The following is a 57671-nucleotide window of genomic DNA, read 5'->3' as shown; positions in this document are numbered from 1 at the left end:
TAATTCGCTCTATTTACACCTGCAAACATCCAGCTCCAAATATCTCTTAATTGAGCATTCAGTGGAGTGTGAATCATATCATCAACTTCTTGAATACCAATAACATCAGTGGCACTTTCACCACCAGCTAATGTATTGTCTGATGCAATTTCACCCAACATTACATTTAAGTAGGTAGATTGCAATAAGTCGTAAGCACCAATAAGTGCATTTTCATAATCTTGCTCTGAATTGAAAAAATCTTCAGAGTTGTCTGATGTAGGTTTAACATCGACAAAATCATCACTACAAGATTGATTTAATCCAGCTATTAGGACTAAAATCATGAATATTTTTATGTTTATTTTTTTCATATTGTTTGTATTAAAAAGTAACATTCATACCGAATAAAAATGTTTTAGGACTTGGATAAAAACCTTGATCAATTCCGCCTCCTATTGGAGCTCCGTTTGAAGTTGTTGGGTCATATCCTCTATATTTAGTTAATGTAAATAAGTTACTTCCAGTTACATAAAATCTTAATTTACTAAATTTTAATTTATCTAAAGTTTCTTGACTTACACTGTAGCCTAATTGTACACTTTGTAAACGTAAGAAAGATCCATCTTCAACATAAAAATCTGAAAATAAAATATTTCCTGTTGCTCCTGTGGTAACTCTTGGTGAAGTATTACTTGTACCTGGTCCCGTCCATCTGTCTAAGAAATACGTTGGTCTGTTGGTTAATGGTAAATTTCTTTCGTAATTTCTTACGATTTCATTTCCAATTGATGCAAATGCATACGCATTGAAATCAAATCTTTTATAATTGAAAGATAAGTTTAAACCCATTGTAATATCAGCAATTGGATCTCCAATATTGGTTCTATCATCTGCATTAATTACACCATCACCATTTGTATCTACAAAACGTAAATCTCCAGGTGCTGCGTTTAATTGTGTTGCATGCGCATTAACATCTGCTTGAGTTTGGAAAATTCCATCAGTTTTATATCCGTAGAAATATCCAATTGGGAAACCTGCTTGCATTCTTGATGGTGGCTCTTGACCTACTCCAAAACTTCCACCTTCAATAATTCCAGTTGAATTTCCAACAAACGTTACATTGTTTCTTAAAGTAGTAAAGTTATAATTTACATTAAAATTAAAATCTTCTGAAACTGTTTCTTTATAACCAATTGAAAACTCTAAACCTTCGTTTTCAACTGTACCTGCATTGATTACTGGAACTGAAGATCCAGGAGCAGCAACACCAATAATTCCAGATGTTTGAGCAGAAACTAATAAATCTTCTGTTCTTTTTTTGAAATAATCTGCAGTGATATTCACTTTATTAAACAACTCAACATCTAAACCAATGTCTAAAGGAATTTGTTTTTCCCATCTGATTTCTGGGTTTGCAACTGGACCAACAGCAATTCCTTGAACCAATTGATTGTTGAAAACATATTCTGCTTCACCATTTAAAATTGATAAGAATCTAAAATCAGGAATTCTGTCATTCCCAATGATACCATAACTCGCTCTTACTTTTAAGAAACTAATTGTTTTTGAGTCTTTTAAGAAATCTTCTTCAGAAGCTACCCAACCTAAAGATGCAGTTGGAAAATATCCAAATCTGTTTTTTGGACCGAATTTAGTTGACCCATCTCGTCTAACAACTGCTGAAAATAAATATTTCCCCTCATAAGCATATTGAAATCTACCAAAATAAGATAATAATCTACTATCAAAAGCTAAATTAGAACCATTGTTATTGTTTTTGAAAATTTGTAAACCATCTCCATTTAAAACTGGAGTTCCTAATACAAAATCATTCAATGTTGTTCCTGTTGCTGTGCTTGTTAAAATATTTTCGAATCGGCCAATTGTTTGGAATACAGATGTTCCAACCATTACTTTTACATCATGTTTTTCATTAAATACTTTTTCATACTTTAAAAAAGCATCAAAAGTATAATCGAAAAAGTTTTGTTTGAAATTTGTAAAAGTAGATTGATCAACGTTGAAAACATTATTGTTTCCATAAGTATACAATGGATTGAATGTATTTGTGTTTGCTACTGAATAATTTGCTTGATATCTTGTTTCAGCAGAAAAATCATCATTGATTTTATAATTCAAACCATAACTTCCTGAAATTTTATTAACACCTGTTCTGTTTTGAGCATTGTCAACTTGAGCTAATGGATTTGCAACTTCAATACCTGTTCCTGTTGCAGGAGGTCTTGAAAACTCACCATTTGGTTGAAATACAGGAATTGTTGGAGGCATGTTCAATGCATTAAACAATACAGATCCTAAAACATTCTCACTCAAATTTCTTTTGTTTGTGTTTGTAAAAATAGTAGATGATGTGAATTTTAATTTACTAGTAATTTCAGTATCAAAATTAAAACGGATGTTTCTTCTGTTGAAATTTGATTTATCTAAACCAACAATACCATCTTGATCAATTACTGATAAACCTAAAGAATACGTCGATTTTTCTGTTCCTTTGTTTAAGGTATAATCAATGCTATAAATTGGAGCAGTTTCAAAAGCTTGTCTTTGCCAATTAGTACCTTGACCTAATCCTGCTACAGATGTAAAAGGTAATGGTTCTCCATTTGCAGCAAATGCTTCATTAGCTAATAATGCATATTCTGTAGCATTTAATAATGGAATTTCTCTTGTAGTTTGTTGAAAACCAACGTACATATTTAAAGTTGAAACAAATGCAGTATTTTTTCTACCTGATTTTGTTGTTACTAAAATTACACCATTTGCAGCACGAACACCATAAATACCTGCTGCTGCATCTTTTAAAATGTTAATAGATTCGATATCTGATGGATTTACAACACTTAAATCCTCAATAACCCTTCCATCTAACAAAATTAAAGGTCTGCTATCTCCATTCGTAGAAACCCCACGAATTCTAATATTTGCAGCAGCACCAGGTGAACCAGAAGAAGTTGTAATGTTAACACCCGCAACTTGTCCTTGTAATGCTTGCTCGATTCTTGTTGGTTGTAAATCATCAATAGTAGCACTCGAAATAACTGTTACTGCACCAGTAACTTCCTTTTTTCTTTGGGTACCATATCCAATTACAACAATTTCTTCAAGAGCCTCAGCTGCATCTTCTAAAGAAACTGAAATTGAAGCACTTGTCACTACTACTTCTTTTGGCTTTTTACCCAAATAATTGAAGACTAAAGTAGCTCCCTGTTTTACATTTGCGAGATTAAAAACCCCGTCAAAATCTGTTTCTGTACCAATTGTGGTACCTTTAATTACAACACTTACCCCAGGCAATGTTTCCCCTGAGACAGCGTCTTTAACAACTCCTTTGACATTGAGTGTTTGCGAAAAAGCAAACATCGTAGACAATGCAAAGAGTAAAAAAGTGATTTTTTTTCTCATAAAAAAAAGTTTAATGTGTAGTTTTCTCAAATTTATAGCATATTTTTTATAAATACACCAAAAAACACACAACAAAATAACAACATTCAAAATATTTTTTATGAATGCCTGTTATTGTTGAATTTGAGACGTTAACAAATCTTTAACAGAAAGTTAATTAAGGGCGTGTGTTGTGGAAATGTATAGGTAAATTTTGTTCGTGTATACATTTTATAATTCTAAGATATAACTTGTTAAGTTAGCATCGTGCTCAAGATTCATTTTTTTACGCAAACGATAACGTTTGACTTCTACACTCCTTGGAGAAATATTTAAAAGTGGGGCAATCTCTTTAGAGGACAAATTCAAACGAAGATATGCACACAATCTTAAATCATTTGGAGTCAATTCGGGATGATTGTTTTTAATCTTTTTTAGAAACTTTTTATCAGCATTATTAAATGCCTCTTGAAACAATTTCCAATCATCAGTATTGTTTAAATTTTTATCAATAATTTTTACAACTTTATCTAGATTATTTTTTCCTCCTGAAACTAACTCTGCTTTTATGGCATTTAAAAATTCATTTTTCTTAATTATACTCATTGTAGAAGTTGCCAATTCTCTGTTTTTATTTTCAATGTCTAATCGCAATTTATCATTATTGAGTTTGATGATTTTTTGAGAATTTTCAAGCTCTTTCAATTCAAGCTCTTTTTGAGCATCAATTAATAATTTTTCACGTTGTTTTCTGTAATATCTTTTTGTTACAACATGGATACTGTAAAAAATAAAAACAAATAAAATAATGTAAATTACTATAAAAGGAGTTAGTAAATACCAAGGTCTTTCAATTGTAAATCTATAAGTGGCTATATTTAAACTGGGTTTATTATCTATAAATGCTTTTACTTTAAACAAATAATCGCCTGCTGGTAAATTTTCTAATAAAACAGTATTTGTTTTTGTAAGAAGTGTCCAATTTTCTTTCAATCCCTCCAATTGATATTGATATTCAACAGTAGATGTTTTACTAAAATTTGGTACACTAAAGGTAAATTCTAAATTATTTTCTTTGTTAGAAAAATCGATATTTCCTACCAAACTAACTCTCTTTTTTTCAGTATCAATTGAGTTTTTAAAAACAGCATCAATAGTTACAGAAAAATCTTTTGGCTCTTTTATTTTATTTAAATCAATGATTAAAAACCCATCAGTTGTACCAATTAAATATTTTTTCTCTGTTATATTTATAATATTTTCATACCCTGTAGCACTCTTATGCAATGATCCTTTTAAGGGTATTATGTTTAATTCGGGTTCATTGCTTAATTTACCAGGAGATAAAAATCTGATTTCATTGGTTGAAAAAGACCATAATTTGTTTGATTTAACATCAGGAATTATTTTACCTGTTAAAAACTTATCTTTTGAAATTAATGTACTGTAAGAATTATCTAATTGAAATGATTTTTTTTCACTTAAATACCTATAGATTCCATTTCTAGAGGCATAAAAAAGTGAATTATTAAAAGTAAAAATACTTGAATGTATTCCTTTTTCTACGGATGTTTCTTTGGATGATTCAATAATTTTGGTAAAATCTTTATTCACTTTTAGTTTAAAAACACCTTTGTATTCATGGTTTACGAATATTTTATTTCCCTCTATAATTTCAAAATACCTACTTGAATTAGAAAATCCCTCTAATTTATTTCTCAATTTCCATTGATTATTTTCTTTTACTAGCACATATAATCCATCGTAACTTCCTTGTAAAATGGTATTTTTATCAATCTTTTTAACTCCCCAAGTGCCTTCAACATTGGTCACTAACTTCCCAAAGTTTTCTTGAATGATAAATGTTCCTGAATCGTGGCTACAAAAAAGAGTGTTGTCTATTTCATGTAAATCCCAAACTTGTCCTTGAGTGTTTTTAACAAACTCAAAATCTGAATTAGCAGAAACTTTTCGAACAAATAAACCTTGATTTGTTCCTATATATAAATTATTATTAAAAATAATGGAAGTGTAAATTGTACCCCAAAAATCCTGCTTTTTCACAAAAAAACGGAAAGGAGAACTCATATTTACAGTATTAATTCCATTATCTAAACCCAACCAAATATTTTGATCCACATCTTCAAAAACTGCTAAAACCGTATTATTACTTAATCCTAAAGATTTGGTAATCTGATACTTAAAATCACCCTCTTTTGTTAAGTAAATCATTCCGTTTGAAATACTCCCCAATACAAAACTTTCGTCTTGCAATTGAATTGAACTATAAATCGTTTTATTTTCGAGAAATGAGTTTGAAGAAATTTCCCATTTTTGTAATTCATTGTTTTCTAAGAAATAGAACCCTTCTTTTTGAGTTAAAAAATATAATTTATTGTTTTTTAAAAAAATATCTACCAACTTATTTTCTTTGACAATTGAATTATCTGAGATTAATTTTGGATTTCCATTTTCTATGACGAAAACTCCCTTATACAATTCTTGAAAATAAATAGCATTCTCAACTTTAGCTATTTTAATGATATTTTTTGATGACTTGATAATTTTTACAGATTCTGATTTTAAATCATATAGATAAATTCTTTGTAATGATTTAAATATCATAAAGTTATCTAATTCAAGAATTTCCCAAATTTGCTCATCCTCAAGCATTTCTATTTTTTTCTTTTCTACAATAGAAGTGTATTCTAATACACCTAAATTGTTTTTTTTCCAAAATCCAAAATCTCTGTAAAATCCACAATAAATTTTATCTTGAAAACTTTTAACTGACCTTAAAATGGTTTCATTTGGAGTAGGATACAATCGCCAACTAGTACCATTGTATTCTAAAAGACCTTTATTATTGGCTACATATACATATTTATTTGGTGCTTGAGTAATCGCCCAATTTTGATTCTCAGCTCCATAATCTTCTGGTGAAAAAATATTTATTGGTGGAACTTCTTGCGAAAAGATTGAAAAAACTAAAAAATTAAGAAAAATTATCAGTGATTTTTTAAAGCAATTCATAGTAATTTGTATGTTGTTTGGGTACTAATATAAAGCAAAAACCTTAAAACTAACAAATTAAGAAAAAACTGTAATTCAATTTTGATAAAACGTAATGTTTAAAACTATACATAAATATTTAAAATTGAAATATTTACAATAATTATTTACACAATTAAATAATTTATTTATTTTTATAACTGACTTATAGAACATATGAAATTGATAAAAAACTTACAAACAGCTGACATTTTAATGTTAGCATTATGCCTTATAATCATTCTTGTTGCAGAATATCTTTTTTTAACAGGAGATAAACTTCACGGAATTTTTATTGGACTTTGGGCTCCAACGCTTTTAGGAGTAATGATTTATCTTAAAATAATAAAAAATGAACGCAGATAATATCGTTTTTTATTTCTCTATTTTTGTAGGAATTTGCGTAATTATTTGGGCTTATTTTATGATTAGAGAATATGATAGAGTTGGTAAAGATTAATTTTTTCGAATCAAACTGATTGCCAATCCTCCACCTGCAGCTAATTGAATTGTTTTTTTAGAATTACTTGTAATTTCTATAGTTTCAAATTCAATATCCAAAGGATTTTTATTCCAATGCGCATTTTTTCCGTCTTTATAGATTTTTGCTAAATAAGTAGTTTTATCCTCCAAAAAGCTAAAATCAATTGTAATTTTTCTTGAATTTTCATCAGTTATACTGCCTAAAAACCAATTGCCGGTTTTTCGTTCTTTCCTTGCAATCGTTACAAAATCACCAACTTCGCCATTTAAAACAACTGTTTTTTCCCAATCAACCCCAACCTCTTTTATAAATTCTAACGGTTTTGGATTTGCTTCATAATGCTCTACTAAATCTGCAACCATTTGAATTGGACTATAAATTACAACGTACAATGCTAATTGATGTGCAATAGTGGTATTTACTTGTTTTCCTTTTTTATAATCATCCAATTTGATGTTGAAAATTCCTGGAGTATAATCAATAGGACCTGCCAACATTCTTGTAAATGCAATTATTGATAAATGTTCAGGTGGATTTCCTCCTTTTGGATCCCAAACATTGAATTCTTGACCTCTTAAACCTTCTCTTGAAATTGTATTTGGATACGTTCTTCTCAATCCTGTTGGTTTTATAGGTTCATGTGCGTTAATGGCAATGTTATATTTTGCTGCTTTTTTGACAGTTTCATTGTAATGATTTACCATAAATTGTCCATGATGATATTTGCCCTCAGGAATTAATTTACCAACATAGCCTGTTTTTACAACATGAATTCCCAAACTTTTCATTAAAGAAAATGCAGTGTCTTGTTGCTTTGTATAGGTTTCAACATTTCCATAGGTTTCATGGTGCATGATAATTTCCACCCCTTTTTGTTTTCCATACGCAACAATTTCATTTAAATTGTAATCTGGATAAGGAGTTACAAAATCAAAACCACCTTCATTTTGTCCCCAACCTTTATTCCAACCTTCAACCAAAACACCACCAATATTATTTTTAGCAGAAAAATCAATGAATTTTTTAGCATTTTCAGTGGTTGCTCCATGAGTTCCTGATGTCATATCCCAAGAAGATTTTCCCAAATGCATTTCCCACCAAATTCCTGTGTATTTCATAGGTTTAAACCACGAAACATCATCCATTTTACTTGGCTCATTTAAATTGACAATCAAGTTTGATGCTATTAATTCTGTTGCTTTATTGGTAATTTGAACTGTTCTCCAAGGTGTGTGAAAAGGAAGTGTTCTTTTTACTTTGTAAGGAGTATTTTTTGATCCTACTAAATTACTTTTAAAAGAAAGATTTACAGTATCAACTTGCAAAGTCATGTCTGCATAATCAACCAAAGCAGCTTCATGGAAACTTACATGAAGTCCGCTTTTTCCTACCAAAGTTACAGGAGTATTTACGGCATTTTCAGGAATATAGGTTTGCGCAACAGGCTGATTTACATACTTTAAAGCATTTATTTTCGATAATTTTGTAGTGTTGTATAAATGCTCATAAATATCCCAATCTCCAGGAGCCCAAAAAGTTGTATAATCTACTGTTAAATTAAATTCCGTATTTTCATTTGTGATTAAGGCTTCTTTGAAATTTACTTGCTTTGGAAATTCATATCGAAAACCAATTCCATCATTATAAACTCTGAAAGTAATATTCAATTTTCTCTTTAATTGATTGATTTCTTGCAATTCAATTTTCAGTTCATTATAATGATTTACAACATCCAATTGCTCTCCCCAAGGCATTTGCCAAGTTTCATTAAACTCACTTTTTGATGTTTTTAAAATCTGAAAATTATCAATGAACGGAATTGAATTATCAAAATCAAAACCCAAATAAGAAGTATCAATAACTTTTTGAGAAGCTTTTAAAATCAGATAAAAGGGCTTTCCGTCTTTGGTTATATTAAAATCAACTCTAAGATTTTTATTTGGTGAAAACACATTGATTTCATCAGAATTATTGCATCCAAAAAAAATAAATAGGCATACAACTAAAGTGATTTTAAACAAAATTTTCATAAGCTACATTTTTTCCAATAAAACAATAGGAAATTCAGAGACAAATGAAAGTTTTCCATTTTTTACAGTAATTTCTTGGTTTGAATAAAATTCTTTGAGTTTATCTCCTTCTTTAAAAACAGAAGATACATCAATTTTGATGTCATTTTCAAGCAAATCTATTCCAATAATGACCATATCATTTTTGTAAATTCTTGAAAAAATCAAACCATTTTCTTCGGAAATAATTTGGTGTTTTCCAGCACCAACAGCAGGATGTTTTGCTCTAAATTGACCTAATTTTTGCCAATGTTTTAGAATTTTTTTAGTGTCAGGATTTTTGTTGATATCATCCCAATTCATAAAAGAGCGTAAATTTGCATCACCATTTGCACCTTCTACGACTAAGTTTCTCGCAGATTCATCTCCATAATAAACTTGTGAAGTTCCTGGAGTTAACAATAACATTGTAGCTGTTTTGTAGGGAGCTTCTCGATCTTTATCAAAAGGTTGCCCATCATCATGAGATGTCATATAATTTAAAATTCCGTAATTTTTCAATTCCGAATTTAGTAATGAATCATACTTCTGAAATACTTGTTTGGCTGACAATTGTTTTACATTCCATTTGATTTCAAAATTGATCAAACTATTGAAAGATTCATCAAAATAATTGACTTTTCTATCGCCAAAATCAAAAGATTTTCCATGAGAAATAGCATAATTATACACTTCACCAACCAAGTAAAATCCGTTAGAATCTAATACTTTTTCAGGGTTATTTTTTTTATATTCTACAAAAGCAGCATCACACACTTGTCTAAATTCTTGCCACACATGTTCTTCTGTATGTTTCACTGTATCAACTCTATAACCATCAATTCCGAATTCTGTAATGTAATCAGCTAGCCATTTCATGATGTAAAAACGAGGTGCTCTTGGATAGGCTGTTTTTTTGAAAAAAGCATCTAATTCAGCCATTTCTTGGTCTAACCTGCCTTCTTTTTTCCATTTTTCAATCAATTGAGGTGGTAAATCAACAGATGCATTACTATCAGTTTTGATATCTGGTAAATTTTCAACTAGCGTACATGAAACCGTATTTTGATAAGAATCAAAAGAACATTTTGGAGAGGTTCTTACCCAATCTGATGGCCAAACTGGATCTTTTTCAGTAATAGGTCCTGTATGATTGATTACAGCATCTAGTAAAATTCGGATGCCATTTTGGTGAGCAACCTCAACCAATTCTTTCAAATCGTTTTTAGTACCAAAATTGGGATCAATAGCTGTCCAATCTTTTGTCCAATAACCGTGAAATCCATAAGAAACTCCTGAACCTTCGTCTGTTGCATCATGAATTTGCTCAACAATTGGAGTCATCCAAATGGCATTGATTCCTAATTTCGTAAAATACCCTTCTTTAATTTTTTGGGTAATTCCTTTCAAGTCTCCTCCTTCAAAACCACGCAATTTGCCTGGTGTTTTGGTTCTGTTAAAATTGAGGTCATTAGTTTTATCTCCGTTATTAAAACGATCTGTCAATAAAAAATATACGTTTGCTCCTTCCCATACAAACTCATTTTCTGAGGGTAACATGGACTTTTTATCTTGGACTTTACATCCAAAAAAGATTGAAAAAGCAAGTAAAAAAAGTATTTTCTTCATGAATTATTGTAGTTTTAAGATGAATGATTCTAATGGATTTATCAAAATTTTGACAGTTGCTTCAGCATTTTTCACTTTCAAATCGAATGATTTTTTTCCATATAATTGATCTCTTACCAAAAAGGTTCCGTCGTTTAAATGCCACTTTTTAATAATTTCTGAAGGGATTTTTAATTCAAATTGATGTGTTTTATCTGCATCAAAGTTTGAAATAATGATCAATTTTTCACTTTCTGAAAATCGTGAAAAAGACAAAATTTTTGATGAATAATTTTCAGTATTTTTTCTGTTGTAAAGATGTAAATCTTGATATTCACCCATCAAAGCATTGCTCGAAATTGTAAAATTTAACAATCGTTTGTAAAAATCACGCAATGCCAATTCTTCTTTTGTTGATTTTCCTCCATCGAAATTTTTATCATTTACCCAACGTTGCAAAGCTGGAACGCCAATATAATCAAAAATAGAAGTTCTTGAAGGAGCTCCAAAACCAGCATTTTCTGAACCATCTTCACCTAATTCTTGCGCAAAATAAATCATAGTTGGTGATGTTGAAATAGTTGCTGAAACTACCATTGCTGGTTTTCCTTTTTCGTAATTTCCAGCAAATTCTGGGCTTGCAATACGCTGTTCATCATGATTTTCAAGGAAATGCAACATGTGATGTTCAATATCTTTCAAATCATCTTGAATTGGTGGAATATGATCTGTTAAACCACGACCTTGCATGACATTTTTTAAGGTATCATACAACTGCACTTTGTCGTATAAATAATCCATTTTTCCTTTTTTGATATAATCTCTATACAAACTTGGGTTGTACACTTCTGCCAATAAAAAGGCGTCTGAATTTTTCATTTTAATGTGCGAATTTAAATAACTCCAAAATTCAACAGGCACCATTTCAGCCATATCAAAACGAAATCCATTAACACCTTTTGCAATCCAATACAAAGCAATATCTTTAAATTTTACCCATGAATTTGGTACTTTTTTGTCTTTCCAAAATTCAAAATGTGATTTGTAATCTTTGTTTTCAAATCCAACAGGCAATTCATCAAAATCTTTTTTTCCTTCAAGAGAAACTCCATAATTGATTTTTACAGTTTCATACCAATCATAAAAACTAGGTTTTGAAATTCTTGATCCGTTTCCTGTCCATTTTGCTGGATTTTCATCAAATTTTTTATCAGATAAAGGATGATTTTCACCTCCTAAAGGTTCGTAATTATTTAAAAACTCAGGAACTTCAAAAGCTTCATTCGGATTGTAGTAAAAATTATTATTTACATCATAAACAACATTTGTATTGTCATCAGCTCCAAAATCTTTAACACCTACAGGATTTGTCAAACTTTGGTAATTACGAGCCACGTGATTTGGAACAATATCAATAATAACTTTCAAACCATTGTTGTGTGAACGTTCAATCAAAGCTTCAAATTCTTGCAAACGATTGGCTACATTTACTGCCAAATCAGGATTTACATTGTAATAATCTTTTACTGCGTAAGGTGAACCTGCACGTCCTTTAACCACATCTGGATCGTCATTTGAGATTCCGAATTCAGTATAATCCGTAATTACATCATGATGAGGAACGCCTGTGTACCAAATATGAGTAACTCCAAGATTTTTGATTTCAGAGAGCGCTTTGTCAGTAAAATCATTGAATTTTCCTACGCCATTTTCGGCTAAAGTTCCCCAAGGTTTATTAGTTGTGTTTGTATTGCCAAATAATCGTGTAAACACTTGATATACAACTATTTTTTTATTATTTTGATTCACTTCCATCTTCTTTTCTGCATCATTTTTTGATGAACAACTCCATAAAATCAATACTATACTAATGCTTAAAATTTTTGTTAGTTTGCTCATTTTTAAAGTTATTTTAATGATATTTTAATTTTTAATTCTTTTTGAAAATTCCATTTTATTGGAATTGATAGTTGATTATTTTTAGGAGAAATTTTTATATTTTTTCCATTAATTTTTATCTTTTTAGGGCTCCAATTGATATTATGAACAATCAATGTAATTTCTTTTTCTGAAGAAATCCATTGACTTCCAATTTCGGATTCTATATCAATCTCTAACCATTTTTTTTCCATTTCAGCTTCAAATTCTAAAATTTCATAGCTGCCATTTTCAAAAGCATTGGCTGTAATTCCATCATCATTATATAATTTTCGCTCACTTTCAACAACTGTTGCATCGTGATAATAATGTACAATCAATTGATTTCCAGTATAATTATCCGTAGTTTGTATAATACTAGTCATGGGAATAAATGAACCAGCTTTTACAAAAGTTGGGATATTTTCTTCAGATACAGTTACTGTTTTTGATTGTCCTCCTGCTATTTTTTCATCAGTATAAAAATCAAACCAATTGCTATTTTTTGGAAAATAAATCTCTTTGGATGTAATGCTATCTTTTAAAATTGGAGTAATTAAAAAATCATTTCCCCACAAATAAGAAGTCGAATTTGTCAGTAATTTTTCAGAATCTTCTTCAAAAAAAAGTGGACGCATCAAAGGCAATCCTTTTTGATGATTTTCAAAAGCTAAATGATAATTATAAGGTAGTAATTGATAGCGTAATTCAATCGCTTTTTTTGCCAATTTTTTAGCTCTTTCGCTTCTAAAAACAGGTTCACTTGGCACATCATCTTGTGCATGAGGTCTGTAAATTGGCTGAAAAACACCATATTGCAACCATCTCGTGTATAAATTATCATCTAAATTTGCACCAGCAAATCCACCCAAATCAGAATGCATATATCCTAAACCTTGCATACCCATTTGCAACGCAATTTCTGGTTGTGATTGAAAACCTCCCCAAGTTCTATTGACATCTCCAGACCAAGGAATCATGCCAAAACGTTGAGAACCAGAATACCCAGCTCGCATTAAAATAAAAGGTCTTTCTGTTGGAAAATCATTTTTGTAACCATCAAAAATCAATTTTGCCCAATCATGACCATAAATATTATGAACTTCATCTGCTTTGGCTTGATGGAATTTTACCCAAGAAGGCAAAACTTCAGGCTCACCTAAATCGCCCCAAAGTCCTTTTACTCCTAGATTTAAAATATCTTGATAGATATTCCAAAACCAAAATTTTCCTTCATTTTTATAAATATCTACAATACCTGTGTTGCCAAAATAGAAATCGTATTTTGCAGGATTTCCAACAGAATCTTTTGCCAAAACATCTTTTTCAACGGCTTCATTCCATTTTTTTGAGTTGCTTAAAATAAAAGGTTCTGTAATTAAAACTGTTTTTACTCCTTTGCTTTTAAACTTAGAAATCATCCCTTTCATATCTGGAAAAGAATCTTTGTCCACTTCCAAATTTCCCATAGTTCCTTGAATGGTTTTTCCAAACCAATACAAATCTAAAATTACAGCATCAACAGGAATTTTTTCTTCTTGAAACTTTTGAATGGTTTGTTCAGTTTCTTTTTGAGAATGATATCCAAATCTGCTTGAAAAATTCCCTAAAACCCATCTTGGTGGCAAAGGTTGTTTTCCTGTTAAATCCGTATAATTTTCTACTAAATTTTTCCAAGAATCACCTACAATAATTTGATATGTTTTTCTTCCTGAAATTGTTTCGTAAGTTAATGAATTGTCTTTTTTACTGTCTAAATCTAAAAATCCGATAGCTGGATTATCAAAATGAATCAAATATTTTTTAGATGAAATAACAATTGGCATTGTAAAATTCATCAATTCTGAGCGTGTTTCATACCCATAATGTGCTTTGTTGTACAATTGCAAACGATTGCCACGTCTGTTCATCCCTAAAGCCCTTGCTCCTGCTCCATATAACACTTCATTTTGATCTAAATTCAACTGAATTTTCTCATGAATGGAATCTTTTTGATACCCTAGTTTTTCAGAAATAAGTGTTTTATTTTGATAGAAATAGGAAATTTGAAAAGGATTTTTTTGAATTTTTATTTGAATTCCATCAGAAATAATTTCAATAAAATCGGTTGTTTCTTGGGTTTTAAAAATGGTCTTTTCAGGTTGTAAAACTACTGCATGAGATTTCTTTGAAAAGGTTTCCTCTGTTGGAATAAAACTTGTTTCAACAATGTATTTATTGTAAAATTGAATTTTGTAACTTCCATCAGAAACTTTGATATTGATAATTTGATTTTTAAAATCAGCACTTAAAAATTTTCTTTCTGCGTTTTGAGAAAATACTATTGATGAAATACAAATAAATAAATAGAAAATATTTTTTTTCATGTAATGCTATTATAATTTGTTGAAAAATTGGCAATTAGCTTAAAAACTTACTTTTTCAATAAAAAAGTCAACGGAATATGAATTCTGTTTTGCCATGACTTTTCTGAATGATCCGTATTTGGAAAATGAATATTTCTAAAATTTTCAATAGTGTATCCTTTACTCATGTAAATTGAATCGACAGTTGGTGCATATTGTGGATAATGTCGATCTAAGGTTTGATCACCATAATCAAAATACAGTTTGTGTGTTTTTGAATCTGGAACATTTGCAGCTACATAAGTAAAAATTGCATTCGGAAAAGGATTGTTTTCTTGAGCCATAGCTCCAACCCAATGTGTTGAAATACAAGCTGCTCCTTGAAATATGTTTGGATATTCTGAAATTGCATACATAGACATTAATCCACCCATTGAAGAGCCTGCAACAAAGGTGTTTTCTTTATCTGAAAACACAGAAAATGTAGCATCAATGTATGGTTTTAACTCATTTACGATGAATTTTACATATTCATCACCTTTAAAATCTATAGAAATATTGTTTTCTTGGGCTTTTTTAAATACTTCGTTTTTTGAATTTACATCCATAAAATCCATTGCTTTTTCAGGAAACAAATCATTCCAACGAATAGCAGCAATATTATGAACACCTACAACTATAAAATCTTTGGTGATTTTTTGCTCCATTAAATCGGTTGCTGCTTCATCAATTCGCCATTCTTGTTTGTTCCAAGTTGTGGTAGAATCAAACAACATTTGCCCATCATGCATGTATAAAACTGCATATTTTTTTTCATCAGAATAATTTTTTGGTAGCCAAATATCAACCGTTCTTGGGGTAATATTTTTTGATGGAAACGTATCAATTCTGAGCAGTTTTCCTGATGATAAAACAGCACTTTCTAAATGATACGATTTAATTTTAGAAAAGGTCGTTTTAGAATTTTGACTGCAAGAAATTATCAATAAAAAAAGTCCGCTAAAAAAAAGAATTTTCCTCATGATTACAATTTTGTGGTTAAAATAAGACTTCCTTTTTCAGTGAGTTGAATGGTTTGATTCCAAGTAAAATTTTCTCCAGTCAATATATTTTTAAGCGTTTTTCCTTTCAATTTTACCTCTTTAAAACGATTCAAATCAATAGAAATTGGTTTGTCGTTTTTATTAATGATATGAACAATTGTCTCATCATCTTTGATTCTAAAAAGAAAATACGTTCCGTTTTCAGGAGCAAAATGCAACGTTTTTCCTTCGTGAATTGCTTTGCTATTTTTTCTAAAATTCAATACTTTTTTTAAGAACAATTGCATTTCTTTTTGATCATCAGTCAAACCTTCACCAGTAAATGCGTTTACAACATCACCTTTCCAACCTCCAGGAAAATCAGTTCTAATCAAACCATGATCCCCAGGTTTTGCAAAATCATTCATCAAAATTTCTGTTCCGTAATAAATTTGTGGAATTCTTGGCAACATCAACAAATAACTTAGTGCCATTTTGGTATTGACTACATCTCCTTTTAATTGTGTGAAAATTCGACTCATATCATGATTATCAGGAAAAATTAGAATGTCTTTTGGAGAAGCATAATGAAAATCATTTGCCAAACCTTCATAAATTTTTGTCAAACCAGAATTGTAACTTTCATGTTGTGAAAAAGCTTCAACAATATTATTTTGCATAGCAAAATCCATGGTTGATGTTAAATTCGATTCATATCCATCTTTGTTTTTTGCACCTTTTTGCCAATAGCCAATTAACAACGGATTGTAACTCCACTCTTCTCCAACAATCGAAAAATTGGGGTATTCGTTCATAATTGCTCCGGCCCAATTACTCATGAATTGCTTGTCAGGATAAGGATAAGTATCTTGTCTGATACCACCTAAACCCAACGTTTCAATCCACCAAATACTATTTTGAATGATGTATTTTGCCATGAACGGATTACGTTGATTTAAATCGGGCATTGTATCTACAAACCAACCTTCGTTATTGCCGCTTTTATCAGCTTCAGCAGCATACAAATCTTGATTTGTAGTACGCCTGTGATTAGAAACTTTTACAGTTTGGTTGTTCCAATTTTCCTTATTTTTTTCATAATAATCTTGGTTATTTACCCAATCATTAAAAGGCAAATCTTTCATCCACCAATGTTCTAAACCACAGTGATTTGCTACTTGATCCATGATGAGTTTCATGTCTTTTTTGCGCAATTCATTTGCCAATTCTTGATACTCAGCAAGTGTTCCAAAACGAGGATCTACTTGATAAAAATCGGTCATTGCATACCCATGATAAGAACCTCTGAACATATCATTCGTTAAAACTGGAGTTGGCCAAACTGCAGTAAAACCTAAATCAGCAATGTAATCGATGTGATTGGTAATTCCTTTGATATCTCCTCCATGACGTGCATAATCATCTTTTCTATTGATGATTTTTTCATTTAAATTTTCGTTGATATCATTGGTTTCATCTGCATTTGCAAAACGATCAGGAGTTATCAAATAAATAGCATCTGTACTGTTAAAACCAACATATTTTTCAGAAGATTTTTGTCTTTCTTTTAATTCATAAGTATGAGTTTTGGTTGTTCCGTCATTAAAAGTAAAAACGATATCAAATTTGCCTGCTTTTGTATTTTTATCAATTTGTAAATCAATAAATAAATAATTTTTACTTTTTGCTTGATGTACTTTTTGAATGCTTACACCTTCATAAGAAATCGTTGGTTTTGCGCTTCCAATATTTGTTTCTTTGACTAATAATTGCAATGATGAATCTTTGAAATCAATCCACCAATTTGGCGGCTCAACACGCTCTAAAAACGTGTTTGAAACCTCTTTAATTTCGGTATTCATTGATTCTTTGTTTGAATTATTACAAGAAATAAATACTATAAAAATAAGCAACAAAAAACTATTTTTCATGAAATTCGATTTTTTTCAAATCAAGGATAACCAATTCTTTGATTTTAAATTATTAAATACTAAACAGTTACCAAATTATTTGGTGTTACTTTTACTAGCTTTTCATTTACCAAAATAGTTACTTCTTCATTTCCATCAACCGTAAAATGAGTGCCATTTTGTTGCACATTGATTTTTACAATGGTATTTCTAAAATTCACTTTAAAGGAATAAGAATTCCATTGTTTTGGAATTTTTGGTTCAAAAGAAAGCATGTTATTTTTGATTCTCATTCCGCCAAAACCTTCAACAATACTCATCCAAGTTCCTGCCATTGAAGTGATGTGCAAACCTTCTTCAACTTCGTGATTATAATCGTCCAAATCTAAACGAGATGTACGCAAATAAAAAGTATATGCCTGTTCCATTCTGTTTAATTTTGAAGCTTGAATGCTGTGTACACAAGGAGAAAGTGAACTTTCATGCACTGTAAATGGTTCGTAAAAATCGAAGTGACGTGCCAATTCTTCCTTAGAAAAATCATCTTCAAAAAAGTAAAAACCTTGCAATGTATCAGCTTGTTTGATGTAAGGTGAACGTAAAATTCGATCCCAACTCCATTTTTGATTGATAGGTCTTTGCGATTTATCTAACGCTGCAACTGTGATTAATTCTTTGTCTAAAAATCCATCTTGTTGTAAATAAACTTGATGTTTTTCAGAATATGGAAAATACATTAAATCTGCTACATTTTTCCAAGCAGCCAATTCAGCATCAGAAATTGCTGTTTTTTCTTTGATTCTTATAAAATCTGAAATATGATCATTTTTTACAATTTTTATATTTTCCAACGCATAATTGATACACCATTTTGCAATATAATTTGTATAAAAATTGTTATTTACGTTGTTTTCATATTCATTAGGACCTGTAACTCCTAAAATCACAAACTTGTTTTTATCTGAAGAAAAAGTGGCTCTTTGATGCCAAAAACGTGCAATTCCAATCAAAACTTCCAAGCCTTTTTCAGGAATATAAGAATAGTCGTTCGTATAGCGATGATAATTAAAAATGGCAAAAGCAATAGCGCCATTTCTATGAATTTCTTCGAACGTAATTTCCCATTCGTTATGACATTCTTCACCATTCATAGTCACCATTGGATACAATGCAGCTCCGTTTTTGAAACCTAATTTTTGTGCATTTTCAATAGCTTTTTCCAAATGATTATATCTGTATTCCAATAATTTACGCGCAACTGATTGATCTTTAGTTGCCATGTAAAATGGTATGCAATATGCTTCTGTATCCCAATATGTACTTCCTCCGTATTTTTCGCCTGTAAATCCTTTTGGGCCGATATTTAAAGAAGCATCTGTACCTAAATATGTTTGATTTAATTGAAAAATATTAAAACGAATACCTTGTTGTGCTTTTACATCGCCAGCAATAGTAATATCTGCCATTTCCCAAATTTTCGCCCAGGATTGTTTTTGCATTTCCAATAATGAATCAAAGCCAAAACTCACTGCTTTGTCTAAAACTTCTTTTGCAGCTTCAATTAATGCATCTTTTGGATGGTTTCTATCAACAATATAGCCTCCAAACTTTTGAATCGCAAAAATTTGATTCTTACGGATGTTTTGTTGGTATGAACTTGATGCTTTTTTTTCGGAGGTTGTATTTGTTGCATCCATCAAAACTTCAGCTCCATCAACAAATACTTTTGATTGCATAAACGTACATGTATGAAAATTTGTTTTCATCGTTTTTGCAACAATAAATGATTGTTTTTTATTTTGATCAATCTTTAAAACATCCCAAAATTGGTCAGCCCAATTGCTATCTTCATTGGTGATACTTGCATCTAAATAAGGAGTAAAAGTGATGGTTGCATCACCAGAAATTGGTTTTATTTGATAATGAATTGCCCCAATTTCATCCAATTCTAAACTTAAAAAACGTTTGATCTGAACACTAATTTTGATGTTATTTTGCAAAACAGCTTCAAAACTTCTAGCTAACCAACCTTCTTTCATATTGAGTTCTCTTCTAAAATTTGAAACTTCTTTACATGTATGTAAATCAAGCGTTTCATCGTTTATTTTGATATCAATTCCAATCCAATTTGGTGCATTTAACACTTTGGCAAAATACTCAGGATAGCCATTTTTCCACCATCCAACTCTGGTTTTATCTGGATAATAAACTCCAGCAATATAACTTCCTTGAAAAGTTTTTCCTGAATAATTTTCTTCAAAATTGGCACGTTGACCCATGGCTCCATTGCCAATACTGAATAAACTTTCAGACGATTTCACCCTTTTTGGATCAAATCCTTCTTCAATGATTGACCATTCATTTGGTTGTATATAATCTTGATTCATTGGTTGTATTTTTAGACTGTAGTCTTTGGACTTTAGACAGTAGAATAAATTCTTTTTTTAATTACTAATTAACTTTTTCATAAAATCAGTACTGATTTGAGTAAAATCTTTGAAAATAAATTTTGCTTGTGAAAGCACCTCTTTTTCACCAATACCAATACTAATCATATTGGCAGCATTTGCAGCTTCAATACCTGCTACAGCATCTTCAAATACAATACAATTTGATGGTGAAAGATTCATTTTTTTTGCAGCCATCAGAAAAACTTCTGGATCTGGCTTTGCTTTGGTTACGTTGTTGCCATCTACAATTACATCGAAAAAGTGAGCTAAGCCTACTTTTTCTAAAATGGGAAGTGCATTTTTACTTGCAGATCCCAAAGCAATTGGAATGGCATTTTCTTTTAATAATGTTAAAATTTTTGGAACATCAGGAAGAATCTCTGAGTCATCCATTTTTTCGATGTATGCCAGATAATCATTGTTTTTTTCGATCATCCAAACATCTTTCTGTTCTTGAGTAGCTGAAAGATTTCCCATTTCTAATAAAATATCTAAACAGCGTTTTCTACTCACACCTTTGAACAATTCGTTTTGCTCTTGGGTAAATTCAAATCCCAATTGATTGGCTAATTTTTTCCAGGCCAAGTAATGGTATTTTGCGGTATCTACTATGACACCATCCAAATCAAAAATAATTCCTTTTTTCATTTAAACTGTTTGTACTACATCATCTACGTCTTTTACTTTATAAACGAGAGCTGCAGCAATTAAAAAACTAACTCCGCTAACAATTATTGCAAAAATAGCTTCGTTGTTATACGCATATTTTACAAGCGGACCACCAATAAGAGCATTGATAATTTGAGGAATTACAATGAAGAAATTAAAAATCCCCATGTAAACTCCCATTTTCTTTGGAGAAATTGAACCTGCAAGAATAGCATAAGGCATCGCCAAAATACTTGCCCAAGCAATTCCAACACCAATCATAGAAAGGATTAACCAATTTTTATCAGGCATTATATAAATGGATAACAATCCTAAACCTCCAATAATTAGCGAAATTGAATGCGTTCTTTTTCTACCGATTTTTTGGGCAATGTAAGGTAATATAAAGGCATAAAAAGCAGAAACAAAGTTGTAAATTCCAAATAGAATTCCAACCCAATCACCTGCATCTTGATATGCTGCACTACTACTGTCAGTATGCGATAAGCCATAAATATGTTGTGCAATTGCAGGAACTGAAAAAACCCACATACCAAAAAGACCAAACCATGAAAAGAATTGCACCCAACTTAGCTGACGCATGGTTGTTGGCATTTTTTTAAAATCATCAAAAATAGCTGATAAACTAGCGTTTTCTGTTGAATGTTCTTTTTGATCAGCCTCTAAATGAGATTGTTCATCTTCAAAACTCTCTAATTCTTCAGGAGAATATTCTTTTGTTGTGGTTACTGTAATTAAAATAGATACCATCAGTACAATTGCCCCAATAATGAATGACCAAATTAAGTTTGCAGGCACAATTCCTGCTGAGGTTTCGTTAGAAATTCCGAACCAATTTGTTAAAGCATATGGCAACCAAGAACCCACTACTGCTCCAAAACCAATTAAAGCAGTTTGAACACTAAACCCTAAAGTTCGTTGATCTGTTCTTAAATTATCACCTACTAAAGCCCTAAAAGGTTCCATGGCAATGTTAAAAGAAGCATCCATAATCATTAAAAAACCAGCACCTACCCATAAAGCAGGTAAAAAGGCTATGAATATTTCTGCTTGTGGCATTAACACCAATCCAATAGAGGCTAAAATGGCTCCAACTAAAAAATACGGTTTTCTTCTTCCAAATCTTCCCCAAGTTTTATCACTATAATGTCCAATGATTGGTTGAACAATTAATCCCATTAAAGGTGCAATAATCCAAAACCACGAAAGTTCGTGGACATCAGCCCCAAAAATTTGTAAGATTCTACTTGCGTTTGCGTTTTGAAGTGCGAAACCCATTTGTATTCCTAAAAATCCAAAACTCATGTTCCAGATTTGCAGGAAACTTAATTTCCTTTTTTCCATTATCGAATATTATTGATGAATATTTCGATAAGTGTATTAGACTTATCAATTACTAAGTGTGGAATGTAATTTACTGATAAATCCTAATTTGACAACAAATATATATTTTTTTTGTAAAGTTGGTAAAATTTACTACAAAAATTTACGACGACGGTTTCGTAAAAAAGAAATTATTTGAAATTTTTACGACGACGGTTTCGTAGATTCTCGCAGTTTTAAATCACTAGAAATCACAATTTTCTTTGGATTGAAAACTTCTTGTTCATTTTCAATTCTTTCAATTAAAAGTTCCACTGCTTGTCTTCCCATGGTAAATCCGTGTTGTGCAATTGTAGTAATTGAAGGCGAAGAATATTCTGAAATCAAACCGTCAGTAAAGCCAATTATTGAAATATCATTCGGAATGTTTAGCCCTTTTTCTTTGGCAATTCGCATTGCATTAGCGGCATATATTTCATTTACAGCGAAAACTCCGTCAATATTTTGTTCAAATAATTGTTCTATTTGCTTTTTGATGTCTTGCTTTTCATCAATTTTGATGATTAAATTTTTATCGGTTTTTATATAGGATTCTATAAGTGCTTTTTCATATCCTAAACGTCTTAAAGCACCAACACTAACGTGGTCTGGAGTTGTTATCAGTCCAATTTTTTGGCAACCAATATCAATCAAATATTTAGTAGCTTTATAACCTGCACCAACATCATCAACGACTATTTTATCACATAAAATATCATCAACAACTCTGTCAAATAACACCAAAGGAATGTCTTCTTCAACCAAATCAATAAAATGCGAAAAGTCTTTGTTTTCAAGGGTTTCATTAGCAATTGAAACTATTAAACCATCTACACTTCCATTAGATAACACTCGTAAAGTTTCTACTTCTTTTTGATAGTCTTCATTAGAAAAACAAACCATAATGTGATACCCTTTTTCATTTGCATAAGACTCAATTCCCATGATGACTGTTGAGAAAAAATGGTGAACAATTTTAGGCAAAATTACCCCAATTACTTTGGTTTTTTGATTGCGTAATTGCAATGCCAAACTATTAGGTTTGTAGTTGTAGTGATTGGCAAAAGCCTGAATTTTATCTTTCGTTTCTTTGCCTATTTCATGGCTATCTTTTAACGCCTTTGATACAGTAGAAGTTGATACTCCTAGTTCCTTAGCAATTGTCTTAATGGTAATTTTTTGCTTCATTTTTAATAAATAGACAAATAACGATTATTTTTTTTGCTAAATTAATGAAAATTATCTAAAAAAAGTTGTCAACACGAAACCGATTTCGTAATTTTTAGCTCATTGAATTTTACGATTTGCATTCTATATTTACGATGTGGAATGTGAATTTATTGTTAAATCAAAATCAAATTTACAGTTATTACTTAACAAATTATACATGAAAAATTTTAAATTATTGTTAATTGGATTTCTTTTAGCTTCCTCTTTCAACATGTTTGCCCAACAAACAGTCCAAGGAGTTGTAAAAGAAAAAAAATCTGGTGATACGTTGCCAGGTGTAAGTGTTGTTGTGAAAGGTACAACAAAAGGTACAGAGACAGATTTCGATGGGAAATTTGCAATTGAAAACGTAAAAGCAGGTAGCATACTTGTTTTTAGATATCTGGGTTTTGCAGATAAAGAAATTGTAATTGGAACCAACAAAAATCTGGTTGTAGAATTAGAAGAAGCTTTAGAACAACTAGATGAAATAGTTGTTGTAGGTTATGGTTCTACAACTGTAAAAGATGCAACAGGTTCTGTTGAGGCTATTACTGCTAAAGAGATGACTAAGGGTAACATTGTAACTCCAGAAAACTTATTAAGTGGACGAGTTGCAGGGGTTAATATTACCACAAGTGGTGCTCCTGGCTCTGGTTCTCAAATTAGAATTCGTGGTGGTTCTTCTTTAAACGCATCAAACGATCCATTGATTGTTATTGATGGTTTACCTCTATCAGGTGTTGATTTGAATAGTATCAACCCTAATGACATTGATTCATTTTCTGTACTTAAAGATGCTTCTGCAACTGCTATTTATGGTGCAAGAGGTGCTAATGGTGTAATCATTATTACTACCAAAAAAGGGAAAACAGATTATTCATTAGATTATGACTATCAAGTTGCTTTTGGAGAAATCAAAGACAGAATTTCTGTGTTTGATGGAGATGCTTTTAGAAGTTTAATTGCAACTAGAAGACCTAATGATGTTGGAATGTTAGGAACTGCCAATACAAACTGGCAAGATGAAATCTTTCAACAATCAGTTTCTACTCAACACAATATCAGTGCAAGAGGACAAATTTTCAAGAGAATTCCTACAAGACTTTCTGTAAATTTCTCTGAAATTGAAGGAAATATATTGACTTCTCAATTTGACAGAGCCAACGTTTCTTTAAGTATGAATCCATCATTTTTTAATGATCACTTAAAAGTAAGTTTAAATTATACAAGAGCTTTTGTAAATGAAAGATTTGCTGATGCTGGTCAGGTAAATGCTGCTTTGCGTTATGACCCAACTCAACCAGTGTATGATCCAACATCTCCTTTTGGTGGTTTTTATCAACACATCACTAGAACTCCAAATGGTGTTTTAGTTGATAATGGAACAAGAAATCCAGTGGCTGCTTTGTTACAAAATGACAATAGATCAAACAGATTCAGACAATTTGGAAATTTAAAAATTGATTATAAATTACATTTTTTACCAGAAGTTATTGCTAGCGTAAGTGCTGGTTTTGATAAATCAATTCAAGAAGGTTCATTTTTTAATCCTTTGAATAGTCCAGCAAACTATACAGATTTATTTATAGGTGGTGAGGGTTCATATACAAATGAAAATTTAAACGAAAACTTTAATGCAACTTTAAATTATGCCAATACTTTTAGCAAGTTTAAAACTGATTTTTTAGTTGGTTATGATTATCAATCTTTCAATGGAAATGGAGATAGCACAGGAAATTTAAGAAATCCTAATGATACAGGTTTTACTTCATATGTAAATACACCTGTTGTTTTAATTGGTTTCTTAGCAAGAGCTAATATTACTTTCAATGAAAAATATCTATTAACATTGAATTATAGACGAGATGGAACTTCGCGTTTTGGTCCAGTAAACAGATGGGGTGATTTTGGTGGAGCTGCTTTTGCTTGGAGAATGAGCGATGAAGATTTCTTAAAAGACAATAAAGTGATATCAGAATTAAAATTACGTGCTTCTTATGGTATCAATGGTCAGCAAGATGGAATTGCAGGTGATTTATATTTAGACAGATATCGTTTTGGAAATCAAAACTCTCAATTCTTATTTGGTGGTGTGCCAATTCAATCAACTATCCCTTCTGAAAGAAGTAATTTACGTTGGGAAAAAGTTGCTACAGTTGAATTTGGTGTAGATTACGGTTTATTTAACAACAAAATTTCTGGATCTATCAATGCTTTTAGAAAAAATTCAACAGATTTAATTTCTGATGCGCCAGTTGCTGATGGTTCAAACTTTACAAATAGAGTTCTTCAAAATATTGGAGACTTACAGGTAGATGGTTTAGAATTTACAATGAATGCTGATGTAATCAAAAAAGAAAACTTGAATTGGAATGTAAACTTTAACGCAACTTATTTAGATCGTGAAATTAAAGAATTGGCTTTAAATCAAGATGTAACTACAGGTGGAATTGCAGGTGGTACTGGAAACTTTATTCAATTATTTAGAGAAGGTTTTGCACCAAATTCATTTTATGTTTTCAAACAATTATATGATACTGCAGGAAAACCAATTGAAGGTGCTTATGCTGATTTAAATGGTGATGGAATTATCAATACTCAAGATCGTTATTTAAAAGGAAATCCACAAGCTGACTTTACCTTTGGTTTTCAATCCAATTTCAACTACAAGAATTTTGATATGACTTTTAACTTGAGAGCTAGTGTAGGAAATTATGCTTATAACAACATAAATTCTGGATTAGCACAATATGATTTATTGCAAGACAATGCAGTATTAGGAAATATTCCAACTTCTGTTTTAAATACCAATTTTAGAAGTACTTCAGACGTAATCATTTCAGATTACTATTTAGAAAATGCTTCTTTCTTAAGAATGGATAACATCACTTTGGGATATACTTTTAACAAACCAATCAAAAAATTTGCTTCTAACAGCATTCGTATTTGGGCGGGTATGCAAAATGTATTCACAATTACAAACTACTCTGGTTTAGATCCTGAATTGTTTAACGGAATTGACAATACAAATTTTCCAAGACCAAGAACATTCTTGGTTGGTGCAAATATTAAATTTTAATTACAAAAGAAATAAAGATGAAAAAAATTATGAATTTTAACAAATTAGCAATCTTATTTCTTGTGATGCTAGTTGCGATGTCTTCGTGTACAAAAGACCTTGACATCACTCCACAAGACGATCAAGATTTATTAGGTGAAGATTTTTTTGCAACTGAAACCGCTTACAAACAATTGTTAGCTGGGGTGTATGCAAACTTATCTTTAACTGGTGTTGACGGTCCTGGATCCTCAAATATTGATGGATTAGATGCTGGAACAAGTCAGTTTGGACGTGTTCTTTTATATTTACAAACCTTATCAGCTGATGAAATGATATGGTCTTATGAAAACGACCCTGGAACACGTGAAATTCAACGTAACATATGGAATGCTGATGATCCTATAATCCTAGGAATGTTTGGTAGAACAAATGTTACAATAGCTTTTGCAAATAACTTTTTGAGAGAAACTACGGATGAAAAATTAGCTTCGAGAAATGTTTCTGATGCAACAAAAGCAGAAATTGTAAAATACAGAGCTGAGGCACGTTTGTTAAGAGCAATGTCTTACTACTATATGATGGATTTGTTTGGAAAAGCAAACTTCACTACAGAAGCAGACGCTATCAATGCTCAACCTGCAGCTTACAATCGTCAACAATTATTTGATTATGTAGAAAGTGAATTAAAAGCCATTGAAGGTGATTTAGCTGATCCAAAAACAAACGAGCATGGAAGAGCTGATAAAGGTGTTGCTTGGATGATTTTAGCAAAAATCTATTTGAATGCTGAAGTGTACATTGGTCAAGCTAAATACACAGAATGTATTGATTACTGTAAAAAAATAATTGGTGGAGGCTATTCATTAGCAACCAATTACTTACATAATTTCATGGCAGATAACAACACAAATTCTGCAAACAATGAAATTATCTTCCCATTAATTTCAGATGGTACTTATGTTCAAAACTACGGACCAACAACTGTTATGATTAACGGTTCAGTTGGAAGTTTAGAATTGAATGGTGCTCCACTTGGCGTTTCTGCTGGTGGTTGGGGTGGTGCTTTACGTTTAAGAAAACAATTTGTACAATTATTTGATGCAAGTATTTTTAATAACGATTCAAGAAACACCATCATTAAAGGTTCAAGACCAATTGATATTTTAGATATTTCTGACAGAGATCAAGGATATATTTTAGAGAAATATTCAAATGCTACTTCAACAGGTGGATTTGGTGTTGACCAAACATTTGTAGATACTGATTTCCCATTATTCAGATTGGCTGACGTGTATTTAATGTACATTGAAGCTCATTTAAGAGGTGGTGCTGGTGCAAGCCCTGCTGATGCAGTTTCTTATATCAATGCAATTAGAACTAGAGCTAACAATCCTCAAAACAATCTAACAATTGGTGATTTAACATTGGATTTCATCCTAGATGAAAGAGCAAGAGAATTGCATTGGGAAGCTCATAGAAGACAAGATTTAATTCGTTATGGAAGATTTACTGGAGGTTCATACAATTGGGCTTGGAAAGGAAATGGAACTAACGGAATTGCTTTGCCTGCTCACATGAATTTATATCCAATTCCTTCAGCAAGTTTAGCTTCTAACCCAAATTTAACTCAAAATCCTGGGTACTAATATTTAAAAGAATTATAAATGATGAAAAATATAAAAAGATTTTCAGCAATCACACTTATTGGAGTATTTACAATGCTTTTCAATGCTTGTGATGACAACTCTGAATTGTTTACAATTTCAACACCAACAGCCCCAGTTTTAGCAAATGTTGGTTTTACAGATTTACAGTTAGATCCTGTAAATACAAACAATCCAGCACTTACTTTAAATTGGGAGGCTGCAGACTATGGTCAGCAAGCATCTATCAATTATGCTGTTCAGTTTTCTAGTGATAATGCTTTTACAAATCCTGTAACTGCTGCAACCATTACCGGACAAACGAATGTAACTTTATCTGTTAGTGAAGTAAACGCAAATGCAGGTTCTGCAGGTTTAAATCCTTTTGAATGGAAAGCATTATACATCAGAATTCTATCAACAATTGGCTCAAGAGATGCTGAAGCAGCTGCTTCAAATGCTATTGAAATCAATGTATATCCTTACTTCAACTATGCATTTAATGATTATTACTTAGTGGGTGATGCAACTGCTCCTGGTTGGAATAACAATAGCAACAATCCTCCTTTATTTAGAGATGCTACTGATAGCAATGTATTTTATTATACTGGAAGATTTTCAGGTGGCGGTCACTTTAAATTATTAGAGACTAAAGGCTTATGGCAACCTCAATGGGGTACAAATGATGGCTCTAAAATTGAAGTAAATCCTGGTACAGGTTCTGATCCTGAGCGTTTTCCAACAGCAGGCGCTAGCGGAGTTACAGAAGGATATTATACGTTTACCATCAATTTTGCAACGAATACTTTTTCGTTTACTCCTTTTAATGCAACAGGAATTACTAGTCCAGCTTCTTTAAGCTTACAAGGTTCTAGTACATCAAACATTGCAATGACTCAATTAGGATTTGACGGACATCAATGGTATGCAAATAATGTAAGATTAACTCCTGGTGCAGTAGAATTTGTAACTGGAGCTGGTGCAAGATGGGGTAACACAACTTCTTTTTCTGGTGTAGCAACCAATGGTGGTGGTGCAATTCCTGTAATTGTAGAAGATGATTATGATGTGTGGTTTAATGATTTAACTGGGCGTTATATTTTAATTCCCTTAAACTTATAATATCAACTTAATTTAAACGATAAAAAATGAACAATTTTATAAAAAAATTAAGCTATCTAATACTTTCATTTACCTTATTACTAGGTTCTTGTGATGTAGAAGACAGCTTGGTAGTTACAAGTCCAGAGCCTGAATTTGTACTAAACACACCAGGAATAAGCACTATTTTCTTAAATTTTGCTTTGCCAGACAATCCTGCATTTACCATCAACTGGAAAGATGATGTGAATACAGGTGCTACTTATACTATTCAAATGTCTTTGGAACCAGAATTTGCAAATCCTACAACGTTAGGAACAACAACAACTTCTAACTTTTCAATGACTGTTAATGATTTCAACAATGTATTAAACAGCTTAAATGTTACTTCTTTTACTAACACTGCTGTTTATATGAGAATCTCTACTGGAAGTAGCATTTCAAACACTATTTTATTCCAAGTTTCTAAATTTGCCGTTCAATTACCAGTATTTACAAGTCCAAATGCAAATGATTCATTTGTATTGTCTGATGTAAATCCAGATGCTGTAATTGCTACTGTAACTTGGGATGATCCAGAAATTACTTCAGTAAGTACTGTTGCTGTTACGTATCAATTACAAATGGCAGAGGCCGGAACTGATTTTGCAACTGTTGCAAACTTAGGAGAAACTGCAAACAAAACAATAGATTTAACTCATGGTGCTTTAAATACTGCTGTTTTAGATAACAACGGAGTTGCTGGAACTGCTGCAAATTTTGAATTCAGAATTCGTGCAACTGCTAAAACTGCTGCTGGTGATTTATTCAGAACTTCTGAGACGTTAACACTTTCAATCACTCCTTATGATGTTGCCTTACCTCCTGCTCTTTATGTAGTTGGTGCTGGTGCTGTGGATGCAGGTTGGGGTTGGTCATCACCAGTTGAGTTGTTATTACAAGGAAAAAAATGGTCTGGAAACATCAATTTATCTCCTGATAATGGTGGAAACTTCCGATTTTTCACTGACAAAGCATTAGAATGGGGTTCTCCAAGTTATAATTTCCCATATTTTACTGACAGAGGTTATACTATTGATAGTAATTTTGAAAACGCTAATGATGGTGATAGCAACTTCCGTTTTATTGGTACTGCAGGATCTTATTTCTTAACTATTGATACTCAAACAAAAACAATCACTTTAGGACCACCAGTAGTTGGTCCGAACTGTAACTTTGATCAGTTATGGGTTGTAGGTGCTGGTGCTGTTGATGCTGGTTGGGGATGGGCTTCACCTGTTCAAATTAGCTGTACTGGAACTGGAAAATATGAAGGGAATATCAAATTAACAAATGATGCTTTCCGTTTCTTTTCTGACAGAACTTTAGAATGGGGTTCTCCAAGTTTCAATTATCCTTATTATGCAAATGCAGGATATACAATTGATGCTGACTTAGTAAACGCTAATGATGGAGATAGCAATTTTAGATTTGCTGGCACACCTGGAACTTATTTCTTAACAATTGATGATGTAAACAAAACCATCACTTTAGGTCCAGAACAATCTCAGTGTGAATTTGACCAACTTTGGTTGGTTGGAGCTGGAGTTCCTGACGCTGGTTGGGGATGGGCTTCTCCTGTAGCATTACCATGTACTGGAGCAGGAATTTACTCTGGATCTGTAACTTTTGCAAATGATGCATTCCGATTTTTCACTGACAGAACCTTAGAATGGGGATCACCAAGTTACAATTTCCCTTATTTCTCAAATGAAGGGTACACTATTGATGCAAATTTTGAAAATGCAAACGATGGTGATAGCAATGTACGATTTATTGGTACTCCAGGAACGTACACGTTGACTGTAAATACAGTTACCAAAACAATCACATTAAATTAAGTTTTATACCCAAAAAGACCATACAAAATATTTTGTATGGTCTTTTTATTAAAAAAAATATCTTATGAGGAAAAAACTACTTTTTATTTCACTACTTTTTATTTCATTAATTGCAAAAGCGCAAGTTACTTTCGATGTAAGTGCTATTGAAGTTGATAAACCTGTTACAATTACCGTTGATATTAATAGTACAGCAACTAACTGTAATGGTTTAAGCAATCCTGCAAAAGTATATATGCATGCTGGAATTGGTAACAAAGCAAATGCTTTCGGATTTAATGTTATTGGAAACTGGGGACAAGATGATGGTGTTGGTTTGATGACCAATAATGGAAATGGTACTTACAGTATTACCATTACTCCACAAACATATTTTAACTTATCTCCTATCCAAATTCAAACTGCAGCGCAAATGGGAATGGTTTTTAGAAATGAAACTGGAACTCAAGAATTAAAAGCCACAGGTTGTAAAGATTTTATTTTCCCTGTTGGAAAAGTACAAGTTCGTATCACAAATCCTACTGCTAGTCAAGTTTTAGTGAGTTCAGGACAAAATTTATCTATTACAGCTCAAATCGATTTTCAAGGTTCAACAACCGTTCAAGGTAGTATTCAAGTTTTCTTGAATGATGTTTCTGTAGCTACTGGAACTTGTGGATTTCCAAATTGTAATGCAACCATTACCAACATTACTCAAGGTGGCACTGTTAGAGTTGTAGGTACTCCACCAAACTCAACAGAAACAGGGCAAGCTAGTTTTCAAATCATTTTAGTGCCCACTGTAATCCCAGAAGCCATGCCAAATGGACTGTTAGATGGAATTAATTATGGTTCTGATCAAACCAAAGCAACCCTTGTTTTAACTGCTCCAGGAAAAGATTTTGTTCAAGTTGCGGGTAGTTTTAACAACTACACTCCTACTGCAGCTGATGTAATGAAACGCGATCCAAACACAGGAAAATACTGGTTAGAAATAAGCAACTTAACTCCAGGAAAAATAGAAACCTATCAATACTGGGTATATGATCAAACACCCGTTGTAAATTCTCCATCAATCGTAAAAACGGCTGATCCATTTTCAACATTGGTTTTATCACCTTTTGATGATCCTTATATTTCATCAACAACTTACCCAAATTTACCTGCATATCCCTCAGGACAACAACGTGAAGTAACCGTTCTGCAAACAGGAAAAACACCTTACAACTGGACAGTTACCAACTTTCAAAAACCCAAAAAAGAAGACTTGGTTGTTTATGAAGTTTTAATTAGAGATTTTGATGCTAATAGAAATTTTCAGGATTTAATTGACAGAATTAGTTATTTCAAAAACCTAAATGTAAATGCCATTCAATTAATGCCTGTAATGGAATTTGAAGGCAATGAAAGTTGGGGTTACAATACCTCATTTCACATGGCTTTAGATAAATTTTATGGTACTGAGGAAAAATTCAAGGAGTTTATTGATTTGTGTCATCAAAACGGAATCGCAGTAATTTTGGATGTTGCTTTAAATCATGCGTTTGGAAGAAATCCTATGGTTCGCATGTGGATGAATGATCCTGATAACGATGGTTGGGGAGATCCAAGTAGCGATAATCCTTATTTTAATCAAACAGCAAGACATAGTTATAATGTGGGAAGTGACTTTAATCATCAAAGTGCCTTAACTCAAGAATATACCAAAAGAGTTGTAAAACACTGGATTGAAGATTTTAAAATTGATGGATTTCGTTGGGATTTAACCAAAGGTTTTACTCAAAATTGCTCAGGAAGTGATGAAGGTTGTACCAATAGTTATCAACAAGACAGAGTTGATATTTTAAAACAGTACGCTGATTATTCTTGGTCTTTAGATACCAATCACTATGTGATTTTTGAACATTTAGGCGAACAAAATGAAGAAAAAGAATGGGCAAACTATCGTTATAATGAAGGTAAAGGAGTAATGTTATGGGGAAAAATGACAGATCCTTACAGTCAATTGATTATGGGATACAGTGCAAACTCAAACATCAGTGGAATTGGACACAAATCTCGTGCTCAATTTAATGGTCCTAGAATCATTGGATATCCTGAAAGTCATGACGAAGAAAGAATCATGTATAGAGCTGTAACTTTTGGAAACAGCGCAATTGCTGCTCATAATGTAAAAGATTTAAACACCGCATTATCTAGAATGTCTGCCATTGGCGCAATAAGTTTAACCATTCCAGGTCCAAAAATGATTTGGCATTTTGCTTCTTTAGGGATGGATATTTCTATTTTCGCTTGTAACAATGGTACTGTAAATGAGCCAGGAGGAACAGATGGCGATTGTAAATTAGACACCAAACAACAACCACAATGGACAGATAATTGGATGTCAATTCCTGCTAGAAAGAAAATTTACGATGATTGGGCAAGAATCAATTTATTAAAAATTAACGAACCTGTTTTTGAGGGAGATTACACAATTACCTCAGGTTCATTAACTCCGAGAATTGATATTTACGATACCAATATTCCTGAAACGGGACTTAGAAATGTAGTTATTTTAGCCAATTTTGATGTTGTGCAACAAACCGTAAACACCAATTTTCCATTAGCTGGAGCTTGGGTTGATTTGATGGATGCAACAAACAACACAACCTATTCTGCAAGTACAATTACATTGCAACCAGGTCAATTCAGAATCTTTGGAAATAAAGCTGCTACCCTATCAAATGACGATATTACATTAGAAAAAACTACCCTACAACTGTATCCAAATCCAACTTCTAGTACTTTTTCTTTATCAAAAGATGTACAAAAAGTAAGTGTATTTGACATAACAGGCAAGCAAGTAAAACAGTTTTCGAGTGCAAACATCAAAAACAATTTGTTTTCGGTAACTGATTTAAATTCCGGAATTTATTTTGTGAGAATCCAAGAAAATTCAAACAACATAGAAACCAAAAAACTAATTATTAACTAATTAAAACCTAAAAAAAACATGAAAAAAAATTATTTTAAAATTTTGGGAGGATTGTTTCTAATGCTTTTTATTAGCGTACAATCTTTTGCTCAATTAGGAACAACAACATTTAATACAGCATCTGATATTGCTGGAAATTATGGAGGAACTTGGACTAATGGATCAAATCAAGGGTCAGGATTTGGTACTTGGGTATTTACAAATAGTGTTTCGAACAGTGGATTCTATATTGGTGGAACTGGACAAGGAGATCCTAGCTTTGGAATTTACTCAGAGAATAGTGGAAACTTTGCTGCTGCGCAAAGAAATTTTTCATCAGCTCTAAAAATGGGTGAAAAAATTTCAGTAAATATTGGACACACAGCAACTATTAATGGTGAAATTTTTGTTCAACTTTTAGATGATGGTGCTCCTGTATTTACTCTAAAATTTGTTGGAGGGGATGATAGATGGAGAATTAATGACGGAGGGTCAGATTTTGATTCTGGTCAAATGTATTCAGCAAATAATAGTCTAGCATTTACTTTTAGTTATAATGAAGATGGTACATATTCTTACTCTTTCGGATCTGGAAATGGATCAAACTTTACAGCAACTAACAATATTTCAGGAATAAACAGTATTAAATTTCAAACTACTAATCAAGGTGGAGGTCAAAATTTTGGTTTTAATAATTTAAGCATTGATAGTAAATATACAATCACAAACAATAGTACTGTTGCTTCCGATGCAAATATTACAATTCCTTACTTAGAAGTTCAGGCTGGTAGTACTGTAAACATTGGTACTAACAGTAATACAACTATATCTGGTAATCTTACAGTTAATGGAAATTTAAACATTAATTCAGGAAGCTCTTTAATCGTAAACGGAACCTCAACAGGAAATGTAACATACAATAGAGCCATTGATTTTGTTTCAGGAAATTTAAATGGTTGGCATTTGGTTTCTTCACCAGTTTCTGGAGAAGATATGACAGACATGAGAGCAAATAATAATTTTGCGCCTGGATCAGGTGGTGATAGAATAGGCTTTGCATCATATACGCCAACTACAAATCAATGGAGTTATTTTACTACTGCATCAACAGATGCATTGGCAGCAGGAAAAGGTTTTTCAGCTAAACTAGGAAGCACAGGAAACCTTTCTTTTACAGGAACAATCAACACAGCTGATGTTAATGTTTCAATTACTTCTGATGTAACTGGATATTTTAATTTAGTGGGGAACCCATATACTTCTTTTATAAATAGTAAAACTTTCTTAGAAGATAATACAAACTTATTTCCTGCAGATATTTGGGTATGGGATTCAGCAACGAATAATTACATTACATATTCTGCTGTTGATGAATTTAAAGTTGCTCCAGGTCAAGGTTTTTTTGTAAAAGCAACTAGTGGTACAACTGTTGATTTTACAGCATCAAATCAACTACACAATGCTGACACTTTCCAAAAATCATCCAAAATAGAAGTAAAATTAATGATGAATGATGGTTCTGCTGATCGTTTTGCTAAAATGTATTACCTAGACAATGCAACTAAAGGTTTTGACAACGGTTTTGACGGCGAAACATTTGGAGGTATTGAAAACAATGTAGATGTATTTACAAACTTATTAGAAAACAACGAGGGTAAAAAATTCCAAGTTCAATCATTACCAATTGCTGAAATGGAAACCATGATTGTTCCTGTAGGTGTAAAAGCAGCTGCTGGTAAAGAAATCACGTTTACTGCAGAAGCTATGAATTTACCTGGAGATGTAAAAGTATTCTTAGAAGATAGAGTAACAAATACCATTACTCGTTTAGACCAAGCAAACACTTCTTACAAAGTAACTTTGAATGATGCTTTAAACGGAACAGGACGTTTCTTTTTACACACCAAAGCATCAGGTGTATTGAGTACTGATGATATCGCTTTACAAAACACAAGCATATATGCCATCAACAACAATACTTTGAGAGTAGTTGGTTTACCATCAGGAAATGCCAATGTAAAAATGTACAGCATTTTAGGAAAACAAGTGATGCAAACTTCTTTTAGTTCAACAGGAGTGAAAGAGATTTCATTACCAAAATTGTCAACAGGAATGTACATTGTACAAGTAGAAACTGCTGCTGGCAAATTGAACAAGAAAATCGTTTTAGAATAATTAATCCCATTTTAAAAAAGAAGACATCATGAAAAATCAAGATAAAAACTCAGAAGAAATCACAAGAAAAGAGGCTATCAAAAAAATAGGAACTTACGGTAAATATGCAGCCTTAACTGCAATTGGAACCTACCTTATTTTAAGTCCTAAAAAAGCGCAGGCTCAAAGTCCTGCTGAACCAGGAACTGGATTTTAATATCAATAAATTTAGTGAAGTGTGTAAACAAAAGAGCTGCTAAAATAGCAGCTCTTTTAATTTTATAAGCTTTCCATTTTGTAAATGTAATTAAAGCATTTATATGCCTTTCCGTAAGTTTTTCAATATATTCCTCTCATTAGTAAATACATGTCGTAAGTGCTTTGGTCTTTGTCATCCTATTTTTACTTCAATACGCATTATTGTTGGTTCATACCGCTACAGGAATGTAACAAAGGAAAAGCGGAACACATCAACAATAGTACAACATACACCAACAATAAAGCAAAACGTATTAACAATAAGACAACATACATCAACAATAAAGAGGAACGTATTAACAATAAAGCGCAAACTAACAACAATTAAACGAATTGTATTCTATCAAGCTTGGAAAGGAGTAATTGTTACAAATCGCTGCTATTTTAGCAGCTCTTTTAATTTTACAATCGTAAAATCAATCTCTTCTTTGGTGGTGAATTTTGAAAATGAAAATCGTATGGAAGTTTCGTTTGCTTCACCATGAGTCAAAATTTCTCTTAAAACGTGTGATCCTTTATTGCTTCCACTTTGGCAAGCTGAACCTCCAGAAACGGCAATTCCTGCCATATCTAAACTAAAAAGTAATAAGTCGTTTTTAATAGGAAAACGAACATTTAAAATAGTATATGCACTTTTATTTAAGTCTGATGAAGTTCCATTAAATGCACAATTTTTAAAATGAAATTGCAACTCATCAATAAAATATTTTTTAATAGTATTGATGTATTTTTTATCATTCTCTAGATTTTTACACGCAATTTCTAGGGCTTTTTCCATACCTAAAATTCCGTGTACATTTTCGGTACTAGACCTTGCTCCTTTTTCTTGATTGCCTCCATGAAAAAGCGGCATAATTCCAAAACCTTTTTTAAAATAGGCAAAACCAACACCTTTAGGACCATGAAATTTGTGAGCACTTGCAACCAAAAAGTCAATGGGTGTTTGCTGCAAATCAATTTTATAATGCCCAACTGCTTGAACAGCATCCGAATGAAAAAGTGCCTCGTATTTGTTGGATAATTCACATACTTCATGTGTTGATAGTAAATTTCCAATTTCATTATTGATAAGCATTAAACTAATCAATGTTTTTTTATCAGAAGTTGCTAAAAGCGTTTCTAAATGTTGCAAATCAATGTTTCCTTGAGCATCTAATTGAACAAAATCCAATTGAATTCCGTTTGTTTTTTCTAAAAATTCGCAGGTATGCAACACTGCATGATGCTCAATTTTTGAACTAATAATTCGTTGAACTCCTAGATTAAAAACAGCGTTTTGAAGAATTAAATTATCAGCTTCTGTACCTCCTGAAGTAAAAATAATTTCGCTTGCAGAAACATTGAAGTGTTTTGCAATGTTTTTTCTAGCAGTTTCAATGGCTGATTTTGCTTTACGACCAAATTGATGTGTGGAAGATGGATTTCCATAATTTTCTAAAGACGCAGCATGCATTACTGATAAAACTTCAGCATCAATCATTGTAGTTGCAGCATTGTCTAAATAAATTGCTTTCATGATGCAAAAATACGGTTTACAAATTAGAAATTACCATTTTGAAAAACAACTACTTCAGTAGCTCCCAAACCATATTTTTTGTAGGAAGCATCGTAAAACTTTACCGGATATTTTTGAAACAATCGAATCAATTCAGATTTTAAAACACCTTCTCCTACTCCATGAATGAAAACAATTTTCGGAATTCTTTTAGAAATCGCGTATTCTAATTTTCGTTTAGCAGTATCTAATTGCAAATTCAACATGTCAAAATTATCCATTCCTCTTGTTGAGTTTACCAATTGATTGATATGTAAATCAACTTCAAAAATCACTTCATTCTTTTCCTTTTTAAAGGCACTTTTTTTGGATGGTTGTGAAGCAATTTTTTCTTTCAACAATTGATGATTGATGTCCGAAAATTTAGAAAGTTCGTATTGATCTTTTTCAATTTTCACCAATTCAGTGGCTAAAAAAGACAAAATCATGCCGTCATCAGTTCTGATTTGAACATTTTTTCCATCAATTTTAGTGATGATTCCTTTCAAAACATCATCCAAAACTGCCACTTTATTTCCAATTTCTAAACGCATTCTTAACTATTCCTTAATTTCAACCGAAATCGAAATGATTTATTTTTGTTGCAAAAATACTAAGATGTTAAAGACTTCATCTATTTCTACTAAAAACTTCTTTGAAAAAGCTTCAAAAAAGATTTTTATACCAGAAAATAGAAAAAACAATTTGCTAAAAATTGCGAAAACCATTGCTACAACATACGAAAAAAATGAAGTTGTAAATCTTACTTTCATTTGTACAAAAAACTCCAGAAGAAGTCAAATTGCGCAAGTGTGGGCTTTTTTTGCTGCAACGTATTTTAAGTTAAATATTCATTCATTTTCTGGCGGATTTGAAGTTACCTCATTTAACAGAAGTACTATAAAAACACTTCAAAAAGCAGGATTTTCGTTTCAATTGTCTGATTTTTCGCATCAAAATCCGAAATATGAAATTTCATTTGATGGCACAAAAAAATACATTATTGGCCACTCAAAATTGATAGAACATCCTGAAAATCCATTGAATTTTATAGCAATTTCTACTTGTTCAAATGCAGACGTAAATTGCGCCTATCTTGGCACAAAATATGTTTTTCAGTTGCCTTTTGAAGATCCAAAAAACAGTGATGGAACCTTGTTACAAGAGGAAAAATATATGGAAATTAACAAGCAAATTGCAGGTGAAATCTACTTTATTTTTAATGAGGTAAAACAAAAATTGCCTTTTTTACTCTAAAAAAATTAAAAATAACATTCATTACTCAACAGCCAATGCGTATTTCTTTGCAAATTGATGTCTACATGAAGAATGATTTCGTGGGTACCAAAATTTCCTCCTGTAAAATCAAATTTATGATCATAGGCATAACCCACTCTGAATTTCTTGTTTAAAATTACTGCAAATAAGGCACTTACCGTACTTTGATGGCGATAAGAAACACCCGCTTCAAAAAGATTTTTATAAAACAAATTGAGATTTACATCTACAGATAAAGGCAAATTTTTTGTATAACGAATCATTGTTGATGGTTTCAATTTGATGTTTTCTGTTAGATCATACAAAGTTCCTGCTGTTAAAAAAACACTCGGATTTTCTGACAATCTTGGTTGATTGAAAGAATCGTTGATGTAAAACTGAGGTGTTTCTAACAAATGCGGAATTGATATTCCTGCATACATTTTTTGATTGTAAAAAAAGGCTCCAAAACCAACATTCGGAAAATTACCAGAAGTCGTTTCATAAATATCATTATCGGGCGTAATTCCGTCAGCCAAATTGTTGGTGAAAAAAGTCATTCCGCCTTTCAATCCGAAAGATAATCTGCTGTATTGTGAGGTGATTAACGTGTAAGAAACATCAATATTTACATTGTTCGTTTCTGACAAACCAATGTTGTCATTTACAAAAGTAGTTCCTACTCCTAAACCTCTTCTCAATCTTGCGTTGATAGAAAAAGTGCGTGTTTTTGGTGCACCTTCAATGCCAACCCATTGTTCACGAGATAATAATGATGCACTCAATTCTGCTCTTGTACCAACATAAGCTGGATTTATAATTTGCATATTGTACAAATATTGGGTGTAATGTGGCACTTGTTGAGACCAAAAATCAAAACTTACAAACAACAACATCAACCCAAAAAAGTAGCGATTTTGAGTGGTTTTTTGAGATACAATTTGACCAAGTTTTTTCATTATCGTATCAATTGTATAAAGTTCGTTTTGGGTTTTGTAACACCATCATTATACTCTAATGTGTAAAAATAAACGCCTGTTGGTAAAGGTTTTCCACTAAAAGTTCCATCCCACCAAATAGGATTTGTATTGCCATTATTGCTGTAATTAAACACTTCATTTCCTTGACGATTGTAGATTCTAATTCTAAAATTTGGATACAGATCTGCAATTCCTGAAATTTCAAAAACATCGCTTTTTCCATCGCCATTTGGTGAAAATAAATTTGGATAATCGTTGTCTTTGATGGTTCCTAATCCTGATGGTAAAACCGTATTTGAAACATTATCTAAATTAGTTGTTACTTGTAAAATAAAGGTTTCAGTATCTTCATTTAATTTGTCATTGATGGTATTTACAGTTTGCTTGATGCCAAAAGAAAGTGCAGGAATTGTTCTTAAAACGTTTACAAAATCGTAATCTTCATTGGCAAAAGTTGTTAAATCAATGGTTTCTAAGGTAAGATTAATGGCTGCATAATTTTGCATTGGTTCAGAATTCGCATTCAATAAGTTGATGGAAAATTCCATAATTTCACCTTCTTCCACAATGATATCATCAATAAAAATAGTTGGATTTGGATCAATATCAACAATGGTCGCTGTTTTTTGTAAGTCTTGATTGCCAACATTGGTAGTTGTTACTGTGCCAATAACATTGATAGTTTCTTCATCCAATTCATTCAAATTATCTGTATTTGAATTGATTGAAAATGAAATTTCAGTATTCGAATTACTTGGATCAGTAGTGCCATTAATTGTTAGAATTTCAGAAAAGGATTTATAATCATTTGGACTAATGGCAATATTATCAAACGTTTTTACATCAATAGTAATAGGTGTTGAACTTGGATGCGAAATGGAAATTGTGTGTGACAATGCAACTCCTTCATTTTCTCTGGAATTATTCATTGTGATTGAAGGTGGCAAATCATTATCAATAATGGTTCCTATTGCGCTGATTTCTTTATTTAATGTGTTATTTGAAACAATGCTCGCTTGCAAGGTAAAAAGTTCAGTTTGCTCAAAAATTGGATCTTCAAAAGAAATTATGGTAAATTGAGCTGAAGATGTATTTGCAGGAATTGTAAAAGTTTGATTTGTGATTCCAAGAAAATCAAAAGGAGACGTTGCAACGTCATAAGTTGTTGTGGTATTTGTGCCATTTAAAGTTGTCAAATTGATGACAATTGGTGAAGCACTTTCGATGGCAATTGTTTCATCATTTTTAGTAACTAACGAGAATGTAAAAATCAAATCAATGCCTTCAGTTACAGAAACATTATCAATATTTACCTGAATTGCGATGAGTTCTCTCCAATCTCTTTCTGGAGTATCTGAATTATCTGCATTCGGAAAACTCGTTGGATTTTGTCCGTTAGTAGGATTCACCAAACTATCATTGGTATCAAAAGCATCATCCAAACCATCATTATCTGCATCTAAAATTAAGGGTATAATTTCAGGATTTCCATCAGCATTTGTGTCCCAACCTTCTACAACATCATTTCTAATATCGTTATCAGAATTGATGTCTAGATAATCTGGAATTGTATCTGCATCAGTATCAATTGGAATTATTCCGTTTGGAAAAGCAGTATCAATCCCGGTTTCAGAAAAAATACCATTTGGTGAAATAAAATTGGCTGTTAATTGCGCTTCAATAATATCAACAATTCCGTCATCATCTGCATCAATATCTAAGAAATTTGGATTTCCGTTATTGTCTGTATTTGGAATCGTGTAAGAAATATTGGCATTTGTGGAATCATTGGTTTCTTTAGAATTATCCAAACCATTTGCCCCAACAGGATTATTTGTAGCTCCATTTCTGTTAGTATCAGAAAGCGAATTTCCTGCTTCTACAATATCAAAAATTCCGTCATTATCACTATCTAAATCTAAATGATTTGGAACTCCGTCGTTGTCAAAATCAAACAAATCTACAATTCCGTCAGCATTCGTATCTGAACCAAAATCAGTGTCTCTGTAATTGGGAATATTGTCATTATCGTCATCATCTAACGGATGTAAACCATTGTATTCTAAAATATCAGGAATGGTATCATTATCATCATCAAGGTCTATTGTGTTTACAATTCCGTCATTATCAGAATCTGTTGAGGCATTTACAGAAATACTTTGGGCTGAAGTAATTGCGCCATTCAGGGGATTTCTTGAGGTGAAAATTGCCCTATTTATTCCACTACAAGTTTCACTATAAACCACTGAAAATTGGACAGTAATTGTTTCATCTTTTCGTAAAATTCCATCTGAACCTAAAAATAAATTTGTGTTGGAAGTACCATTAAAATTCGAATTTAATGTTGGATTTGAAGTAGCTGAAGAACTTGAAATTATGGGTGTTCCAACAGAAATAATATTACCTCCGCAAGTAGTTGTTAAGTTGTCTTGGATTTGTAAATTGGTAAGTTGAACAGATTCGCTTGTATTTTTAATGGTAATTTGATAGGTAATTTCCTCGTGTTCTAAAATTCCGTTCGGAATTTTATTTACGTTTGATATTACTTTGGAGGTACTTGAAGCAGCAGTAAATAAAAAACGCATGCTTGATGTGTTGCAATTGCATTGCAATGCTGAAGAAACACTATTCGTTGCTGAATTGGTTTTGTAATATCTATCTACGTGATTTCCCAAATTATCAGACCATAAAACAAATGAATTTCGCCTTTTACTATTGGCAGTTAATTCGTCAAAACCATCCAAACTTCCTTGAGTTTGAGACCTAGTAATTTGATTAAAAAAACTATAAGCTGTTGAGGCATAAGGTGCAATCACATAATACAGCTCTAAAATAATTTTTTCATCAGCAGCTAATGAATTATTGGGAGCTAATAAAAAAGTTTCCGTATTTCCGTCATAATTACTATTTATGGTGACTGTTGGACCGGAAACTTGTTGAATTCTAATTTCAGAAAAGGTAATTCCGTTGTCTAAAAAACTACCCAAACCCATATTAAAATTGATGTTTTGAGCAGTTCCAATTCCTTCGTTAGTAATGATTACTCTGTTTGCATAATCATAAGTTCCATCAAAATTGATGACTCCAGGAGGATTTAAAGAATCATTAAACTCGGGAATATACAATCCTGCTGAAACAATTGCTTCTGTTGTATGAAAATCAGTAAGTAAAAATGAGGCAGTTGCATTTCCTCTATCTGAAGTAATATTGATGGTGTTTTCAAAATCAATTCCTGATCCAGATGGAGTTGGATTGGGTCTTCCATCACAAAAAGGTCTGATTGTTACACAAAAATTAATGGTAACATTTTGCCTTGGATACAAGGTTAAATTATTAATGGCATCAGTGCTAAAAATCGAGTTTGATGAAATATTTAAAAATCCTTCATTCACTGCATTGTTTGTAAATTCTCTAGGATAACCTGCAGGAGGATTCAAATAATCGCGTGTAAAAGTATTGTTTGATATACTTACTTCAGTAACATCCACCACACAACCATTTCCAAAAGTCGCTTGTAAATTGTTTGTAATATCAATGTTTTTTATCAAGCTTGTAGGATGATAATCTCTTGCAGTACTTTTGTTTGAAACAACAATTGTATATCTTACTTTGTACTCTCCATCAGATGTAAAACCTTGATTACAGCTAGAAAGTTGAGTTAATTCTAATAAATTATCAATATTTTGAACAGTAATATCTAAAATTGCAGAGGCTGTAAATGTTCCATCAGTAATTGTATATGAAATTGGTGGAACAGTGTCTCCAATATAATTTGGCGCGGGTACAAAAACATAACTACCATCTGCAGCAATTGAAATTGAACCTTGAGTTAAAATAGCGGTTTGCCCTACTTGATAAGTAATTCCATTTACAGTAAATTGCGTTACTGAAAGTACATCATTATTAGGATCAGTATCATTCGCCAATACTCCAGGAGCGGCAACAGTTAAGGTAGTGTTGATTTCAGCAGTATCATAATCTATTACGGCTACAGGTGGTGCAGGTGGCAGCAAAACCGTAATATTTAAATTTGCTGAACTTGTAAAAGTTCCATCAGTTATAGTGTAATTGATAGTTTGAACAACTCCAAGGAAATTAGTAGTCGGAAAGAAAGTATAACTCCCATCAGCAGCAATAGTTAATGATCCTTCAGAAAAAGTGGCTGTTTCACCTGCAGCAAACGAAGCACCATTTACTGTAAATTGTGATATAGAAAGTACATCACCATCTGCATCAGTATCATTTGCCAAAACTCCAGGAATTACAACTGATAATGATGTATTTCTTAATGTTGATACATTGTCATCAACAGCAATTGGAGGTGCTTGAGCGTATAAAAATTGTGTTATGAAAATTAATAAAATTGCATAACTTAAGGTGCTTTTTGTCATTTAGGGAAAATGGAGAAATCACTCAAATTTAATCAATTTTTTCGATAATTCTTTTACTTAAATCTCAATACTTTTATCATAAGGAATCATCTTTAAAATATGATTGATTACGTTTATTCTTGCCTCTGTTTTTCTATTGGCACGTATTATTTTCCATGGTGAGATTTTAGTGTTCGTCCTTGCAAACATGGCATTTTTATATGCTGTGTATTGATCCCATAATTCTTGTGCTTTTTCATCTAATTTGGTCATTTTCCATTGTTTTAATGGATCATTTTTGATGTCCGCAAAACGTTTTGCTTGTTCCGTTTTTGAAATTGACATGTAAATTTTAACCAAATGAATGCCTGATTCTAAAATCATTCGTTCAAAATCATTCACCTGATTCATAAAAATTTCATATTCTTCTTGAGTACAAAATCCGTTTACAGGCTCTACAACTGCTCTATTATACCAACTTCTGTCAAAAAAAACCATTTCACCAGCTTTTGGAAATTGCTCTACATAACGCTGAAAATACCATTGAGATTCCTCGTCTTTTGATGGTTTTGGCAAGGCAACAATTCGCATGTGACGTGGATTGATACGCTCAGTTACGCGTCTAATAGCTCCGCCTTTTCCTGCTGCATCTCTTCCTTGAAATACAATGATAATTCGTTCGTCATTATTAATTGCCCAAGTTTGAAGGCGAATCAATTCTGCCTGTAATTTTTCGATTTTCTTTTGATAATCAATATATCTTAGTGCCTTTTCAACATTATAAGGTTCTTTTAAAAGCAATGCTAAAAACCCTTTTTTGGAATTCAACCTTTTTAAATCCTCTTCTTTTAGATGTATATTCATAACACTAATCTATTTGATGAATATTAGAACGAAAATAACGCATCACCACATTTGGATCTGGAGTAAGTACAGTACCTGCCTGCGATTTTCCTTCGTAATTAAATTGCGACAAAACATGTCTCATGGCTTCTAATCTGGCAACTTTTTTATTATTAGTTTTGATAATCATCCAAGGACTATAAGTTGTATGAGTTTTAGAAAACATTTCTGCTTTGAATTCTGTGTATTTATCCCATAAAATTTGACCTTGTTTATCAACTGGACTAAATTTCCAACGTTTTAATGGATTTTCTTTTCTAGCTTCAAAGCGTTTTAACTGTTCTTCTTTTGTTATTGACAACCAAAATTTAATAATTACAACACCATCTTCATACATCATATGCTCAAATTCAGGTACTTGCACCAAAAAATTCCTGTACTGATTTTCTGAACAAAAACCCATAACTGGTTCTACAACTGCTCTGTTGTACCAACTTCTGTCAAAAAAAACAATTTCGCCAGGATTGGGTAATTCTTTGATATATCTTTGAAAATACCATTGACCTTTTTCAATATCAGTGGGTTTATTCAATGCTACTAACCTACTAGACCTTGGATTGAGATGCTCCATAAATCTTCTGATATTTCCTCCTTTTCCAGCGGCATCTCTTCCTTCAAAAATAACAGCAACTCTCATATTATGGTTGGAAATATGGCGTTGTAATTTTACCAATTCAATTTGTAAAAGCCGTAATTCGTTGTTATAGGTTAAAGCTTCTTGTACTTTGGTATAAGAAATGTTTTTCTCTTTTATTTTGGCAAGTAATTCTTGATTACTTTTTATAATTTGAAAATCTTCTGCAGACAGCGTTTCTTTACTAATCATCGAGTTCATTTAATAGCACTAAAATAAAACCTTTTTTTGACAATTGTGTTAAAAAAGAATGATTTTACATCTGTTCATTTATATTTGTGGTCTATGAAAAATTTTCTGTTTCTATTATTGGTTTTGAATGCATTTTGGATATTTTCTCAACAAAAATTTTCAAAAGAAATCAGTTTTATCAATGACAACGATTTGTATGTTTCTTTTGTCAGAGATCGATATTATACAAATGGCATGTTTTTAAACTACAGGTATTTAGCAGAAAACAACAAAGAATCTCTAGAAAAAAGAATTTTCCAATGGCAAATTGGTCATAAAATGTACACGCCAAATAAGCCAAATGTGACTTCAATTAATGAACATGACAGACCTTTTGCAGGCTATTTATACGGAAGTTTTGCTATTTCAAATGTTTATAAAACTAACAAAATCCTGACAACTTCTTTTGATATTGGTATGATTGGAGAAAATGCATTTGGTAAAGAAATTCAAGATTTTATTCACAAGTTATATGGTTTTAAATTAGGAACTGGCTGGGAATATCAAATTAAAAATGCAATCGGAATTAATTTTGGCACAGAATACATCTCATATATTGGTAAAGATTCTTCAGGTATGTATGATATTTCATGGATAAATACTGCAAATATAGGAACTGTTTTTACAGATATTTCTACTGGATTTTATGGCAGAATTGGTTTTAAACCTTTGCAAAAATTAGCGAATTCTATTGCTTTTAAAACCAATTTGAATGATGAAAATACGAATGATGTTAGAGAAATTGAATCTTTTCTTTTTATAAAACCAACTGTTAGATATGCAATTTATGATGCAACCATTCAAGGAAGTTTTTTAAATCCTGGAAGTGCAGTAACTAAAGAATTGATTCCTGTTGTATTTAATCTTGAAATTGGACTGAAATTCACCGCAAATAGATTCCATTTTGGATACGTTTTTAATTACAATACAAGTCAATCTGAAGGATTAAAATATACCTATGGAAATAAATTTGGAACAATTGCGGTTCATTATTTATTGCATTAGCTAGCAAAAAATTCATCTTTAAATCCTATCAAATATAACTTTTCTTGAGCTCTTGTAATGGCTGTATACAACCATCTGTAGTATTCTTTTGAAACACCATCAGGCAAATAAGGTTGCTCAACAAAAACAGTTTTCCACTGTCCACCTTGCGATTTATGACAAGTTATGGCATATGAAAACTTGACTTGCAACGCATTGAAATAGGGATTTTTTTTGATTGCCAATAATTGTTTGTAACTAGAAGTTTCATCAGCATAATCTTCTTTTACAGCTTGGTATAATTTATTGGTTTCTTCATAAGTCAAGGAAGGACTTTCGCTAGTCAAAGTATCTAAAAGTAAAACTGTTTCAAAAGGATTCATTTCTGGATAATCAATCATTCTGAGGGTAACTTCCGCAAATGAAAATCCATAAATCTCTTTGATGGTAAAAATCCGCAACACTTCGCAAATATCTCCATTCGCAATAAAACCTGCAGGCGAAGTTTCATCCAACCAAAAATAATTATTCTTCACAACCATGATGTAATCTCCAGCAGAAATGGTATTTTCTTGACCTCGAATTTGCATCCGAATTTGCTGATTGTATTCATTCGCACGCTTATTTGAACGCACAATAAATGCAGTATCTTCTACTCCATTTGAATTGTATGCATCCAAAATGGCATCTTCAATGTCATAACCATCTTCCAATCTTTTGATATCAGGAAATTTTACTTCAAATTGAAATGGATTTCCATCATTTTGAATCAATTTTCGCAATTGAGTTGCGTTGAACAAAATTCCCGAATTTTCATGTTGACGCATCACTTCATCCAACTCAATTTCTTTAACATCCTTAAAATAATGTCTGGTTAAAATGTCTAAATCTAAAGCAGGACTAACATTTAATTTTACTGGTGGAAGTTGGGCTGTATCTCCAATAAAAAGCAACTTGCAATTTTGACCTGAATAAACATACGAAATCAAATCATCTAACAAAGATGTAGTTTCAAACGAATTTTGATGTTGTTTTTCATCAGGAATCATAGAAGCTTCATCTACAATAAAAATAGTGTTTGTGTGCTTATTGGGTTGCAGCACAAATGAAATTGATGCATTTGATTGCTTTTTGGGAAAATAAATTTTTTTATGAATCGTAAATGCTGGTCTTTTTGAATATACTGAAATCACTTTTGCAGCTCTTCCTGTTGGCGCTAATAAAACCGCTTTTTTTCCTGCAAATTTTAATGCATTTACAAAAGTACTTATAGTTGTTGTTTTCCCTGTACCTGCATAACCTTTCAACAAAAAAAGACTTTCTTTGTTGGTTTCAAAAATAAAAATACTCAACAATTTAAGCAGTAAATCTTGCTTTTCTGTTGCCAAAAAAGGAAAGTTTACACATAATTGTTTGTAAAAATCAACGGGTTTTTGAATCATAAAAAATATAATTCAACAAAGATACCTTTCTTTACAAATAAAAGTTTTTATGATTGAAAAAAAATTGTAGATTTGCCTTATTACTATTAAAAACAAAATAAAATGAGTTTATTACTAATGATTATAGGAGCTGTCTTAGTAGCTGTTCTTCTTGCTTTTGCAATTGTTAAATATCTTCCATTAAACTTACGTTGGATTCCTTCAATTATACTGTTAGCTGTAGCAGTTTTCTTAGGATTTAAAATCTATGGAGGTATTATGGAGCCTATCCAATTTAACAAAGATAAAGTTAAAAAATATGCACCAGTTGTTGAGAATTTAAAAATCATCAGAGATGCTGAAATAAAATTCTACGAAAAATATGGAAGATATACCAACAACAAAGAATTGTTAATTGCTTTCATTGAACAAGCCAAACTTGCCATAACTGAAACTAGAACAATTGTAGAAAAAGAAAACAGAGGTGGTGGAATTATTGTAGATGTTGAAAGAAGAGTAACAGATACGATTGGTTATGAGCCTGTGTTAAAATATTTTGAAGGTCGTGATTACAAAAACATGTTCAAAGTTCCTGGAGTTGAAGGTGTAGAATTTGAATTAGAAGTTGCAAAAGTTGAAAAAGTTCAAGGTTTGATCGTTCCTACTTTCATGGCTAGAACTTCTAAAAAAGGAATTTTAGCAGGTATGAATGAATCATTGGTAAAACAAGAATTAGAAGCTATAGAAACTGATCAAATTAAAGGTGAATACGTTTCTGTAGGTTCATTAGATGAAGTAACAACCGGAGGAAACTGGCCACCATCTTACGATAAACCAGGTGAAAAAAAGCAGGAGTAACATATCTTTAAAAAACACTAACAATAAGATTCTATCCATCCAATTTAGTTTGGATGGATTTTCTTTTTGTGTTTCAGATTTATTTTCAAAAGAAATTAGCTACTTTGCCGATTACACTTTTGATGAGACTGTCAATTCATTGGAAAATTTGTTAGAAAACATAAAAACAATTTTCAACGAAGACCCAATTTTACATAATGAATTTAGTGAAGTTTTTATCATTCATCAAAATAGCCTGAACACACTTGTTCCAGATGATTATTTTGATGAAAATTCGCTAAGTTCATATCTTGAATACAATATCAAAACCTTACAAACAGATTTCATTACTTTTGATTCTATTGCTGAAATTGAAGCGAAAAACGTTTACATCCCTTATGTAAACATCAACAATTATTTGTTTCAAAACTTCGGTGAATTTGAGTACAAACATCACACAACAATTTTATTAGAAAAACTCATCCAAAAAAACAAATCCGAAGAAAAAGTAATGTTTGTGAATGTATTTAAAAATACATTTGATATTACAGTACTTGAGCATAAAAAACTAATTTTAAGCAACTCTTTTGCTTATAATACTAAGGAAGATTTTATTTACTACATACTCTTTGTTGCTGAACAGTTACAATTAAATAACGAAGAATTCAAATTGTACTTTACAGGAGAAATTACAATAGAATCAGACCTCTATAATATTGCATTTACCTACATTAAAAATGTATATTTTCTTGAAAGTTCTCAAGCTATTTTTAAAGAGTTAGATGCAAAAAAACATTCAAATTTCATTTTATTAGGATGAGAATTATCTCAGGAAAACACAAAGGAAGACGTTTACAAGCGCCCAAAAATTTACCAGTTCGTCCAACAACAGACATGGCTAAAGAAGGCCTGTTCAATGTATTAAACAACCATTTTTATTTTGATGCAATTACGGTAATTGATTTATTTGCCGGCACTGGAAATATCAGTTATGAATTTGCTTCAAGAGGAAGTAAAAACGTAGTTGCCGTTGATGAAAATTACAATTGTATAAAATACATCAATAGTATTTCTAAAGAACTTAATTTCGATATAAACAGTTTTAAAAGCGACGTGTATTCGTTCTTAGAAAAAACTTCTTTGCAAGCTGATATTATCTTTGCAGACCCACCATATCATTTTGAAACGGAGAAGTTTTTACAAATTGTTGATATTGTTTTTGAAAAAGAATTGATTACTGAAGAAGGATTATTAATTATTGAACATTCAAAAAATACAGATTTATCTCAACACAAAAACCATAGTTATGAGAAAAGATATGGAGGAAATGTGTTTAGTTTTTTTGAATATAAAAACGAAGAGGAGTTATAAAAGTGAATTTATAATATCTGAAACTGTAATTCCTTCAGCCTCTGCTTTGTAATTCTTAACAATTCTGTGTGATAAAATCGGAATAGCAACAGCTTTCACATCTTCAATATCTGGTGAGTATTTGCCATGAACAGCCGCATGCGCTTTTGCTGCCAAAACTAAATTCTGTGAAGCTCTTGGGCCTGCACCCCAGTCCAAATAATTTTTTACCATTTCTGTTGCCTCTGCAGATTTAGGTCTTGTTTTTCCAACCAATCTTACTGCATATTCAACCACATTATTAGATACAGGAATTTTTCGAATCAATTGCTGAATTTCAATAATTTCTGGACCTGAAAAAATAGCATTCAATTGTTGATTTTGATTGCTTGTGGTATTAAAAACCACTGCTACTTCTTCTTGAAAAGAAGGATATTCTAAGTTAATAGAAAACATAAAACGATCCAATTGTGCTTCTGGCAAAGGATACGTTCCTTCTTGTTCAATTGGATTTTGAGTTGCCAAAACAAAAAACGGCAAGTCTAATTTGTAATGATTTCCAGAAATAGTTACTGATCGTTCTTGCATTGCCTCTAACAAAGCTGCTTGCGTTTTTGGTGGTGTTCTGTTGATTTCATCCGCCAAAATAATATTAGAAAAAATAGGCCCTTTTATGAATGTAAATTGCCTGTTTTGATCTAAAATTTCACTTCCTAAAATGTCTGAAGGCATTAAATCTGGTGTAAATTGAATGCGTTTAAAATGCAATCCTAAAGCATCAGAAACTGTATTTACTAATAAAGTTTTAGCCAATCCAGGAACACCAATCAATAAAGAATGACCTCCACAAAAAATTGACAAAAGTGTAAAGTTTACAGCTTCTTTTTGTCCTATAATTATTTTTCCTATTTCCGTTTGTAATGATTGATATTTTTTTACCAAATCATTTACAGCCTCTACATCAGACATTAGTTAGCAGTTTCTTTTTTCCAATTTTTTTCAAACGTACATTTATTGTGGATTTCTGATAATTTAATGTACGTGTCTTTTATTTTTCCTTTAGACCATTTGGCAATCACTTCTTCTTTCTTTTTCATTAAAGCCAATTCTTGAATTTTTACATAATCTTGCACCAAATCTGCAACGTGAGTATCTGTTCTTTCTCTCATCAACATGAATTTGAACATTTTTATACCACTTTGATCTTGATCGTAAAACACGTCCGTCATTTCCCCTTTTTTCAATTCGGCCACTCTTCCATACAAATCTGGATCCATTCTTGTCAAATCAAATTTTGATTCACCATTGTATGGATTTGAAATCAAACCTCCATCATTTTTAGTTTCATCATCTTGAGAATATTGTTTTACAGCTTCTTCAAAAGTTATTTTACCATCTAAAATATCTTGTTTTACTTTTTCAGCTTTACTTTTTGTGTCATTAATCAATTGATCAGGAACATTTGGACGCATTAAAATATGTGATGCAACTCGCTTATTTCCTCTGATTTCATGTAACTGCATGATATGATATCCAAAATCTGATTTGAAAGGTTTTGAAACTTGACCAACATCTAAACTAAAAGCAGTTTCTTTAAACTCTTTGATAAAAGGTGATTCTTTAGTTACTTCATATTGCCCTCCATTACTAGTTACTCCTGGGTCATCAGAATTGATGATTGCCTTCATTTTAAAACTGGCTCCTTCTTCAATTTCAGCCTTCAATTCGTTTAATTTTTTAATGATACGATCGTCTTCTTCTTGTGATGGTATCGCTTTAAAAACAATTTGTGCAATTTCAACTTCAGCAGGAATTTCTGGCAATTCACCTTTATCTTTCAATCCGTTAAAATACAAACGAACTTCTTCAGGAGTTACATCAATTTTTTCAGTAATTTTTGCTTGCTCTCTTTGTATAAGCATATTTTCTTTTTCAACATTGAAAATTTCACTTTTTAAATCTTCAATGCTATTAAAACCATAAGCCTTAATTACTTTGTCAACAGAACCAAATTCTTGGGTAAAGTAGGCAATATTTCTATCAACATTTGCCGAAATTTCTGCATCAGTAACTGTAACACTATCAACCACTGCATGATGTGACAACAGTTTTTGTTGCATCAATTCTTCTAACATTTCACAGTCTGAAATTTTAATTTTTCCTTCAGATCTTTTTTCAATTTCTAATTTAAATTTATCAATATCAGAATTCAATACAATGTTTTTACCAATAACTACGGCAACTCCATCAATTTTTACTTTTTGAGAAAAAGTATTGAAACTAGTAAATCCTAAGAAAAAGGAAAATATAATTAAATTAATAGGTTTTAAAATTGTTGTTTTTTGTAGCATCTTGTAATATTATTTTTTCAATGTCTTTAATCAATTCAATTTTGCGTCTGTGCAAAATCATTTGTTTTATTTGTGGCTTTATATAACTTAATGGAGCAGTTTCATTTCGAACCAAAACGTCATTAATAGAAATCAAATATAAACCTATTGAATCTTGTTTTTCAAGATATTTGGTTTTATTTAACAAAATATCTCTCGAAAATGGTAAAATTGTAGCAACTTTATCAACTGAAGTCCAAATATCTGTATTGAATTGAAATTGTTTAAAGCTTAGTTGTTGTTTTTGCAACGCTTCTAAATCATCAATCCTTTCTGATCTAAAAAGACGAATTAATTCATTTTTATTAACAACTTTATGATCAAAATGAAGGTATTTTATTTTAATTAAATCTTCATTCAACTTAAAATTCTCTTTATTAATGTTGTAAAAATCTTCAATTTCATTCGAATAAATAGTAGTATCTAATTGTTGATTGATCAACATTTCTTTGTAGTTGTTAATCAACAAACTTTCTCGATATTCATTGACTAATTTATTTATTTCGTTGGTAGTTTCAAGAGAACTATTTTCTTCTGCTTTTGATAATAAAAGTTGTTTCAAAGCCCAATTATTAATGAAACTTTTCACCAAAAGTGTACTATCATTTTTAGTGTAATTTTCAGGCAAAATGGATTTGATATCGTCTTTAAACAATTTTTGGTCATTTACCATAGCAACTATTTCTTCCTCTTCTTCTTCTTTACTTCTAAAATCGAAGTAGTCACAAGAGCTAAAAAAAAGTGTTCCTAAAAATAAAAACAACAACTGTTTCACTACTTTTTGTTATAAAATTTGATTAAATTTTTTAATTGTCTGTTATCAATTGCGATGATAACATTTTTTCTCAACTCAGCAATCCAATTGTTTTCCAAAAAGTTCTGATAATCATTCATTACTTCACCTTTTACTTTGGCAAGTTCATTTGAGCTGTATTTACTGATGTTTTCATCAAAATACGTTTTTAAGCCTAAAGAATCTTTGGTTGATTTTTCCCAAATAGTTTGTTGCATCAACTCAAATAACAACAATCCATCTTTATATTCTTGAAGAGTTATAGCAAATTCAGGTTCTGATTTTTCTAAATTTTCTTTGTAATAGTTTAAAATTTCATCGTTTTTAAAATCTTCAAACAATTCAAAAACAGCCTTTCCAGTTCTATTTTTGATGAAATTCACGAATTTTTCTTGAGACAAACTACGTTCGTTTATTTTTAATATTTCTGATTGAAGAGAATCTTTCGATATATTTCTAATATTTTTTATATCAAAAATCGATTTTGCGGATTCATTTTCAATGATGCTATATTTTTTTTTCAATTTTTGAATAACTGCCATTTGAGACAGCTGAGCTCTTTCATCAGAACGAACTTTTTGCAACAATTCAGGTTGCAATTTTTCAAAAGAATCTACTGGATGCTTTTTTATCAAATACACAATATGCCATCCAAATTGAGTTTTAAATGGCTTAGAATAAGAATCTTCTTTTTCCAAACCAAAAGCAGCATCTTCAAACGGTTTTACCATAACACCAGTGCCGAATTTGCGCAAAACTCCGCCTTTAGATTTTGTACCAACATCATCAGAATATTCTCTTGCTAAGGTTTTAAATTGCTCATCTTTTTGAAGTCTGTCATACACTTCATTGATTAACTTTTCTCCTTTTTCAGTTTTATCAGTAATTAAAATATGAGCAACCTCAACTTCACCTTTAGATTTTCTAATAGAATCAACTTGTAAAATATGGTATCCAAAACGCGTTTTGAAAGGTGTTGAAACTTCACCAACTTTGGTTTTATAAGCTGCATCTTCAAAAGGAAATACCATTCTAAATGCAGAAAAATAACCTAAATTACCTTTATTTCCAGGTCTTCCATTGATAGAATCTCCTTTCGCTGAAGGGTCTTCAGAAAACTCCACTGCAACCTTTTCAAAATCTTCGCCTTTCAGTATTTTTTCACGAATTTTTACGATCTTGTTATAAGCTTCTAAGGTATCTTTTGGAGTAGCTACAGAGGGAGTTCTTACCAAAATATGCTTTGCTTTTACTTCGTTTTTAATTCTAAAATATGCATCTTTTACCAATTTATTTATGTATGCCGAGTCTTGTAAATAAGGCATAGATAGTTGGTTTCTGTAAGATTCAATTTCTTTTTTGTAAGAAGGTAAAGTATCTAATTGTAAGCGATAAGCCTCTTTAACTTTCAAACGATAATTGATATAAAGTTCAATATTTTTTTGAATATCTTTTTCTTCTTCATTATCAATTGCGTCTAAATTCTTTTCATAAACGCGTCTAAAATCAGAAACAAGTACTTTTTCATTTCCAATCGTCATTAAAACTTTGTCCTTTTTTTGCGAAAAAGTAATTGATGAAACACTCAATATTGCAATTAATAGCCTTTTTTTCATAAAATTATAGTGAAATTATACCTTTAATTTTTTCTGCTTTTTGATAATATGATATAACAGTGGTCGCATTTTCAACATTTAAAACGATGGAAACGCTTACATATTTTCCTGTTTTTGATTTTTTAGTGTTAATGACAGCTCCATTGTTATTGAATAAATTTTCTACTTCATCTACCTGATTTTCAGTAGTTGGAACAATAAATTTAAACAAATAGTCTGATGGAAATTGAGTAGTATCCTCTAATTGCCATTGCAATTTTTTATAAAAAGTTTCTCTATCCTCCATTTATTTTCGAAATCTCTGTTTAAAATAGGAAGGCACAAAATTACATTAAAATCTTAGTTTTATAATACTAATGAATTATTTTTGTGTATTCAAGTAAAAACAATTTCAAAATTAAATAAGACACTAAAAAATTGCAAGAAAAACAATATAAAATTGTGTTAATTGGAGGACCTGCAACAGGGAAAACTACAGTGCTTAAAACACTTAAAGAAAAAGGATTTCATTGTTTTGAAGAAGTTTCAAGAGAAGTTACTTTAAATGCTCAAAAAAACGGAATTGAGCAACTTTTCTTGACAAATCCACTGCTTTTTAGTGAATTACTTTTAGAAGGGAGAGAAAAACAATATCAAGTTGCTGAAAAATCAGCTGAAAATATTATTTTTTTTGATAGAGGAATTCCTGACATTACAGCTTATCTTGATTTTTTCAACACAAAATATCCTGCTGTATTTACAGAAAAATGTCATACTTATAAATACGATGTAATTTTTCACTTTTCTCCTTGGGAAGCAATTTACACAAAAGACAATGAGCGTTATGAATCATTTGAGGAATCCGTTTTAATTGATAAATTCATCATTAAAACTTATACAGATTTAGGGTATAAAATTATCAATGTTCCCTTTGGAAAATTAGAAGAGCGTGTTCAATTTATTGTCAATTATTTGAACAATTAAACATGACTGATGCACAAAAAATACTGCAACAATATTGGAATTATGATTCATTTATTTCTCCGCAAGAAGAAATTATTGAAGCGGTTCTAAATCAAAAAGATGTTATTGCATTATTGCCTACTGGAGGTGGAAAATCAATTTGTTTTCAAGTTCCTGCATTATTAAAAGATGGCGTATGTATAGTTATTTCGCCGTTAATTTCATTGATTCAAGATCAAGTTGAAAATTTAAAAAGCAGAGGAATTAAAGCTACTTCAATTCCTTCAGGAGCAAGTCAAAATGATATATTAACCCTTTTTGACAATATCAAATTCGGAAATTATAAATTCTTATACATCTCTCCTGAACGTTTGCAAATGCCTTTAATTCAGGAAAAAATCAAACAATTAACTGTAAGTTTTGTAGCTGTTGATGAAGCGCATTGTATTTCAGAATGGGGACATGATTTCAGACCATCATTCAGAAATATTACGATTCTCAGAGAATTAGTTCCAAATGTTCATTTTATAGCACTTACTGCCACTGCAAACCAACAAGTATTGTTAGATATTGAAATAAATTTAAAACTTAAAACTCCGAAAATATTCAGAAAAAGTTTTTATAAAGAGCATTTGGCGTATCAAATTTTTACTGTAGAAGATAAATTATTGAAACTTCAACAAATTTTTGAAAAGACAAAAACACCTGCAATTGTTTATGTAAACTCAAGAAATAAAACGCAACAAATTGCTCAATTTTTAAGTTCTAAAAACTTTAAAGCAAGTTTTTATAATGGAGGATTAACAGCTGCAGAAAAAGAAATTGCTTTCGAAAATTGGATGTCAGAAAAGACCCCAATTATGGTTGCCACAAATGCATTTGGAATGGGAATTGACAAAAAAAATGTTGGCATTGTTATTCATTTTGACATT

The 57671-nt window shown here is 31.4% G+C and carries 39 protein-coding genes and 1 pseudogene (2 of these 40 only partly in view); 15 read left to right on the top strand and 25 right to left on the bottom strand.

Translation table 11 applies throughout. The features are described 5' to 3' along the window. The 3 genes from WHA43_RS00525 to WHA43_RS00515 form a co-directional block, all read right to left on the bottom strand. Positions 1–353, bottom strand: partial view of a RagB/SusD family nutrient uptake outer membrane protein gene (locus WHA43_RS00525; protein WP_105047228.1) — the 5' portion only. Its footprint begins 1126 nt before the window's first position; 353 of the gene's 1479 nt are visible here — the first part of the coding sequence; its start codon is at positions 351–353; the stop codon falls past the left edge of the window. A 10-nt stretch (positions 354–363) separates the two neighbouring features. Then, on the bottom strand, positions 364–3408 hold the full coding sequence (locus WHA43_RS00520) for a SusC/RagA family TonB-linked outer membrane protein (RefSeq protein WP_105045233.1): 3045 nt from the start codon (positions 3406–3408) through the stop codon (positions 364–366). A gap of 210 nt (positions 3409–3618) precedes the next feature. After that, positions 3619–6420, bottom strand: coding sequence for a helix-turn-helix and ligand-binding sensor domain-containing protein (locus WHA43_RS00515; protein ID WP_105045232.1), 2802 nt, complete (start codon positions 6418–6420; stop codon positions 3619–3621). Between the two features lie 195 nt (positions 6421–6615). On the opposite strand from WHA43_RS00515, the gene WHA43_RS00510 reads away from it, so the two are divergent. Then, complete coding sequence (locus WHA43_RS00510) at positions 6616–6804, top strand: hypothetical protein (RefSeq protein WP_105045231.1); 189 nt, start codon at positions 6616–6618, stop codon at positions 6802–6804. 90 nt (positions 6805–6894) lie between these two features. Here WHA43_RS00510 and WHA43_RS00505 read toward each other — a convergent pair whose 3' ends face one another. From WHA43_RS00505 to WHA43_RS00460, 10 genes and pseudogenes are all read right to left on the bottom strand, one after another. After that, on the bottom strand, positions 6895–8952 hold the full coding sequence (locus tag WHA43_RS00505; protein ID WP_105045230.1) for a glycoside hydrolase family 97 protein: 2058 nt from the start codon (positions 8950–8952) through the stop codon (positions 6895–6897). Between the two features lie 3 nt (positions 8953–8955). Further along, positions 8956–10599 (bottom strand): alpha-amylase family glycosyl hydrolase, encoded by a 1644-nt coding sequence (locus tag WHA43_RS00500; RefSeq protein ID WP_105045229.1) that lies wholly within the window; start codon positions 10597–10599, stop codon positions 8956–8958. 3 nt (positions 10600–10602) lie between these two features. After that, positions 10603–12477 carry an alpha-amylase family protein gene (locus WHA43_RS00495; RefSeq protein WP_105045228.1) on the bottom strand — a complete coding sequence of 625 codons (1875 nt, stop codon included), beginning with the start codon at positions 12475–12477 and terminating at the stop codon, positions 10603–10605. An 8-nt stretch (positions 12478–12485) separates the two neighbouring features. Further along, positions 12486–14861, bottom strand: coding sequence for a TIM-barrel domain-containing protein (locus WHA43_RS00490; RefSeq protein ID WP_105045227.1), 2376 nt, complete (start codon positions 14859–14861; stop codon positions 12486–12488). A gap of 47 nt (positions 14862–14908) precedes the next feature. Beyond that, complete coding sequence (locus tag WHA43_RS00485; protein ID WP_105045226.1) at positions 14909–15862, bottom strand: alpha/beta hydrolase; 954 nt, start codon at positions 15860–15862, stop codon at positions 14909–14911. A 2-nt stretch (positions 15863–15864) separates the two neighbouring features. Beyond that, a complete protein-coding gene (locus WHA43_RS00480; protein ID WP_105045225.1) occupies positions 15865–17793 on the bottom strand; it encodes a glycoside hydrolase family 13 protein in 1929 nt (642 codons plus the stop codon). A gap of 59 nt (positions 17794–17852) precedes the next feature. After that, on the bottom strand, positions 17853–20159 hold the full coding sequence (locus WHA43_RS00475) for a glycoside hydrolase family 65 protein (RefSeq protein WP_105045224.1): 2307 nt from the start codon (positions 20157–20159) through the stop codon (positions 17853–17855). A gap of 57 nt (positions 20160–20216) precedes the next feature. Further along, positions 20217–20870, bottom strand: coding sequence for a beta-phosphoglucomutase (pgmB, locus tag WHA43_RS00470; RefSeq protein ID WP_105045223.1), 654 nt, complete (start codon positions 20868–20870; stop codon positions 20217–20219). Next, positions 20871–22235, bottom strand: a complete 1365-nt coding sequence (locus WHA43_RS00465; protein ID WP_105045222.1) for an MFS transporter — start codon at positions 22233–22235, stop codon at positions 20871–20873. It abuts the gene before it with no gap. A gap of 183 nt (positions 22236–22418) precedes the next feature. Continuing rightward, positions 22419–23444 (bottom strand): annotated as a pseudogene (locus WHA43_RS00460) (LacI family DNA-binding transcriptional regulator); the annotation flags it as partial. Positions 23445–23640: 196 nt separating this feature from the next. Between WHA43_RS00460 and WHA43_RS00455 the strand changes: the two are divergent. The 7 genes from WHA43_RS00455 to WHA43_RS00425 all read left to right on the top strand — a co-directional run bounded on the left by WHA43_RS00455 (position 23641) and on the right by WHA43_RS00425 (position 36456). Further along, positions 23641–26544: a SusC/RagA family TonB-linked outer membrane protein gene (locus WHA43_RS00455; RefSeq protein ID WP_105047227.1), complete on the top strand. Its 2904-nt coding sequence runs from the start codon at positions 23641–23643 to the stop codon at positions 26542–26544. A 17-nt stretch (positions 26545–26561) separates the two neighbouring features. Further along, entirely contained in the window at positions 26562–28172 is a 1611-nt protein-coding gene (locus tag WHA43_RS00450) for a RagB/SusD family nutrient uptake outer membrane protein (RefSeq protein WP_105045220.1), read from the top strand. Between the two features lie 18 nt (positions 28173–28190). Then, positions 28191–29291, top strand: coding sequence for a SusE domain-containing protein (locus WHA43_RS00445; RefSeq protein WP_105045219.1), 1101 nt, complete (start codon positions 28191–28193; stop codon positions 29289–29291). 26 nt (positions 29292–29317) lie between these two features. After that, positions 29318–31150 carry a SusE domain-containing protein gene (locus WHA43_RS00440; protein ID WP_105045218.1) on the top strand — a complete coding sequence of 611 codons (1833 nt, stop codon included), beginning with the start codon at positions 29318–29320 and terminating at the stop codon, positions 31148–31150. 64 nt (positions 31151–31214) lie between these two features. Continuing rightward, a complete protein-coding gene (locus tag WHA43_RS00435) occupies positions 31215–34106 on the top strand; it encodes an alpha-amylase family glycosyl hydrolase (protein ID WP_105045217.1) in 2892 nt (963 codons plus the stop codon). An 18-nt stretch (positions 34107–34124) separates the two neighbouring features. After that, a complete protein-coding gene (locus WHA43_RS00430; protein WP_105045216.1) occupies positions 34125–36260 on the top strand; it encodes a T9SS type A sorting domain-containing protein in 2136 nt (711 codons plus the stop codon). A gap of 28 nt (positions 36261–36288) precedes the next feature. Continuing rightward, positions 36289–36456, top strand: coding sequence for a hypothetical protein (locus tag WHA43_RS00425; RefSeq protein WP_170039477.1), 168 nt, complete (start codon positions 36289–36291; stop codon positions 36454–36456). Between the two features lie 420 nt (positions 36457–36876). Here the strand turns inward: WHA43_RS00425 and WHA43_RS00420 are convergent, their stop codons facing one another. Beyond that, on the bottom strand, positions 36877–38013 hold the full coding sequence (locus WHA43_RS00420; RefSeq protein WP_105045215.1) for a cysteine desulfurase family protein: 1137 nt from the start codon (positions 38011–38013) through the stop codon (positions 36877–36879). Positions 38014–38036: 23 nt separating this feature from the next. Further along, the gene (locus tag WHA43_RS00415) at positions 38037–38585 is read right to left on the bottom strand and encodes a DNA mismatch repair protein MutS (protein WP_105045214.1); all 549 of its coding nucleotides are present in this window, start codon (positions 38583–38585) and stop codon (positions 38037–38039) included. A gap of 64 nt (positions 38586–38649) precedes the next feature. Here WHA43_RS00415 and WHA43_RS00410 point away from each other — a divergent pair, with 64 nt between their 5' ends. Further along, on the top strand, positions 38650–39288 hold the full coding sequence (locus WHA43_RS00410; protein ID WP_105047226.1) for a hypothetical protein: 639 nt from the start codon (positions 38650–38652) through the stop codon (positions 39286–39288). 5 nt (positions 39289–39293) lie between these two features. Here WHA43_RS00410 and WHA43_RS00405 read toward each other — a convergent pair whose 3' ends face one another. Genes WHA43_RS00405 through ppk2 (WHA43_RS00390) form a run of 4 tightly spaced genes read right to left on the bottom strand, consistent with a single transcriptional unit; the run spans position 39294 to position 46367 of the window. Continuing rightward, positions 39294–40247, bottom strand: a complete 954-nt coding sequence (locus WHA43_RS00405) for a PorP/SprF family type IX secretion system membrane protein (RefSeq protein WP_105045213.1) — start codon at positions 40245–40247, stop codon at positions 39294–39296. Further along, positions 40247–44659 carry a gliding motility-associated C-terminal domain-containing protein gene (locus tag WHA43_RS00400; protein WP_105045212.1) on the bottom strand — a complete coding sequence of 1471 codons (4413 nt, stop codon included), beginning with the start codon at positions 44657–44659 and terminating at the stop codon, positions 40247–40249. The genes WHA43_RS00405 and WHA43_RS00400 overlap by 1 nt, the downstream gene beginning before the upstream one ends. 57 nt (positions 44660–44716) lie before the next feature. Next, positions 44717–45502, bottom strand: a complete 786-nt coding sequence (gene ppk2, locus WHA43_RS00395; RefSeq protein ID WP_105045211.1) for a polyphosphate kinase 2 — start codon at positions 45500–45502, stop codon at positions 44717–44719. 4 nt (positions 45503–45506) lie between these two features. After that, positions 45507–46367, bottom strand: coding sequence for a polyphosphate kinase 2 (ppk2, locus tag WHA43_RS00390; protein WP_105045210.1), 861 nt, complete (start codon positions 46365–46367; stop codon positions 45507–45509). A gap of 93 nt (positions 46368–46460) precedes the next feature. On the opposite strand from ppk2 (WHA43_RS00390), the gene WHA43_RS00385 reads away from it, so the two are divergent. Beyond that, positions 46461–47411, top strand: coding sequence for a lipid A deacylase LpxR family protein (locus tag WHA43_RS00385; protein WP_105045209.1), 951 nt, complete (start codon positions 46461–46463; stop codon positions 47409–47411). Here WHA43_RS00385 and WHA43_RS00380 read toward each other — a convergent pair. Beyond that, the gene (locus tag WHA43_RS00380) at positions 47408–48832 is read right to left on the bottom strand and encodes an ATP-dependent DNA helicase (RefSeq protein ID WP_105045208.1); all 1425 of its coding nucleotides are present in this window, start codon (positions 48830–48832) and stop codon (positions 47408–47410) included. The two genes, WHA43_RS00385 and WHA43_RS00380, sit on opposite strands and share 4 nt — an antisense overlap. A 102-nt stretch (positions 48833–48934) precedes the next feature. On the opposite strand from WHA43_RS00380, the gene WHA43_RS00375 reads away from it, so the two are divergent. The 3 genes from WHA43_RS00375 to WHA43_RS00365 are packed head-to-tail and all read left to right on the top strand — an operon-like array spanning position 48935 to position 51019. After that, positions 48935–49669: a hypothetical protein gene (locus tag WHA43_RS00375; RefSeq protein WP_105045207.1), complete on the top strand. Its 735-nt coding sequence runs from the start codon at positions 48935–48937 to the stop codon at positions 49667–49669. 49 nt (positions 49670–49718) lie between these two features. Beyond that, positions 49719–50468: a DUF3822 family protein gene (locus tag WHA43_RS00370; RefSeq protein WP_244904421.1), complete on the top strand. Its 750-nt coding sequence runs from the start codon at positions 49719–49721 to the stop codon at positions 50466–50468. Next, positions 50465–51019, top strand: a complete 555-nt coding sequence (locus WHA43_RS00365) for an RsmD family RNA methyltransferase (RefSeq protein WP_105045205.1) — start codon at positions 50465–50467, stop codon at positions 51017–51019. The genes WHA43_RS00370 and WHA43_RS00365 overlap by 4 nt, the downstream gene beginning before the upstream one ends. Here the strand turns inward: WHA43_RS00365 and WHA43_RS00360 are convergent. The 5 genes from WHA43_RS00360 to WHA43_RS00340 are packed head-to-tail and all read right to left on the bottom strand — an operon-like array spanning position 51014 to position 56083. Next, positions 51014–51967, bottom strand: a complete 954-nt coding sequence (locus WHA43_RS00360; protein WP_105045204.1) for an AAA family ATPase — start codon at positions 51965–51967, stop codon at positions 51014–51016. The genes WHA43_RS00365 and WHA43_RS00360 overlap by 6 nt on opposite strands. Then, the gene (locus WHA43_RS00355) at positions 51967–53349 is read right to left on the bottom strand and encodes a peptidylprolyl isomerase (RefSeq protein WP_105045203.1); all 1383 of its coding nucleotides are present in this window, start codon (positions 53347–53349) and stop codon (positions 51967–51969) included. Before WHA43_RS00355 ends, WHA43_RS00360 begins: the two co-directional genes overlap by 1 nt. Continuing rightward, positions 53315–54163 carry a hypothetical protein gene (locus tag WHA43_RS00350; protein WP_105045202.1) on the bottom strand — a complete coding sequence of 283 codons (849 nt, stop codon included), beginning with the start codon at positions 54161–54163 and terminating at the stop codon, positions 53315–53317. The genes WHA43_RS00355 and WHA43_RS00350 overlap by 35 nt, the downstream gene beginning before the upstream one ends. Beyond that, positions 54163–55797: a peptidylprolyl isomerase gene (locus WHA43_RS00345; RefSeq protein ID WP_105045201.1), complete on the bottom strand. Its 1635-nt coding sequence runs from the start codon at positions 55795–55797 to the stop codon at positions 54163–54165. The genes WHA43_RS00350 and WHA43_RS00345 overlap by 1 nt, the downstream gene beginning before the upstream one ends. A gap of 4 nt (positions 55798–55801) precedes the next feature. Further along, entirely contained in the window at positions 55802–56083 is a 282-nt protein-coding gene (locus tag WHA43_RS00340) for a DUF493 family protein (protein WP_105045200.1), read from the bottom strand. Positions 56084–56214: 131 nt separating this feature from the next. On the opposite strand from WHA43_RS00340, the gene WHA43_RS00335 reads away from it, so the two are divergent. Together WHA43_RS00335 and WHA43_RS00330 are read left to right on the top strand one after the other, a co-directional pair. Beyond that, positions 56215–56760: an AAA family ATPase gene (locus WHA43_RS00335; protein ID WP_105045199.1), complete on the top strand. Its 546-nt coding sequence runs from the start codon at positions 56215–56217 to the stop codon at positions 56758–56760. A gap of 2 nt (positions 56761–56762) precedes the next feature. After that, positions 56763–57671: the start of a RecQ family ATP-dependent DNA helicase gene (locus WHA43_RS00330; RefSeq protein ID WP_105045198.1), read on the top strand. Its footprint extends 981 nt past the window's final position; the window shows 909 of its 1890 coding nt (coding positions 1–909); the start codon lies at positions 56763–56765; its stop codon lies beyond the right edge, outside the window.

Source organism: Polaribacter gangjinensis (assembly GCF_038024125.1).
Classification (GTDB): domain Bacteria; phylum Bacteroidota; class Bacteroidia; order Flavobacteriales; family Flavobacteriaceae; genus Polaribacter; species Polaribacter gangjinensis.
Note: the sequence above shows the minus strand (reverse complement) of the source record. Positions and strands in the feature narration are given on the sequence as shown.

What these genes read in the sequence shown, in the direction of transcription:
- WHA43_RS00520 (WP_105045233.1), bottom strand. Translation starts at nt 3,408, where the DNA reads ATGAGAAAAAAAATCACTTTTTTACTCTTTGCATTGTCTACGATGTTT.
- WHA43_RS00515 (WP_105045232.1), bottom strand. Translation starts at nt 6,420, where the DNA reads ATGAATTGCTTTAAAAAATCACTGATAATTTTTCTTAATTTTTTAGTT.
- WHA43_RS00510 (WP_105045231.1), top strand. Translation starts at nt 6,616, where the DNA reads ATGAAATTGATAAAAAACTTACAAACAGCTGACATTTTAATGTTAGCA.
- WHA43_RS00505 (WP_105045230.1), bottom strand. Translation starts at nt 8,952, where the DNA reads ATGAAAATTTTGTTTAAAATCACTTTAGTTGTATGCCTATTTATTTTT.
- WHA43_RS00500 (WP_105045229.1), bottom strand. Translation starts at nt 10,599, where the DNA reads ATGAAGAAAATACTTTTTTTACTTGCTTTTTCAATCTTTTTTGGATGT.
- WHA43_RS00495 (WP_105045228.1), bottom strand. Translation starts at nt 12,477, where the DNA reads ATGAGCAAACTAACAAAAATTTTAAGCATTAGTATAGTATTGATTTTA.
- WHA43_RS00490 (WP_105045227.1), bottom strand. Translation starts at nt 14,861, where the DNA reads ATGAAAAAAAATATTTTCTATTTATTTATTTGTATTTCATCAATAGTA.
- WHA43_RS00485 (WP_105045226.1), bottom strand. Translation starts at nt 15,862, where the DNA reads ATGAGGAAAATTCTTTTTTTTAGCGGACTTTTTTTATTGATAATTTCT.
- WHA43_RS00480 (WP_105045225.1), bottom strand. Translation starts at nt 17,793, where the DNA reads ATGAAAAATAGTTTTTTGTTGCTTATTTTTATAGTATTTATTTCTTGT.
- WHA43_RS00475 (WP_105045224.1), bottom strand. Translation starts at nt 20,159, where the DNA reads ATGAATCAAGATTATATACAACCAAATGAATGGTCAATCATTGAAGAA.
- pgmB (WP_105045223.1), bottom strand. Translation starts at nt 20,870, where the DNA reads ATGAAAAAAGGAATTATTTTTGATTTGGATGGTGTCATAGTAGATACC.
- WHA43_RS00465 (WP_105045222.1), bottom strand. Translation starts at nt 22,235, where the DNA reads ATGGAAAAAAGGAAATTAAGTTTCCTGCAAATCTGGAACATGAGTTTT.
- WHA43_RS00455 (WP_105047227.1), top strand. Translation starts at nt 23,641, where the DNA reads ATGAAAAATTTTAAATTATTGTTAATTGGATTTCTTTTAGCTTCCTCT.
- WHA43_RS00450 (WP_105045220.1), top strand. Translation starts at nt 26,562, where the DNA reads ATGAAAAAAATTATGAATTTTAACAAATTAGCAATCTTATTTCTTGTG.
- WHA43_RS00445 (WP_105045219.1), top strand. Translation starts at nt 28,191, where the DNA reads ATGATGAAAAATATAAAAAGATTTTCAGCAATCACACTTATTGGAGTA.
- WHA43_RS00440 (WP_105045218.1), top strand. Translation starts at nt 29,318, where the DNA reads ATGAACAATTTTATAAAAAAATTAAGCTATCTAATACTTTCATTTACC.
- WHA43_RS00435 (WP_105045217.1), top strand. Translation starts at nt 31,215, where the DNA reads ATGAGGAAAAAACTACTTTTTATTTCACTACTTTTTATTTCATTAATT.
- WHA43_RS00430 (WP_105045216.1), top strand. Translation starts at nt 34,125, where the DNA reads ATGAAAAAAAATTATTTTAAAATTTTGGGAGGATTGTTTCTAATGCTT.
- WHA43_RS00425 (WP_170039477.1), top strand. Translation starts at nt 36,289, where the DNA reads ATGAAAAATCAAGATAAAAACTCAGAAGAAATCACAAGAAAAGAGGCT.
- WHA43_RS00420 (WP_105045215.1), bottom strand. Translation starts at nt 38,013, where the DNA reads ATGAAAGCAATTTATTTAGACAATGCTGCAACTACAATGATTGATGCT.
- WHA43_RS00415 (WP_105045214.1), bottom strand. Translation starts at nt 38,585, where the DNA reads ATGCGTTTAGAAATTGGAAATAAAGTGGCAGTTTTGGATGATGTTTTG.
- WHA43_RS00410 (WP_105047226.1), top strand. Translation starts at nt 38,650, where the DNA reads ATGTTAAAGACTTCATCTATTTCTACTAAAAACTTCTTTGAAAAAGCT.
- WHA43_RS00405 (WP_105045213.1), bottom strand. Translation starts at nt 40,247, where the DNA reads ATGAAAAAACTTGGTCAAATTGTATCTCAAAAAACCACTCAAAATCGC.
- WHA43_RS00400 (WP_105045212.1), bottom strand. Translation starts at nt 44,659, where the DNA reads ATGACAAAAAGCACCTTAAGTTATGCAATTTTATTAATTTTCATAACA.
- ppk2 (WP_105045211.1), bottom strand. Translation starts at nt 45,502, where the DNA reads ATGAATATACATCTAAAAGAAGAGGATTTAAAAAGGTTGAATTCCAAA.
- ppk2 (WP_105045210.1), bottom strand. Translation starts at nt 46,367, where the DNA reads ATGATTAGTAAAGAAACGCTGTCTGCAGAAGATTTTCAAATTATAAAA.
- WHA43_RS00385 (WP_105045209.1), top strand. Translation starts at nt 46,461, where the DNA reads ATGAAAAATTTTCTGTTTCTATTATTGGTTTTGAATGCATTTTGGATA.
- WHA43_RS00380 (WP_105045208.1), bottom strand. Translation starts at nt 48,832, where the DNA reads ATGATTCAAAAACCCGTTGATTTTTACAAACAATTATGTGTAAACTTT.
- WHA43_RS00375 (WP_105045207.1), top strand. Translation starts at nt 48,935, where the DNA reads ATGAGTTTATTACTAATGATTATAGGAGCTGTCTTAGTAGCTGTTCTT.
- WHA43_RS00365 (WP_105045205.1), top strand. Translation starts at nt 50,465, where the DNA reads ATGAGAATTATCTCAGGAAAACACAAAGGAAGACGTTTACAAGCGCCC.
- WHA43_RS00360 (WP_105045204.1), bottom strand. Translation starts at nt 51,967, where the DNA reads ATGTCTGATGTAGAGGCTGTAAATGATTTGGTAAAAAAATATCAATCA.
- WHA43_RS00355 (WP_105045203.1), bottom strand. Translation starts at nt 53,349, where the DNA reads ATGCTACAAAAAACAACAATTTTAAAACCTATTAATTTAATTATATTT.
- WHA43_RS00345 (WP_105045201.1), bottom strand. Translation starts at nt 55,797, where the DNA reads ATGAAAAAAAGGCTATTAATTGCAATATTGAGTGTTTCATCAATTACT.
- WHA43_RS00340 (WP_105045200.1), bottom strand. Translation starts at nt 56,083, where the DNA reads ATGGAGGATAGAGAAACTTTTTATAAAAAATTGCAATGGCAATTAGAG.